The following is a 57,671-nucleotide window of genomic DNA, read 5'->3' as shown; positions in this document are numbered from 1 at the left end:
CGTACAATACATAATTATAATAAGTTTCTTCCCTGATTTTTTGATTTCTTTATATAATATTTCATACGATATTGAGCCGGTATTATCAAGAAATATTATAGTTATAGCTTTAATTGGATTTATAATATTTAATATAATAGATTTTAGAAAGATTAAAAAAGATTCGGATGAAATATATAAATTGAATGGAATTTTAACATCAAAAAATATTGAACTTAAAAATATAAAAGATAATTACAATCTAAATATTTTAAGTTTATATGAACTCTGTGATATGAATATGTATCAAGATGCGTCTAACTTATTGAAAAGAATTATAAATACATATCAAAATAGCGGAAATGTTTATGAAAAGGATGCTGAGGGCTCTTCACTTTTATCTCTAGCGACTAAACATGTTATAAGAGATGATATAAAAGTTATTGTATCCGATAATGCTGATTTTAGGTTAACAACAATGAAAGAGATGGATTTATATCGAATAATAATTAATATAGTCAACAATGCGGTAAAGGCTATGAAGAATAAAGGGACTATAATTGCTGAATCATATGAGGATTTAAACAATATAGTTATAAATATAGCAAATGACGGGGAAAAGATTCCCGATAACATAATTAATAAAATTTTTGATTCTGGATTTACTACTAAAAATAATAATAACAAGAATCATGGCTATGGTTTAAGCATAGTAAGAGAATTAATTGAAAAGCATAATGGAAAAATTAAAGTTGAAAGTAATGAATATATGACTAAATTTACAATTGTATTGCCAATAAATGTGGCTGCATAATTGCATGTATATTTGGAGAAGTTAGTTCATAGAAACCTATGCTAAACTTTATATATTCTAAAAGTCTAATTGATTAAAATCAAATTTAAAATGTAGTCATTTATACAACAAATAAAATAATTTAGGTCATTTAGAATCTATATGATTTAGGGAATAAAAGAATATCTTTTTAATAAAAAACGGCTATTGGACATTTCCAGTATATCTGAAGGTGGAAATCTAATAGCTTCTTTTTTATTCTCTTTACGAATTGTAACCTCCTAAAAAATAAAAAAGGCAGCAACTTTCGTTGCCACCAAGTCCATTTTGCAAAATTAGTATAACCTAAGTTATCTATAGAAATCAAGGGGGAGTAGTTAAAATAATTTAGCATATAGAATTAAATAAATAGATCCAATATTGTACTATAGCTCATAATTAAAGATTAGTTATGCCAGTATTTACAATTTATGATATAATTTATTTATATAAATTAGAAGAGGCAGATGATTTTTGCAGTATGGGGGAAAAAATGAGTGATAAAAATAAGGGGAAAGTTACTTTATATTTGATGAGGCACGGGCAAACTATTTTAAATAAAGTAGGAAGGACTCAAGGATGGTGTGATGGAGTTCTAACTAAGGAAGGAATTGAAGTGGCTGTAAATACGGGATTAGGACTTAGTGATGTGAAGTTTAAAGCAGTTTACAGCAGTGATTTAGGAAGAGCAATAAAAACAGCTCAAATTGTCATAAAAGAGAATAAGGCAAGTGCGGACTTAGAACTAAAAGAATTTGAAGGCCTAAGAGAAGTATATTTTGGAAAATATGAAGGAGAATTTGAGAAGATAAAGTTTAAGGCGATACTTGATTTCCTTAATGTAACTTCATTTGAAGAAATGGCAGAAAAATATGATTTTCAAAGGGCATATTGTGATTCATGTGCTGCATTAGATGAAACACATGAGGCTGAAGATTATAATACAGCTTTAAAGAGATTTGTAACAACTATAAATAATATATGCATTGAAAACGAAGAAGATGGTGGAGGGAATATTCTAATAGTAGTTCATGGAGGAATGCTTAGAGTATTTATTGAACATTTAGATAAAAATTTCGATATAAGGAATATGGATAATTCAAGTATATCAAAAGTTGTATATGAAAACGGAAAATTTAAGGTTCAATCTGTAAATGATAGTAGTTATAGTGAAAAAGGTAAAGCTATGAGACAAATACTAAAATAGTGAGATGCTTAGTACTTATTTCGGCGAGCTATATGAATAAGTTCAGATTTTAGTTTGTTTGGTATCTATAGATATCCAAATTTAAAACTAAACTTATGTGATAACTTACCGGTACGCCAAGCAAGGGCGTAAAAGATAATGAGGGCTAACCTTCCTCATTATTACTATATAGCAGGTGGGAATCCTGCATGACAAAGGCCATCAACCAGTCATTAGTTAGTCTTGGGCTTATTATGGCGATGTAATAAGTTAAGTGTAGACAAACAAGGTACCAGGCCGCAAGCGAATGCTGAAACTACTAGCCACGAAATTATCACAAAGTCAGAAAGGACGATAATATCGGTAAATTAGAAGTCAGAACATAGATAATCATTATTGCAAGAATATCTGTGCTTTCTCGTGGTTTTAAGGTGTAGCATGGTATACATTGATATAGTACGTCAACTTGGGAGGACTCATTATTCTCTGACTTCAGAGTATGGAAAACAATGATTAGAAATCAGAGGTATTCAAATGATAATGAGTAGTCGGATTACACCATAGTACTGAAGAAATGAGTAATGACCATGGAGGGAAGGGTGTAACATATTATAGACCTTGAAAAGAGAAACAGAAATTCTCACACAGAGGAGGAAAAAAAATGTACACAAAACTTGAGAGGATAGCAGAAATAGCTGGAAATAATCCTAAAGAGAAATTTACATCACTAATGCATTTAGTTAACAAGGAAATGCTAATTTTATGCCATTATGAACTGAGCGGAAATAAGGCTACAGGAGTGGATAAGGTAACAAAGGAAGAATATGAAACTAACTTAGAGAATAATATTGATAATCTACTAATTAGAATGAAGACTTTTAAATATAGACCGCAGCCTGTAAGGAGAGTATACATAGATAAGTCTGGTTCAAACAAGAAAAGACCTCTAGGTATACCGGCATATGAAGACAAAGTTGTACAATTAGCCATTAATAAAATATTAAAATCAATATATGAACAAGATTTCATTGATAGTTCTTTTGGGTTTAGACAAAATAGAAGTTGTCATGATGCTCTTAAAATCTTAAATGTATATTTATCTGAAAAGAATGTGAATTATGTTGTAGATGCTGATATTAAAGGATTCTTTGATAATGTTGACCACAAGTGGTTGATGAAATTTCTTGAACACAGGATTGCAGACAAGAACTTACTTAGATATATAGGTAGATTTTTGAAAACTGGAATAATGGAAAACGGAAAGTTTTATAAAGTATATGAAGGAACTCCACAAGGGGGAATAATATCTCCAACATTAGCAAACATTTATTTACATTATGTTTTAGATATATGGTTTAATAACTTTATCAAAAAGAAGTGTAAAGGACAGGCGTACATAGTACGCTATGCGGATGATTTTGTTTGCTGTTTTCAGTATGAAGACGAAGCGAAAGCTTTCTATGAAGCATTGAAAAACAGATTAGACAAATTTAACTTGCAGGTAGCTGAAGATAAAACTAAAATATTATATTTTGGTAAGAATGCCTACTATGATAGAAAATTCAAGAGAGCATGAAAGTTAGAATCATATAAAGATAGAACTTTTGATTTTCTAGGATTTACACACTTCTGCAGTTGCAGAAAGAATGGAAGTTTTAGAGTTAAGAGGAAGACTAGCTCAAAGAAATTTGGAGCTAGCATAAAGAGATTGAATGAATGGTTAAAGAATAATAGAACAGTGCCGCTCACATTATTAATGGAGAAACTGACACAGAGACTAATAGGATATTATAGGTATTACGGAATCACTGACAACAGTTTAAGTCTCGCAACTTTCAGATATTTAGTAAGAAAACTAACTTTTAAATGGCTAAACAAAAGAAGTCAGAAAAGAAGTTATAACTGGAGAAGTTTTGACACTATGTTTGAGTGCTTCAAAATACCTAAAGCTAAAATATATGTTAATATTTTCAACTTAAAAGAAGATATATCATATATACTGTGAATTATAATGTGGGGAGCCGTATGCGGGAAATCCGCACGTACGGTTCTGAGAGGGGTTAGGGAAGTGATTCCCTAGTCTACTTACCAAATCATAAATATTTTGTTCCGAAAAGCTATGAAAATATCGCTGAAGTTTCTAAGCGGCAGATTGTATCCAATTTAGCATGCTCCAACTTTCAGTTTGACAAGCTAAATTGGAACAACCTACAGCTAAGAACCTTTAGCAGCTCATTTTCAAATGTTTTCTTCACAAATATATTTATGATTTCTAGTGAAGATATGAACTTGAAGTTTTAGAAAATTTGTAAATATGTTCATCTAATAAGTCTAATTCTTGAATTGTTTATCTATATAGTGGATAGTATTACAAACTCATACGTAGCATTGAAAATATAAGGACTGAACTTCATTAGTTCAGTCCTTATATTGTATTGGATTTAAAATGGAATATTATAAATCACAATTGGTTGATAGAATTAGATTAATGAAAGCAAAGAAGCGAACATTAGCATGTTGAGGAACTGTAAAGTCATGAATTAGGTGGCAAGTTGCGCCTAAATTAAACATTGTACCTTTAATATTCCCCTGGAAATATTTATTAAGTGCTTTTGTATAATAAGATATGCATTCTGATTTGGTATTTCAATATATTTATCTCTTAATTATTATAAACATAAGTAAAACTATTATCCGTAGAGTCGTATAGATGTTGGCAGATATATTTCTTAAAAATCAATATGAAATTGTAGTAAATGAAAAATTTGGTGTTATGTATCATGGGAGATAATAAATTTAAAAGTTAGAAAGCCAGGTTCTTAGTTGAAGATAACATGTAATAGCTCAATGGCAAAAGAGATATTGTGAAACATGGATTTAAAGAATATAATGTATATATAAGCAATTAAAGTTAAAATATTGTTTAAATAGAGGTGTGAATTTTGAGTAAAATTAACAGAAAGGTATTGCTAGGAATAACTTCATTAATGTTGTTTGCTTTAGGAATATTATTTGGAATTTCATTGGGCGGAAATCCTAGTTACGGGGATCTTATATTAAAGTCTGTAGGTTTAGGTCCATGGTCAAATATCGATACAGGACTACATTATACAGCAATTATATCTTTAATATTTTTAATACCGGCAGTTGTTTTTGGATATATGTTCTTAAAAGAAACTTTAGAATTAGAAAATATGAATGGTAAGAGAAGAATAGAGATTTTGGAATGTAAATTAAGTATATTTATAGTTTTAACAAGCACCTTTGTTTTGCCAGGGAAAATAGAACAGAATATGGGAAGCTTTTTTGAGTACGCGTTTGGCTTTCCTTTAAATTATTGGTCTGTATATCAAGGAGACGAAGGAAGTTCTTATTTATTCAGTAACCTATTTAATGGAAATATTGGAATGAACATTAATATAGTAAATTTATTCCTTGATATAGTGATTCTTTATTACGTTTTATTAATAATAAGAAAAGTATTTATAAAATTATATGCCGTATATAAAAAAAATTAATTTAGAGGATTACTTAAATATGGTAATATTCAGAAATGAATTTACCATATTTTTTGTTTTCATATAGAAATTCTATAAAATGTAGGTTTAGAATGTTAAATATGAAGTATTCTTTAAAATTAAAGTGAATATCAATTAATATATAAAAGAAGTATAAAAAACTTAAATATCATATTATAAGAACGTATTTATAATTATTAATATAGAATTTAGAATAAATTTCTTTTTAAAAGTAATCCTATAAATTAGATAGAATTACAGGAGGTTTTAGAATGAAGCTATTAAAAAAATTTATAATAATAATTATAGTAACAGTTATAGTAATGGAAACCTTAATTGAAGCAGTCCCATTAAATAGTCACAATGATTCAACAAATCCAGTAAATGTAGGAGTAGTTTTTTATAGATTCGATGATCCTTATGTTATTGATTTAAGGCATAGCCTAGAAGATATTGAATCACGAAATGAAGGAATAGTTAAATTTAATTTTTATAATAGCGAAAATAACAGAGATATACAAAATCAAACTATTAATAATCTTCTAGAAAGCGGAAATATTGATCTTCTCATATTAAGTTTAGTGGATTTAGTAAACGATCCTAAAGAACTAATTAATTCAATCAAAGAAAAAAATATTCCAGTAATTTTTGCTAGTAAAAGAATACTTAAGGTAGATGAAAATATAGTTAAATCATATGATAAAGCATATTATATACTTCCAGATTCAGAGCAGGCAGGCAGGCTACAAGGAAAATTATTGGTTAATTTATGGAATGGTAATAAAAATACTATAGATACAAATAAAGATAATATTATGCAGTATATAGTATTGCAAGGTGGAATTAATAGTAATAGTAATGAGTCAACAGATAGAACTAAATATTGCATTATGACAATCAGAGATGCTGGAATAAAAGTTGAACAACTTGCATCAGAATTTTGTAATTGGAGTGAAGAGTTAGCTAGAGATGCGACAGATGCTTTATTAACTAGATATGGAAATAAAATTGAAGTAGTAATAGCTAATAACGATACTATGGCTGTTGGTGCTGTAAAAGCTTTACAAAAGCATGGATATAATAAAGGTGCTGGTACAAAAAATATACCCGTTGTTGGAATTGATGCTATTCCAGAATCACTATATTTCATACAAAAAGGATATATGGCAGGTACTGTTTTCCAGGATCCAGATGTTATGGCAAATGCATTTTTTGACGTTGCAATGCATTTATCAGGCAAAATACGTTTTGAATGTCCTAAGGAGTATCGATGTGATGAAAGTGGAAGAATAATTCAATTGCCATTTAAAGAATATATGGCTTAGGATAAAAGTATATTTATTGGATTTAAAAATGATGTCGTTTTGATAATGAATTTTATTTACCTCGAAGTTAATAATTATAAATTAGTGGTAAATAAAATTCATAGTTAAAAAATTAACAATGCATTAGTTATGAATTAGAATAAACATCATAATTAATTCTATTATTATTTTAAAAGCTATAAGCAAAGTTTTATGGACAAAGAACAATGAGGAGCTTGTTTAATTTTTCATTAGAATCTACTTTAAATTATAAATGAATACAAACCAAATAATTCTATGCGAATGAATCAAGTTACTTAGCGTTCATATTTAATAATTTCAACATAGAATACTTGTAAAAAAATACATTTATAGTATAATGTGTACATGCAATATTAAAAGAGAATTGATCTATATATTGTAATTAAATTTCTATATTTGGGGTTTTTATTTAGCATGAGAGTTCTAGGATTTAAAATATTCAGCATATATATGGGGGAATGTACATGGAGATAACAGTATTGATAGCATTTTTTCAGTTATTGCAGTTGTAATATTTCAGACGGTTTTCACAATAATTGAAACAAGAGCTGAGAGTAGATGACTCTGAACAAATATTTTATATAGTTGAGTAGATGTAAAGAAGAATATTTGCAAATAATTGTACGCTAATAAATAAGGAGTTATATTATGGGATTAATTGGAATTTTACCTGTGTTTGCATTAATTATAGCTGGAATTATATATTTTGCAGTGAAAGTATTGGAACGTTTATTAAATAAAAACATAATGGGATATGTAATTTTATTATTAATAATTGCTTTTATAGCTATTTATGGACTTTTATATTTTTCAGAAGATGATGGATGTGGTGGAGGAGCAATATTTTTACTTCTATCTACCTTTGCAATAGATTTCTTTATAATTACTTTTTTCATAATTGAAAAGTTATATAAGAAATTAAGAGCACGGTTACGATAAATTTAGGTGAATTGTGGACAAGAAATACATTCATTAGAAAGGGAGTTGAATTAACGTGGATAGAAAGATAAAAATTTTTATTGCAGGTGATTCTACAGCTGCTACAAAATTACCGGATGAAAAACCAGAAACAGGATGGGGAGAAAGAATTGGAGAATTTTTTACTAGTGATATAGAAATTTGTAATTTTGCTATCAATGGAAGAAGTTCTAAAAGCTTTATAAATGAAGGAATATTACAAAAGATATCTGAATTAATTAAGGCGGATGATTTTTTATTTATAGAATTTGGCCATAATGATAAAAAAGAAAATGAGGAATTATATACAGATCCATTTACTACATATAAAGCTTATTTAACTGAATATATTAAAGTTGCTAGAAATGCTGGTGCGCACCCAGTATTACTAACATCTATACATAGAAGAAATTTTGATGAAAATGGCATTATAAAAGATACACATGGAGATTATCTTGTAGCAGTAAGAGATCTTGCGGCTGAATTAAGCGTACCATTAATAGATATGGGTGAAAAAAGTAAGCGTTTATTTGAGCAAATAGGAATAGAAAAAACTAAAGAGATATTCTTATGGGTGAAACCAGGTGAAAATCTCAATCATCCCGATGGGATTCAAGACAATACTCACTTTTTGGAAAAAGGAGCAAAGGAGATAGCGAGATTAGTAGTAGAAGGAATAAAAGAAAATCACATAGAATCATTGATAGGATGTATGAAATAATCAGGTGTATTACTACGATGCAGTCATTAATAATTATCATCATAATGTGTGTTACTTCTCTAAAGTATAGATGATATGTTTTATTTTATGTAATATATTGCAATTCACAATGCACAGTTCAAAATTACGGATAAAATTATTGCAATATTTTTAGAATTACTATGAAGAATTATTTTTACAAGATATATATTTATTTTATTATGAAAATTGCTATAATAATTTAAAAATTGGATGATATTCACTAGAAAAAATCAGAAAGTAGAAAAATAATTATAATGTGTGAGAGGTGTTAAAATTGAAAATTAACAATAAAGTATTTTTTATAGCAAGCATTATATTTAGCGGACTCACAATTATTTCAATATTTTTTATTCATAGTGATATTTCATTTATATTTCTGGGGTTTTCTCTATTATTTGGTGGTTTAGATGAAATTAACTTATTAAAAGGTATGGATTCAGAAGAGACTAATAAAGGAAGTAAGACTGGCGGAATAATTGCGATAGTCGCAGGTTTATTTATAATAATTACTTATATTGTTAGATTGTTATCTTAGATGAGGAGTACTTTCAAGTTACGTAAGATATTTGTGATTAAGTGGGATATATTATATACAAAGGATATTGTAATAAATTTTGGAGTGTTTGAAGAAAATCAAGAATCGTATTTATTCACAAGATTTGTTATAAGCATTAAAGATGGTTGAATAAAAGAACTAATGGAATTTAAGCACATAATTCCATTAGTTCTTCTATTTGCAAATACAAAATTATTTTTTGATTGTTATTATTAATTATATTAAATTTCTAAGCCATTATTGATTCGGTATCATCATCCATAGAAGTTGCTTTTTTGCTGTGTAGGCAATAATATAAGAAAATGCAGAGAACTGCAACTGCTGCCATCATCATATATAAACCACGATATCCTATCAATGGGACAAAGTAACCTAAGATAAATGGTCCAATACCAACCCCTAAATCTTGAAATATAAAATTAGTAGAAGTAGCTAATCCTATTCGATGTTTTGGTGAAACCTTTATTGCAATTGCTTGTACACTAGATGAAGTTGTACCATAACCAAGACCTAATATAGCAGCAGCTAATAAAAGAGTTAAGCTTCCATGAGTTTGACTAAGGAAAAATAAAGATAAGGCAAACAATGCTATTGCTGGATACATAACAAAATTCTCACCTTTTTTATCAAACATTTGTCCAGTAAAAGGTCTTGAAAGCAAAACAAATACTGCATAAACGATAAAGAAGAGACTTCCAACGCTCATTAAATTAATTTCTTTAGAATAAGAGCTAATAAAAGTAAGTATGCTTGAATAACCAAGAGCAATTACTCCAGCAATAATTGAAATAGGAATAGCTTTTATTTCAAAGAAATTATGCAAAGAAAAATCTTTATTATTATTTGAATGCCCTTTTACAATTTCTAACTTTGGAATTTTTATAAAAAAGACAGCAAAAAAACTAAGTATTAAGAAAATAATACATACAACAAAATTCATATAAAAGTTTGAATGCTCAGTAATAAACATACCTAAGAAAGGTCCAATTGCAGCAGCAATAGTAAGACTTAATGCATAATAACCAGTACCTTCTCCACGACGTTCATTTGGAATTATCTTTGCTACAATAGTTCCAGTTGCTGTTGAAGCAATTCCCATTGCAGCACCATTTAAGAAACGATTAATGAATAAGAATACCATACTATTCACTAAAAAATATAAAAATGTAGTAGCTAAAAATAAAATAAATCCGATATAAAGCATTTTCTTCCATCCAATTTGATCAATATATCTTCCAGAGAAAATACGTGAAAGAAGTACTCCTATTACAAATATACCAGAAGCTAATCCAGCCTCACTTGGTGATGCATGAAATCTTTCTGTTGCAAATGTGGTTATAGTAACCATCAATAAATAAAATGTAAAATAAAGAAAAAAGTTTGCCGTCGAAACAATTAAGAAATTTTTCGTCCATAATTTGGGTTTATCCATTTTTTATATCTCCTTTTCATTCGTAATGTTTTTTTGTATTTTAGGAAGTGTCTCAAATGTTATGATTTGATCATTTTCTGAAATACCCTTTACCACGTCATTTTCTAATTGAGTTATTCTTTCACGGCATACATTATAAAGTTCTTCACCGATTTCAGTTAGCTCAATTATTTTTTCACGTCTATCCTTACCGGATATTGTTTTTACTATTAGTCGTTCTTCTAAACGTTGAACTCTTCGTGTTATGCTAGGCTTTTCTATATTATAGTAGTTAGCAATGTCTACTAGGGAAGATGGTTGATTATTTTTTAGATATAGAATAACCTGCCATAATGAATAGGAAAGATCATATTCACCTAGTAATTCATTTAGCTTATTTATAAGAGGTCGATGTAGTGAAAAAAAGCGTTGAAATAGTCCTTGCATATTATACCCTCCCGAAAATATATAGTTATCATGGTTAACTATTACCCAGGGTAATTATACTATTTTTATTTATAATGTCAAGTTGATTATATAGAAATATATATTGCAAAAATGATTCTTCATGATAATTCTAAAAATATTGCAAGAATTTTAGCTGCAATTGTGAATTGTAACATATATATTAAGTTATTTTTAATTTTATACTCATAAATAGTTAATATTATACGGATATACTAGAAATAGTAAGTAGTATATGATGTGATAATAAACTTGCAGTTAATATTTCAGTAGAATAAGTGCTTAATTAAATTTAGAATAAAAAAATTTAGCTGTAGCATTATTATTGGAGTATTAATAATAATTTTTGTAAAAGTATTAAGGGAGATGGGAAATACATATGGAAAATAAAAAAACAAAGCAAGAGACACTAACAATTTGCTTACTTTTAGTATATTTAGTAGTGTTAACCTGGATTATATTATTTAAGATGCAATTCTCACTTAAGGAATTAGGATACTTTCGAAGTATTAACATAATTCCATTTCATGAATCTGTAATAGTAAATGGTAGGATTGAATTTTCGGAAATATATGATAACATACTTGTATTTGTGCCGTTAGGAATCTATATTGGTATGATAAAACGCAAATGGTCTTTCATGAAAAAATCAGCTTTGATAGCAGGAGTAAGTCTGCTATACGAGGTATTACAGTTCATATTCGCAATAGGTGCATCAGATATAACTGATATTATAGGAAATACCTTTGGAGGAATCTTTGGAATCACAATTTATCTTATTTTTCTTAAATTATTTAAGACAGAGTTTAAAGCAAATAAAATTATAAATACCATTGCATTAGTTGGAACGATTTTAGCTATTTTATTGTTAGCATTTTTAGTTTTGGTTAATAATTAGAAATTTGGATTTTATAGAACTAAAGGTTTAGGGGTTATAATGGTTCTGTTATTTCTAAATAATAAAATATCATTAAATTTGCAAAATATAGTTAGTGTAAGTGTAAATATTTTTAAGGAATCACGGTACGCTTTAATTACAAGAATGTGTTATAATTTGCATATATTACATGAAAAGGCGTGAAGATATTATGAAAAGAAAAATTATTTCATTTTGTAGCGTTTTAGTTTGTTGCATTATAGCTTTTTTAATTTTTTATCACAATACACAATATAATAAATATACAATAAAAGGTTCCGCGTACATTACAGAAAAGAATAAGCACTTAGTTGGGACGGAAGTTTTAGAGGGAAAAGGGCAGGTAGAAGAATATGATGAGCATAACATGCTGAAATATAGTAAAACTATAAAAAATATACCTGATGAAATGAAGCTAGCGGATTCGGCTTTGATTAGTGACTTTGTAACAAAAGAAAAAAACAATGAATATATAACTCCAGAGATAATAGAGACAAATGGCAGTATAGGTGTATTTACGAAGGATGATGGTAGCGGTTGGAAACTAAATAAAGGAGATTCATTAGTATTTAATTTTGATAAATATCAATCAAAAGCAACGAAGAATCAAACAGCAGTAATCGGCCATGTAGTAAATGGGAAAATGGTAAAAGGAGAAAAGTTTAAAGATTTATCAGGAAGTTATGAAATAACAGCAGATGAGCCTGGAGAATATTATATCTACACAATCGATGCTAGTTCAGAATATCTTGCATTCAAACAAGGAAGCATTAGTGTTCACGAGTGTTAATTTACCTGGAGTTTGAAATGTAAAGGCAAGAAGTGTATCGTAATCTTAAGGTAATTAAAAGATAAATAGTAACTTTGTTGGAGGAGACAATGTTTTCGTATGATAATATTCAAAGATTTAATGAAACTGAAATCAAGATATATAAGTATATTATTGATGTTTGTAGTTTGAAGATATTTTTAGAAGGAACAATTTAAATTATTTTAAAGATATATACTGGAGGAGGATAAAAAATGATTACAGAAGGAGATATTAATATAAGAACTATTGAGGAACGTGATTTAAAAGTAATTTATAAATTTAATTCACAAAAGACACGTGGAAATTATCAAGAATTTCAATTTGAATCATTTCGAAAACTACAACTTGAATATGAGAAAGATGGTTTTTGCTCCTCTGAGTTTCAAATATTGAATGTAGAAAAAGAAGAGCAAACAATTGGATTGCTCTACTTAAGTTTTTATAGACAAGGAATTGTGAGAATTGGCTTAGTTTTAAGTTCTGATAATTGTAACAAAGGAAATGGAACAGTTATACTTAATTTAATAGTAAAGTATATATTCGAGAATTACCCAATAGTAAGGATAGAAGCTGATACTGACGTAGAAAATATCATTGCTCAAAAGGTATTGCAAAAAGCAGGATTTCTAAGAGAAGGTACATTGAGAAAATATCGATATCATCATGGTACATATCATGATTCATATATTTATAGCATTATAAAGTAGTTACTTAGAAAAAATATCTTTTTAAAATAAAGAGTGGTACTTTGTCCAATATGTTATAATTGTATATAAAAAATGTACTAAGCCATGAAGAGAGGGAAGTATATAAATGATTAAAGAAATTGAAATGCGTAGAAGCATAAGAAAATATAGTAGTAAACCAGTAGAAGATGAAAAAATAAATGAATTACTTGAAAGTGCAAGGCTTGCTCCATCAGGTAACAATACGCAACCTTGGCACTACATAGTAGTGAAATCTGAAGAAATGAGACAAAAAATAGTAGAAGCTTCTCATAATCAAAAATGGATGTTTACAGCTCCAGTATTTATTGTATGTGTTGCAGATATACGTTGCAGAATTAAAGAAGGGGATGTGTATTTAGATGATAACAGTCCTCAGGATGAATTAAAAAGAATAATTAGAGATACTTCAATTTCAACAGGGTATATGCTACTGGAAGCTAATAACTTGGGACTAGGCGTTTGCTGGGTGGCAGAATTCACACAGGAAGAAATTAGACCAGTATTAAATATACCATCAGACAAATATGTAGTTGGAGTCTTAACCATTGGATACCCAGATGAAACTCCTAAAGTTCGTCCAAGAAAGAAACTTGAAGATATGATTCATTACGAAAGTTGGGAGTAATAAAGTAATAGTTACATTAATATTTAATATATTGAAATCTAGCCCTAATTAGGAAATTGTATTTCTAGAGTTTTAAATTTAAATCCATTAAAGAAGTATATATAATGATTTATAAACCTTAAAAAGTAAATATTCGATTAAAGTATCACACTATTAAAATTTCAAGTTGGTAGTGTGATTATTTTTATATCAATGAAATAATTTTAATAAGAAGTAATTCATAATTCAAGAGAAGCTAGCAGAAATAGTTGGAGTAAGCCGCCAAGCAGTTTCTAGATAGGAGCAAGGAAGTGGCTATCCAGAAATGGAGAAATTACAGGTAGAGGCTGTTCAAATGTAACGGCCTCTATTTGCTGTAGATTACTGCTGTATTCTAAGCAATATTTATTCTGAAGAATATTAGAATATATATTCTTCAGAATATGCTTGAATAATGCGGGTTTAGAGGACATGTTCTAAAAACTTTGGATTTCTAAAAGACATGAGTGTTAAACATATCCACCATTAATTCGAAGAGTTTGACCTGTTATCCATTGAGCCTTATCACTAACTAAAAATTCAATAGCATTTGCTACATCATCTGGTTCACCAATACGTCCAAAAGAATTCATTTGTCTAATTGCTTCTATCTGCTCATCTGTCTTTCCAACGTTGAAAAGTTCAGTATTTATTGGACCGGGTGCTACAGCATTAATTGTAATTTTTTTAGGACCAAATTCCTTCGCTAATTGACGTGTGATTTGTTCAACTGCTCCTTTTGTAGCTGCATAAACGCTATAAGTAGGAAACATACTTCCAACCACTGAGGTAGAGAAATTAATGATTCTTCCGTTATCCTCCATATGTTTCATAGCTTGTTGGCATGCAAAATAAGTACCTTTTACATTTATATTAAAAAGCTTATCAAATTCTTCTTCTGTTACATCAGAAAGTAATTTATAAAGTATTACGCCTGCATTATTTACTAATATATCTACCTTTCCAAATTTAGTTATTGTTTCTGAAAATAATCTTTCAACGTCTTTTATATTACTAACATCGGCTTTAATTGCAACAGCTTGCTCACCTGATTTAGTTATTTCTTCTACAACTTCTTCTGCTTTTACTGCATTATTAGAATAATTGACAACTACTTTAGCTCCAAGTGCAGATAATTGTTTAGCTATAGCACTTCCTATTCCTCTAGATGCACCTGTTATTATTGCAACTTTACCTTCTAAGTTTCTCATTGATATAAACCTCCATTAAAATAATTTACTTATAATTAAAGATATATGAGAGTATTTATATTGAGTAAATATTTTTGTCTTGCATATTCTTTATTTATTGATTTGATTATAGGATAATTTAGATATGAATAGGTAGCCTATTTATTCCTAATCATTGCACAATCCTGCAAAAGAAATTATAATTTTTTTATGAGGAGATATTATTATGGAAAAAAGGATTTACAATATAAAAAATTATAAATTATGTAATCAGCAAAGGCGTTTGGCTTCTCTAGTTGAGAAATTTACTTATAGAGATGGATTTCAATCAACTGATATACCATCATTGGATTTAATACGTGCCTCTAATATTTCAGAAACACTACATTCGATTTACATCCCATCCATATGCGTAATTGTACAAGGTGCGAAAACTGTAATTCTAGGAAAAGAAAGTTATAGATATGATGCAAACTCTTATTTAGTTGCATCTGTTAATTTACCTATTATAGGAAAAATAATTGAAGCTAGTCCTGACCATCCATATTTATGTGTCAGACTTAGTTTTAATTCAGATCAAATTCTTGATATCATCAAAGAATCAAAACAAAATTTTGAAGAAAAGCCTGGCTTGGAAAGAGGATTAACTGTAACAAAAGGTAATGCATCACTTCTTGATGCATTGCTAAGACTTGTAAGCCTTTTAGAAACGCCAGAGGAAATTCCAGTTCTTGCTCCTCTATTTATTAGAGAAATACTTTATAGAGTTTTACAAGATAAACATGGATACATATTGAAGCAATTTGCTGTGATAGGCAGCCATGCACGGGCTATCTCAAAAGCTATTAACTTGATTAATAATAATTTTGAGAAACCGCTGCGGATTGATGAATTAGCAAATGAAATTAATATGAGTTCTTCATCGTTGCATCATTGCTTTAAGAAGGTTACTGCAATGAGTCCATTACAATATCAAAAGCAGATTAGATTACAAGAAGCAAGGAGACTGCTGCTTTCAGAGGTGCTAGAAGCAGCGGAGGCGGGTTATAAGGTTGGTTATGAAAGTCCATCTCAATTTAGTCGTGAGTATGCACGAATGTTTGGATTACCACCTATAAGTGATATAAAACGGATTAAGGACTCTATATATATTAATTTTTGAGAGTGGTAAATTATATAGTAAGAGAAGCTATATAATAAAAAGCTCGATTCTTTACTTATGATTCGATGAATTATACCATAAGTAAATGGGGGACTAAAATTGGGAGATGTCTATGTTTCATTGATATTCCAAAAAAATTTACAAATGATACAAGTTTAGAGAGACTAAAAATTAACCCCACGATAATATAAAAAAATATTCTCATGGGGGTTAGCTATACCTTGATTAAGTTAAGTGGCAAATGGTAAATCCTTTGACTGTTTTCGAGTTGTAATGACGGATTTTCTTCTAGTCTCCCTTATTGTAGGTGTGTTTTAGGCGTCGTCATTTTGTTATCATAGAAGTATCATAATTCAGTTTCAAATTTTAGCTTAGAAATAGATATTCTAGAGTATATTATTAAGATTTAAATCTTGTTTTAAAGTATTAACTTCATTTCTTATCTCATTCTTAAAATCCGTTAAAATATCTTTTTAATTTGATGTGAAACCACAAAGCAGGTCCCAACACCAACTGTACTTTTTAGTTCTATTTCCCATCCGTGTTTTTCAACGATTGATTTTACTAAGGACAATCCTAATCCTGCTCCAGCAATCTTTCTGGACCTTGACGGATCGACTCTATAAAAGGGTTCAAATATTTTGTTAATATCCTCTACTGGAATTCCTATACCAGAATCAGAAATAATAATTTTTTCCACATTATTGTCTATCAATGTCTTAATTTCAACTTTTCCTTTAGGAATGTTGTACTTAATAGCATTTTCAATCAAATTAAAAAATGCACCATACATAAGTGTTGCATTTCCTATAATCGTACTAAATCCAAATTCGTGGGTAATACAGATACTTTTGTCATTATATATTGGTTGTAATTCAGTTTCTATCTGTGAAAATAATTGCTTTAAATCTATCTCATCTGCAATATCTATACAACTTTCATTTGTAAGTACAAATAAATCATCTACAATATTCATCAGTCGTTTTGTATTACGTTCTACTATTTCTATTGTTTCCTTGTAGTCTTCAGTTGTAGGTTCATCATCAATATGAAGAACCTGTAAGCCAGCATTCATGATAGAAAGTGGGGTTTTTAGTTCGTGAGATACACTGGAAGAAAAACGTTTTTGCCTTAAGAAGGATTCATTTAGTCTTTCTAACATTGCATTGTAAGAGGTTACTAAGTTTCCAATTTCGTCATTTACAATATAAGCAGGTATTCTACCTTTAAGATTATGTTCTGTAATATTAATAATAGAATCATTTAACTCCTGCAAAGGTTTCAAGGCTTTCCGTGTAATTATATAAGTAACTATCATTCCTATACTAGAAAAAATAATTAAATATATATAACTCCATATATCAAATTGTTTTTTTGCCAGAAGCATTTGAGACGAAGAGGTTTTTTCAGATTTTAAAGTATTGTTATTTTCTATCGGTAATATCTTTATTTCACCAGAGGTAGGGTCTTTTGTTATTGCAATTTCATTTGGCAGTACAAATTTATCATTAGCATTATACATACTAGAAAATGTTAAAAGTAAAGATATTCCAAATAATATTCCACCTGTCAAAAGAGTGATTCTCATCCTAATAGAAACCTTATTCAGTAACTTCATTATTATCCTCCATCAAAATATAGCCCTGAGACCTGATATTTTTTATATACTCCACATTACATCCTAATTCATTCATTTTCTTCTTTATTGAATGGATATGGTATTTTAAAGAGTTTGAGAATAAATCTGCTTCGCTATCCCATACATGCTCTATAAACTGTTCTGCGCTTATTACCATATCTTTATTAAGGAAAAGATACTCTAATATTTCATATTCTTTTTTTGTTAATAGTAACGAAGACTGACCAAGGTAAGCAGTTTTGGAAACAGTGTTTATTTTAAGATCTCCGCATTTCAGCACTGCTGATTTTTGTGTGAAGGAAATTCTCAAAAGCATCCGTATCCTTGCTTCTAGTTCCTTATAGTCAAATGGTTTAATTAGATAATCATTGGCTCCCATATCTAAACCAATTACTCTATCTTCTATATCGCTACGAGCAGATAAAATAAGTACTTTCGTGTAAATATCCTTTTCCCGTATGACCTTTAAGACCTCTAATCCGTCTAGATTTGGCAGATTTAGGTCTAGAATGATTAAATCGTATTCATTGATTTCATACATAGATACTGCTTCTTCACCATCGTAAGCATTATCTATTGCATATCCACTTTTTTTCAAACCTTTTGATATAATTGCGGCTAAATCTTCTTCATCCTCAACTAAAAGTAATTTCATCTTGTTATAATCTCCTTTGCATGGTATAAAAAGCAAAGCAGTAGCATGTATAGCTACTGCTCCAAAACTATTTAGAGCTATCTGCCTTTGTTGGCTCGACTTTGTTTAAATCAACATTGTTAAGATTATCTGTTGTAGTTGTTTGTATACTAATACCATCACCAGATTTGCTTATAAATATCTGATTAGGCATATCTGGTGCATTAGTTCCTGATGCTTTAGTTGATCCAGTCTTACTCAAATTAGTATTGTCAATTTTATCTGTTGTAGTTGTTTCTATATTAATACCGTCACCAGATTTGCTTATAAGTATCTGGTCAGGCTTAACTGTTGTAGCTGATTCTGAAGTCTTAGCTGTTTTATTAGATTCAGTTGATGCAAATGATACCATAGACGTTGATGCTATCAATGTTAATGCTGCTAGTGAAGTAAAACCAATTGTTTTCATTTTTTTTGTTATATTCATAATATAGCCTCCGTTATAAACTTTTATTTTGTAAGGTTGCAACCTATGTACCTAGTATATCAAAACAAAAGTTAGGAGACGGTTAGTTTTATTATAATAGTAAATAATCTTTAATTCAATATTTCGCCCTGTGAGAATATACCTATAAGCTGATTTCATGAATGTTTTATCTACTGATCTGCATCTTAAATTATTATTTATTATTTTCACTGTCTACTTAACAAGGAGCAGTTCATTGAAAATAAGGGCTACTATTTTTTTGAGATTTTTTATATAAGAATCACAATCAATATTAATAGTGACATTAAGAATAACCCAACTTGAAGTAGAAGCATAAAACTTCTTGTTTTGTTTCAAGAAGAAAATTCATAATAAATGCTGCAAATACAATACCGCTATTTAGGTAATATACCAATAATAGTATTATATTAAAAAATATACTATATCATTTATTAACATATATATCTTTTAATGATATATCGTTAAATGATATAGAGGAGGTGTATGAGAGCTGGCTAGAAATAATTCTTTAGATATGGGCGAACTTACGGATGCGTATTACTATATTTTATTATCTTTAATAAGGCCTAAGCATGGTTATTTAATTATGAAATCAGTTGAGGAAATGTCAGAAGGGGAGTTCTCAATAGGCCCTGCATCATTATATACTAGCATAAAAAAACTTCTTGATGCAGAATTTATAGAACTTACGCAAGAATCAGAAAAGAAAAAAGTTTATGTAATAACTGATAAAGGAATCGAATCTTTAAAAAATGAGCTTGAAAGAAAGCGTAAAATGGTTAAAATTGCTGAGAATGCATTTAATGATAGGGAGATGTTATAATAGATGTTTGGTACAAAATATATTATGAGTAAGGGATTATCATTTGCTGAGTACGAGGAAATGCAGATGCTATCTGAATATGCTAGTAGAGGATGGAAATTAGAGAAATTTGCATTTATGGGATATAAATTAAAAAAAGCTGAGCCTGAAAAACTGCAATATGCTTTAGATTATAGAATAAATCCAGATGAAGAATATTTTTTATATTTTAATGAAGCAGGATGGACTAATGTGTGTTCAATAGGAAATATAATTCACATATTTAGCGCTCCTGAAGGAACAAAAAAAATTTATACTGATAATGATACTGAAATAGAAAAGCATATAAGCATGTATCAATCACTAAAAAAAGTGGCAATACCATTTTCTATTTGTTTTATTATCCTTTTTATTTTAATGGCTTTTGTTAAATATAGATATTTGCCTGATATATATAATACAGTACTTTTAATTATTTCTATACCAATAATGGCAGTTTCTATTTTTACAACACTACCATGTTTAGAGCATTATAGTAAAATAAGCGAACTTCAAAAAATGTCTGATTCAGATAAGAAACCTAAAATAAGTAAATTTTTAATACTAAATTTAATAATATTTATATTGTTACTTGTTCTAATGGTTTCAAAAGTTATAAGTATGCCTACGGGAATATATTTAATTGTTTTTAACATTATTATATTAATGTCTGTATATAGACGAAAATTCATAAAATAAAAGTAAGAGACTTATATATTTTAATAATTGCTTGATGTAGATACTTCTATACTTTTAACTTATTAATAATATTGGTATGCAGAGATTTTAGTATTTTATACTGATACGATGAATTTATATCATAAATATGATTTATAGCTTTAGGCATTTATATATTGTCTAAGGCTATTTTTATAAGTGAAAGCAAGGTGTCATAAGTGATGTTGTCTTTACAAGATATGTTATAATTTAGAGAAGTGAGAGGTATTTTAAATATAAAATAAATATGAAAATAGCTCTTGATGAAATTTATATTTTCTATTTAATGTTGTTATTGAAAATCAGCATTTCAGTAATATTTCCTTATAATGAAAGTAAACTTTTATCAAAACGAAATTTTTAGTTTATGTAAAAAGTATTTGGGAGAGGGCCTTAAAGTGATAATTAAAAAATCTTTGATAAATAAAAGCATTGAATACATTTTGCAGCATATAGATGAGGAGATTTCTATTGAAGATGTTGCCAATTACTGTAATTTTTCAAAATATCATTTTAGTAGAATGTTTAAAGCAGAAACAGGAATAAGTTTATATTCCTTTATTAAATGTATAAAAATGGATCAAAGTGCAGTAAGTCTTAAGGTTGAAAAAGACAAAACTATTACTGATATTGGAATTAATTATGGATACAGTTCTTCCAATTATAGTTCAGCCTTTAGTAAGCAATATAGTATTTGTCCAAAGGGGTCATATGGCAATAGAGAAGAAATATCATATTAATAATGATTATTTAACTATGTTATAATTACCACATGAAGGTAACACTAAACAAAATACATAGAATGCTAGTGGAGGAAAAAGTAATGAATGCAAGTGAAATAAATATTTTAACGGAAAGATTAGAATTAAGGTGTATTACGCCTTTAGACGCTGAATCAATTTTTGAATATCGTTCAAGTGAAGAAGTAGGTAAATTTCAAACTTGGAGGCCTAAGTTGCTTAAAGAAGTAGAGGAATTTATTTCTGAAAAAGTATCAAGAATTCCCAATATACCAGATACATGGTACCAGCTTGGAATTATAATTAAAGAAAATAATGAGTTTATAGGAGATGTTGGTATTCACTTTTGTGATGAAGATAATTTGCAAGTTGAAATTGGATATACATTATCTGAAAAATATCAAGGAAAAGGGTATGCTACTGAAGCAGTAACAGGCGTGATAGATTACTTGTTTAATGTTTTAAATAAACATAGAATAACGGCATCGGTTGATCCTCAAAATAAAAAGTCTATTACTTTGCTTGAGAGAATTGGAATGAGAAAAGAGGCACATTTTAAAAAAAGTTTTTGGTTTAACAATGAGTGGGTTGATGATGTAATATATGCGATTTTAAAAGAAGAATGGAATATTCAGTGACATGGAATTTGGCGCAAATAAATGATAAAAAAATATATGACAGAACTCTTGGAAGAGAGCTTTTAACTATTTAAAGTTCTTACTAAGTAGTCTATTTAATTCAGCACAAAAGCCAGTTTCCCATATAAAAATTATATTTAATGTATAATATGTTTAAATATATATACCGCAAAAATAATTCTTCATCATAATTCTAAAAATATTGTAAGAATTTTAGCTGCAATTGTGAATTGTGAAATGTGCATTGTGAATTTCAACATATATATATAAATGGATAGATATTTTGAGCTCTATCCATTTTTTTATTTTGGTATTATATTTAAATAAATATTAATCTAATTGATTTAGATACTTACGAAAGTTTTTTTCATTTTCTTGTAAAATACCAAAAAAATTATCATCTATTTTTTCAACAACAGGAAGAGCGAGTTTTACCATTTCTTGCCCCTTTGGCAGTAGTATAATTGCATTTGCTCTACTATCTTTCGGATTTACAGTTTTTCTTATAAATTCCTTCTTTTCTAATCCCTTAACGATTTGGGATACTGACATGACATCCATATCTGCCATCTTAGAAATACTTACTTGAGTCACATTATCATCAGATTGGCTGAGAAAGTTTAAGGTGGTAAGCACTACAAATTGAGGATGAGTAATCCCTAATTTACGTAACTCTTGATTTATAATGGAATGCCATTTATTATATACACGAATAAAAAGAAGTCCGGTTGACGATTCTGCATCATCTTTAAAGCGATTTGATGGAAATTCCAATTTATTTTTCAACCTCCTTGTATAATCTAGTTGTAACATTTGATAGAAAACTATTTATCTTTCTAACGAACATTACACCTCTTATTATTTTTAATATTCTAATTTATTACTTTGCCTACGCCCCGATAGGGAATATGCATTTCATATCTTAAATAGTTTTTTATTTAAATTCCTTAAAGGAATCTAACCAAGTTTTATATAGTCTAGTATAATACTCCTGAATAGAAGATAGATGTAAACCTCCTGGGAGGTCTTTTAGAACCTATACCCGTAAAAAAGCGTATCATTTCATCAGGTAGAATTCTATGTTTAGCTGGTTGGGTTTCCCTTCGGGAATTACCCGTGTCACAAACAAGGTTATAAGCTATCTGACAGAGTGGAAGTTCTATTCTATATCTAAAATTTAATTTAAGGAGATATATACAATGTCTAATTTTTTTTATAGTCCTGTAATAGGAATTGATGTTTCAGCTGATTTTTCATATACTGCAATACTCGCACCGAATGGTGATATTTATAAGAAGTCATTTAAAATACAGCATGATCTCAATGGCTTCAACCACTTAGTTAATGAAATAAAAAAAGTGGAAGAAGAGTTTAACATGAAAACTGCAATTTTCATGGAGTCCACTGGCGTGTACCATTTATCTCTTTTCCACTATCTTAATAACTATTTCGATAACACATTTGTTATCAATCCACTCGTTACTAAGTCTAACAAAAATGGTGACATAAGAAAAGTGAAAAATGATAAAAAAGACGCTTTATCTATTGCAACAATAGGAAAATTTCAAAACATTAAGTTATCACAACAACTTAGCCTTGATATTTTTCTTCTGAAAAATCTTGTAAGAGAGTATTACAAACTTACAGATACTAGCTCTACTTTTAAGAAAAAATTATCCGCTGATTTAAGAGTTATTTTTCCTGGCTATAATACTATATTTTCAGATTCAACATCTAAAAGTTCAATTGAGCTTTTAAGTCAATATCCAACGCCACAATCAATTTTAGAGGCACCTAAGGAAAATATAATTAAGATTTTCCTTAATAGCTCTAAAAAGGGCATTATCTGGTCGGAAAATACATATTCCAAATTATTTAAGGTTGCTAATGAAGCTAAAATAATTGGCTTACCGTTAGACGGTTTAGCTGTCAAAATAGCCAGCTCTATAACATTAATAAAAACTATTCAATCAGAGATTGATACATTGTTACAGAAAATTAACAATTTTATACAGTCTGAAACTTTTCCTGAATCTATTAGAGCTAATATTGAACTAATTGATTCAATTCCTGGCATAGGGCAATTAACTGCTATTACTATAATAGCTGAAATAGGTGATATTGATGGTTTTCTTAAGCCCAAGCATCTTGTAGCTTTCTTTGGTATTGATAGCTCAGTTAATCAATCAGGTAATTTTAAAGGCGATGATAATAAAATTTCAAAAAGAGGAACTCGAATCGGTCGAAGAGCATTATATTCTGTTGCACTAGCTTCAATCCGTAACAATCGTAATGGAGTTCCTATAAATAAAGTCCTATTAGATTATTATCAAATAAACCTTAAAGGCAAAAAGCCTAAAATCGCCTTAGTCGCTATAATGCATAAAATTATAAACTACATTTTTGCTGTTCTCCGAAATCAAACTCCGTTTGAGCAAAGAGATCCCAAAATACATAAGCAAATGTTCCTAGAAAATAACTCTTTAAACAAAGTCGCTTAATTTTATTCCAATTTCTGTAACCGTTCGTGTTTTAAAACGGTTTGTTTGCCATACTCTTTTTCCAAAAACTATTTTTTTGAAAATTAACTTGACTATTATTAGCTGGTCTTTTTGATTATCATAGTAGATTTAGGAACATCAGAAAATACATTGCAAAGAAAATTTAAATCATCTTCTGATGGGTTTTCTTTATCTAATCTCACAGTATGTTGAATAAAGGTTTTACCATCTTTTTGCAATATGTCATGTCCAAAATATATGCCTCCAACCCCAGGGACATCAGTTCTGTCCCAATAAGAACAATTAGGAACGATATTAGTAAGAGTAAAAGACATCTCTGGCATTCCCTCTAGTTTCATTGTACCAGTAGTTCCTGTTTGTAATTCTCCATCAAATTTAATGCTTTCTAAATCTTCTTCCCAAATATGTCTTTTTTCAAGATCAGCATAATAAGACCAAATAGCTTCCTTAGGTGCATTTACTTCTAATTTGAATGTTAACTCCATTTTAACCTCTCCTTTAATATATATATATTTATTATAAGTACATTTATTATATATATATTTATAATATTAATTCCTTATTTTGTCAAGTTAAATAAATCAATTGATTTATGTGAGGATTATTTTAGGAGGACTTCTGAAAATAATTATGTAGTATAATTAGTTATTATAAAGCTACATTAAGGTACAACTAAAAAATACTAGACTAGTATGCTTGCATATTTTGCATCATGCTGAGACAGTAAATTCTTCTAGTAAATCGGCTATAAGCAGAATTTGCATATTTGTCTGGCACGAAATATGAAGGACATATTTAATCTATTATTATATTTCATATGCTAAAATATAATAAGAAATATTACTAAGGGAGTTGATGTATTAATTATGGAAAAATTATATTCTTTAATAAATGAAAAAGTGAAAGAAAATTCGAGGGCGTTAATTGGTATTAGCGGTATAAGTTTAAGTGGAAAAACTACTTTCGCTAATAAATTAAAAGAAAGATACCAAGGCCAATATAATGTTTATACAATTTCTTTAGAGGAGAATCAAGATGTATTAAAAGAATCTCTTAGTAATATTAATCCATCTAAGTATTACTATGAAAATGCTTATGATTTTTCTTCAATAAAAAATGAAATTGAAAATGCATGTAAAAGCAATGATATAGTTATAGTTGAGGGAGCATTAATATTTAAGAATACTGTAGATATTAATTTTGATATAAGAGTATGGTTGGATTGTACTTTTACATCGTCCATAGAAAGAAGTGATGAAGATAAAAAAGATCTTTATGGAGATTATTTTATGTGGCTTCAAAGACAGCATTTTTCAATAGATAACCCTAAGGCGAAGGCAGATATAATAATAAAAAATGATAAAATATTAGAAAAAGATTCAGAGGTTTTTATTGACTTAGTAAATGATTCTTCGTCAGTAGATAAGATGAAGTGGCTATATGAGCCTAAAGTGTGGAAAGTGGAAGAAAAGGGAATTTACGTGGAAACTGATAAGGTAACTGATTTTTGGCAAAGGACTCATTATGGCTTTAGAAATGATAATGCTCATATGTTTTATATAGAAATCGAAAAGGACTTTACTATGACAACAAAGGTTAAGTTTAATCCAATCAATCAATTTGACCAGTGCGGATTAGCAGTAAGAGTGGATGAGGATAATTGGCTGAAGACTTCTATAGAATATGAATTAGATAATCCTCCAAAACTTGGTGCTGTCGTAACTAATTTGGGATATTCAGATTGGTCTACACAAGAGTTAGATAAACAAGTTGATGAAGCTGAATTTAGAATTAGCAGACAAGGAAACGACTATAAAATAGAGGTTAATGTTCTAAATAAAGGTTGGAGACAACTTAGAATTTGTCATCTACACAGTCAAAAGAAAAATGTTAAATGTGGGATATATTGCTGTAGCCCTATTGATAGTGGTTATAATGTTTTATTTACAGAATTGAAGATAAAAGAGGATTTTTTTTAATATATTGCAAGAATAATTCTTCATTATAATTCTAAATATATTTCAAAAATTTAGCATTAATTATGAAATGTGCATTGTGAATTGCAAAAATAGCAAACTTATAATGGACACGAATATGAAGATAAAAGAGCCTGCTATAAATACTGAATATGGATAGCGAGGAAACAGCCTAAAGCATAATATAGTGTGTTTTAGGCTGTTTTTTTATTGTAATTTAATTTCAGTTGCTCATTTATTTTAGTTCATTAGGGTTTACTAACATGCTGCGTTAAATTAGTGAGTATCTTTAGAAGGAATAAATCCATTTTGAATTTTAGATGTTAGCACTGAAGTTATTTCAGGAGTTATTTCATCAAATTCTATTTGTTCAAGAACACCAAAAAGTCCACATACAATAAAGGAGATGCTACTCTTATTTACAAGTCTTGATTTCTCATCATTTTGAGTTTTTTCTAAAAGCTTTTTTATTATAAGTTGTTTCGTCTTATACATAGAAAAAGAGTGCCTTGGTGAATTGAAAAATGGAACATAAAGATCCCTATTTTCCCTAAATATATCTAATGTTTTTTCAATTATTTCTGGCATGTGATTTATTAACTCGGTAAAATCATAAGGTTCTATAACTTTAATGGTTTTATCGACGGCATAATTCATAAAACTATCTGCACAGTCATAAATATCTCTGTAATGTAAATAAAATGTACTTTTATTAATGTCTGCTTCTTCACATAATTCTTTTATAGTAATATCTTTTATATCTTTATTTGATATTAATTTAGCAAAAGCAGTTTGAACAGCTTGTTGTGTTTTTCTTTTACGCCTATCTGTCATTTGTAATCCCCCATTTAATAGACAAATTTATCATTTTAGTTTATTAACAGACTTATCCATTAATATTGATTATTGAATAAGAATCCACATATTTCTATAATAGACATGTGTCTATATAAAGGATAATTCATAAAAAATATAATGTCAATATATGTATTAATCCTAATTAAGTCAACAATAAATATACAACTTATGAGGTTTAAATTTTAGAAAATAAAGTTTTCTAGATTATATTTTAGGAGGAATTTTATGAAAGTAAAAAATGTAGCATTAGTAGTATTTTCAATGGTTGCAGCTAACATATTTACAGGATGCACGCCAGTATCTACATTAACTGGAGACAAGCTAGTAAAGCAAGCTCAGAGTAATTTAATAGTGCAGTCAAATGTTGACATGACAGATGTTAATGTAAATACACTAATTCCCGGAAAGGTTAAAGAAATCAAAGTTAAGGAAGGTGATAATGTAAAAAAAGGAGATGTTTTGCTTATAGTTGATAGTGATACATTGGCAGCTCAACAAGCTCAAGTGCAAGCTCAAATTGAAACAGCAAAGTCTCAGTTAAATGCTGCTCAGGCAGCTAGGGATGCTGCAAGTGCAAAGCTTGAGTTAGCTCAAAATGGTGCAAGACCAGAAGAAATTGACCAAGCTAAGTCTGCTTATGATCTTGCCAAGGTAACTGTAGATAGATTAAAAGTTTTGTATGATCAAGGTTCAATTCCTAAATCAGATTTTGATAATGCTGAAACTCAAATGCAGGTAGCAAAAGATAAGTATGATATAGCACAAAGTGGTGCAAGACCAGAAGATATAAAGGCGGCTCAGGCACAAGTGGAGCAGGCAAATGCATCAGTTGAAGCAGTTGAAGGCCAAATAAAACAGGCAGAAGCAGCACTTCAAGGAGTTAATGTAAATCTTAATTATGCTACAGTTACCGCACCAGAAGATGGGACAATAACACAAGTCAATGTTGAAGCAGGAGAAGTTATATCAACAGGAATGCAGCTTATTGTAGTTACTAAAACTGATGAACCATCAATATTATGTAATGTTAGAGAAACAGATTTATCTAAAGTAGACTTAGAACAAGAAGTTTCTGTAAAGATTCCAGCATATAAGGACGAGGAATTTAAGGGGAAAGTAGTTAGAATTAATAAAGATGCTGATTTTGCAGTTAAAAGAGCAACAAATGATAATGGTGAATTTGATGTACTATCTTATGGCGTTAAAGTTGAATTGACTGATAACGATAAGCCACTCCGTTCTGGAATGACTGCTTTTGTTGATTTTGGAAAGTGATGTGAGAATAGGTATGAAGGAAATAGTATCGAAGCTTAAAGAAAGATTTATAAAGTCTAAAGAAATTATAGTTTCTGTTATGTTACTTTTGATAATACCAGCTATTTCTAGTTATGCTTTGGGTTATACATATAGTGAACATGTAGTAGAAAATGTTCCTACAATGATAGTTGATCATGATGATTCTACTTTGAGTAAAAACTTTATTACTCAAATAAATACGAATGAAGTATTTAATGTAGTTAATTATAGTGAGAATGATAATGATATTAAAAATTTAATGGATGAAGGGAAAGTCGTGGTTGGTATTATCATTCCTGTAAATTTTTCTAAAGACTTAAACGATGGAAAAGCACCTAAAATTATGATTTGCTATGATGGCTCCCAGATGTCAGCAGTAAGTGCAGGTAAGACTAGAATAGCTGAAATTTTAGGTACTATTAAGGTTAGTTATTTAATGAAGGTTGGGGAAGGTAAACTTGGGATAATGCCTCAGGAAATTAAAAATAATATTATTCCAATACAAACCGATTCTATATTTTTAGGGAATTCAGCAAGAAGCACAGCTAATTTTTTGCTTCAAGGAATGTTAATTGGAATTGCCCAGATAGGAATTATTTCACTTGGTGCATTAGTAGTAAAGGAGAAGGAGAACTATTTTTTCTTGTTAATTAAAAGTATCATTTTTGGATTAATAGGGTCAATATCAATTTTTCTATTGATGTTTATACAATATAAATATTTTCAAATGCCTTATAGAGGATCAGTTAAAGCTGCAATTGCATTAACTATAACTTTTAGTATTACTATGATAAATTTAGGGATTTTATTTAGATTAATTATAAAAAATAAACTAGAAGCAGTGAGTAGCTCTAGCCTTATGGCTTCATCTTTTGTTTTACTGTCAGGGTATACATTTCCACTAATGGCTGCACCTGAGGTGTTTAAAAAATTATCTAAAATCATTCCTTTCTTATATTATGGAATTCCAATGAGAGACTTATCTCTTTTGGGATTAAATTTTAATGATATAGTGCCTAATCTATATTATTTGATAAAATATATGATTTTTACATGGATTATTATGTTAGTTATACTGCTAATTAAAAGTATTTTAAAGAAAAGAACTAATATTAAAGAGAAAATTTTAAATAAAGTTATTAGAAGGAGGAAAAAAGATGAGGTTTCTGAAGTTTCTAGCTAGAGATAAAAAAAGTATTATTTCACTTAGTTTACTTCACATTAGTATAGTAATTTTTGTGGCTTGTATTTTCAGTAAAGTCTATATTGAAAATATTCCTTTCGGAATAGTAGATATGGATAACTCATCTTTATCCAGAACTATAATAGAAGAACTTAAAAAGAGTCCAGGTGTGAATATTAGTTATTATGCAGATTCACAAGAAGAATTGCAACAGGCAATTAAGGAGAAAAAGGTTAGTGGGGGAATGGTGATTCCTAAAAATTTTAATAAAGATGTTGTCAAAAAGAAATCTCCTAGTATTGCATTATTAATAGATGAAACAAACGTTGTTGTTGGAAGTAATTTATATGCATATTGTAATGGAGTCACAGGAACTATAAATGCTGGAATTCAACTTAAAGTATTTGAAGGCAAAAATATGATGCCATATAATGCAAAGAAAGCTGTTACGACTTTTTCATATAGTGAGCGTGTTCTTTATGAACCACAGCTTAGCTATATACGGTATTTGATGTACTCTCTTGTGCCATATTTACTGCAAGGTACTTTTCTTGTGACATTTTTAGTACCTGCTTTAATAAAAAGTAGAGAAAAGTTAACTTTAATCAATTTTAAATCAAAAGATACTGTGAAAAACATACTTATTCTTTTAGCAAGAGTTTTAATGATTATTTTCATATCAGTAATTTCGAGCTTAATTGCCTTATGCATTTTAGGAAAATACTTTGATCTGCCTCTTCGTGGAAATATCTTAGAATACTTGACGTTGACTTCAATATTTCTTATTGATCTTACAGCTATTGGAGTTTTATTTGCAGCGTTATTTAATAATTTAATATATTTTACTCAATTTTTTACCATGATAAATATAGTAACCTTTTTAGCTAGTGGAATTCCATTCCCAGAGTATGCAATGCCTAGCGGACTTCCTAGAATAATTAAAAATATTTGGCCATTTATGAATGTAGCACTTCCATTAAAATTCATAAACTTAAAAGCAGTTGGATGGGATGTTATATTACCATATATAAAAAGTGGAATAATGTATGCAGTAGAATGGTTTTTAATAGGAATTGTATTATATTTTGCTAGAATTGCACTGAGTAAATATGGAAATAGGAAGATATCAAAGGAAGAAGAAGAAAAAATATCGATAGAAACTTATATAGATATTTAATACAAGGGGGAAGAATAAATGAAGAAGAATATAAAAAGGATGGTTGCCATTGGAATTGGATTAAGTATAGTAAGTGGAAGTATAAATCCAGTCTTAGCAATAGAGAATCAAAAAAATAATGAAGTAGTAAGTGCTCAAATAATAAATGATGAAAGTGACTCAATAATAAATGGACAATCATTTAATGGTAAACCAGTTCTTACTTTAGATCAGGTTATAAATGCAGCTATAACTAATAGTGAAGATTTAAATTTAAAGTCTCAGCAAATATCTATGTACAGAAAGAAAGAAGATATTCAGGATAAAACTAATGACTTTTATGAGAGTCTTGGAGAAAAAATATATGATTTTCCATATGATAAGCTTGAGCTTCTAGAAAAACAAACAAATCAGTCGAAAGATTTTTTGCAAGATCAAATATCTAGCGACATCACTAATAAGTATAATGCAATTATTATAAAGCAAATAGATATAAGTCAAGCTAAGACAAATTTAGATATAAAAAATAAAGACTTAGAAACTATTAAAACAAAAGTGCAAATAGGCATGGCAACATCAAATCAATTAACGGATAAGCAGATTGAAATTAATTCTTTAAAAAATGATATAACTGCAAAAGAAAATTCATTAAATGACAGCATGGATTATTTAGGAGTTTTAACTAATTTGAATTTATCAAATTATACTTTAGATCCCAATATAGAATATAATTTATTTAAAATTGATGGTTCAAGTGATGAATATATAAATGATAAAATTGAAACTTATTTAAAATATAATCAGAAATTAATTAATCTTACAAAGGATTATTTAGATGACTTAAAGGATGATGGCGTAAAGGATATTATGAACAAAGATATTCCAAGCATGCCATCTGGTGGAATTCCATCTCCAGCTTCATATATGAAAAAGGATGATGCTACAGGAGCAGTTGAATTAGACGAGGGTGCTTATTCTATTGGACTTAGTTCTTATGCTCTTCAACTTATAAATTATGAAAAAAATGCATTGAAGTATTATCTGGATCTTACTAAGTATGGAGCATATGTAGATGGTAAGTATGGAGTGGAGGAAGCACAAGTTAAGCTTGATGATTCAAAAAAGAGTCTGAAAAATGGATTAAGGCAAGCTTATTCAACGTTGCTTGACTTGGAAAATAAAATAAATGACTTAAATGATACAATAAAGTCAACTAACACAAAACTTAAATATGCAAAGACACAAGTAGAGGTAGGACTGATGACAGAAAACAATTATAATGCTTTAGTTCTAAAAAGTGAGCAGTTAGATTCATCACTAAGAACACTCATTAATGCTTATAATAATTTAAAGACCACTATTCAGGAGCCTTGGGTGCTAGGGGCTAATTAGTTATTGAAATATTACTTTTAGGGATTATTTAAAGAGAATGTTAAATTGACATGCTATGTATTTTATTACACATACAAAGTGCCCTATAAAGATAGACTTTTATCAAATTGTTTATCTTTATAGGGTATTTTTAATTGGTCAATAGTTAATTGTATTCAGTAAGTTTCCAGTAGATTCCCTAAACTTAGGTGAAGTACGAACATGGATTGTTCTAAATGGAATAGATGGATTATCTATTCTTGAAAGTAACAAATCTGCGGCAATATCTCCCATTTCATAACTTGGAATACTAACGGTAGTGAGATGAGGTTCAATTATTTTTGATTCCATTGAATCATCAAATCCACATATTAAAATATCATCAGGTACAGAAATACTTTTATGTTTTAGAGCTCTTATGACATTAATTGCAATAAAATCGTTTGCGCATACAAGAACTTGAGGAAGAACCGAAAGGTCCATTATCTTGTTTCCAAGCCATTCAGGATCATCATAAGGTTCTTTGTCATTTTCGATAATAGAATTATTAATATCAAATGAGAGTTTTGAATCTAATATAGCAGAGCAATAACCCTTCCAACGTTCGTAAAAACTCTCACAATGATATATATCTCCTACAAACCCTATATTTGTTTTATTATTATTAATTAGGGTTTTAATAATATTATAAGTACTATGGAAATTTTCCATTAAAAGAATATCAGCATTTACAGGTTTACTGTTGTGGGTGCTAGGTGAATCGATAAATAGTGTAGGAATGTCTAATCCACATATAAGCTCACTATAATTTTTATCAAACATTTCTATGCATATTATGCCATCAACCAACTCAGGTTTAAAGTTCGATGGTAAGCTTGAGGAATTTAATTCATTATCACGAACAACATACATAGATAATCTATAGCCAAGAGTGCTCATCTTTTCTTCAAAACCTGATAAAAGATGAGATCCAAAATGGGAACTGTTTGGCATACTGCTTGTTAATAGTGCAATTTCTTTATTTAAAGATGAATTGGGGGAAATGGATGATACATTGTTTACATATGCAAATTGTTTGTAACCCATTTCAATTGCCTTTTGAATAATTTTAGATTTTGTAGTTTCTGCTAATGTTCCAGTATTATTTAAAGCTTTAGAAACTGTATTCCTTGAAATCCCCAATTCATCGGCTATATCTTGAACCGTTATTTTCTTATTTAGCATTATTAAAGGCTCCTTTCTTTGTCATATAAAATCTATATCAATATTTTAAGTATTGTTATTGACATTAGTATAACAAATGAAGTGACAAATGTAAAATAAAATAATTATATATACATAAATACTAGCAAATAAAAAGAGATATAATATATTTTGTGTGCAAATGTAAAAATGCAACGATGATAAAATGTAATATTTATATTGACAAATGTAATAAGAATCTGGTAATATCTATTTATAAATTAAAGATAAGGTTTACAAAAAAGATTTGGCAAACAGAGTGGATCTGTAAAGGTAAATTGAGCTTTTGTTACAAATGTAAAAAATAAATAATAAAATGAAAGGAGAAATAAGTTTGAATGGGGTAAAAAGTACAAGATTTAATTTTAACAGATTAGATGGTGGAAATCCTATTATTAATAAAAAGAACTCTAAAATACATAGTAAGTTAAAGTATATCAAAAAGAATTATCAATTATATCTGTTCTTCACGCTACCGCCACTAATACTGTTAATTATTTTTAAGTATATTCCTATGGGAGGAGTACTAATTGCATTTGAAGATTATAGTGCTATTTCGGGAGTTTTCCATAGTCAGTGGGTAGGATTAAAACATTTTGAAAGATTTTTATCTTCCCCAGATTTTATGACTTTGTTAATGAATACTTTAAAGGTAAGTTTATATGGAATATTGTGGGGATTCCCGTTACCGATTATACTTGCTTTACTTTTAGCAAGAATAAAGAGTGAGGGAATTAAGAAAAAGATTCAATTAATTTTGTATGCTCCTAATTTTATTTCTGTAATAGTAATTTCAGGTATGATTATCGTTTTCTTATCACCGATTGGGCCAGTTAATCAATTTTTTGGAACTGCTACAAACTTTATGGCAATGCCTAGTGCATTTCGGACTATATATGTAGCTAGTTCAGTTTGGCAGGCAACTGGTTGGGCATCAATTATTTATACAGCAGCTCTTTCAAATGCAAGTCAAGAATTAACAGAAGCAGCTGTTATAGATGGAGCGAATATTTTTCAACAAATTTTGAATGTTGATTTACCAGCAATTAAACCAATTATGGTTATTCAATTTATTTTATCAGCAGGAAATATTATGAGCGTAGGTTTTGAAAAAGCATTAGCTTTGCAAACAGATTTGAATTTACCAACTTCAGAAATTTTACCAACTTATGTTTATAAAATGGGTCTTCTAAATGGAGATTATAGTTTTTCAACAGCCGTAGGTTTGTTTAATTCAGTTATTAATATAGTTTTATTAATAGTTGTGAATTCAATTGTTAAAAAATTAAACGAGGGAGAAGGAATATAAGATGAATATGAAAATGAAAAAATTCAAAAAATTATCATTTTCTGATAAATGTATTGTAATAAGTGGTTATGTAGGAGTAATACTTTTTGTATTAGCTATTATTATACCACTTATATATATAGTTGTTGCTTCTTTTATGGATCCCAATACATTAAACAATCAAGGAATAACATTTGATTTTAGTAAATGGTCAATAGAAGGATATACAAGAGTATTTAAAGACGATATGCTTTTAAGAGGATTTTTGAATTCCGTATTCTATTCTACTGCTTATGCGGTAATTTCAGTTGGAGCCACACTTTTAGCTGCATACCCATTATCTAGACCAGATTTTGTAGGGAAAAAATTTATTACTACTTTATATATTATTACTATGTTTTTTGGCGGAGGGTTGATGCCAACATATCTTTTGGTTGACAATCTAAAGCTTCTTAACACAGTGTGGGCGATTTTACTTCCAGGCGCAATTAATGTATGGAATATTATATTGGCAAGAACTTATTTTCAAAGCTTACCAAAAGAGTTAAGAGAAGCATCTGCTATAGATGGCGCAAGTGATATTACACATTTCTTTAAAATAATGATTCCGGTATGTAAACCAATTATTGCAGTATTACTTTTATATCAATTTGTAGCTCAATGGAATAGTTACTTTGATGCTATGATTTATTTAGATGATACTAAATTGCAACCTCTGCAATTAGTAATTAGATCAATCTTAATTCAAAATACACCAAGACCTGGTATGATTGCAGATGTTCAAAGTGCAGCAGCAATGGCTAAAATGGCACAATTACTAAAATACTCCACTATTGTTGTTTCAAGTTTACCTTTACTAGTTATGTATCCATTTTTCCAAAAGTATTTTGATAAAGGAATAATGGCAGGATCAGTAAAGGGATAAAAAATATATATATAGAAAAAGGATGGGGAAATAATATGAGAAAAAATAAAATTAGAAAGTTGGTTAGTATTTCTTTAGCTATGTTAACAGTATTATCATTTACAGCATGTGGTAGCTCAAGCAAGAAAACAGATACAGCTACATTAAAGGATGTTTCATTTCCATTAAAAGAAACAGCTACTTTAAAAATGCTTACAAGTGCGCCATCAATTTCGACTCAAGACCCGAATGAAAGACTTATTTTTCAAAGATTAGAGAAAGAAACAAATGTGCATATAGATTGGACGTGCTATACAGATGATCAATTTCCTGATAAAAAGAATTTAGCATTATCAAAAAAAGATACACTTCCAGATGTAGTATTTAATGCTGGTATGAACAATAATGATTTACTTCGTTATTCAAAACAAGGAGTTATTATTCCAGTTGAAGATTTAATCACAAAATATATGCCAAATTTATCAAAAGTTCTAGAAGAAAAACCAGAGTATAAGAAAATGATTACTGCACCTGATGGTCATATTTATTCATTCCCATGGATAGAGGAATTAGGAAGTGGAAAAGAAGCTATACAAGCAGTTGGAGATATTCCATGGATAAACAAAAAGTGGCTTGATGAATTAGGACTTCAGGTACCAAAAACAACTGATGAATTAGAAACAGTTTTAAAAGCATTTAAAGATAAACACCCTGAAGGAAAAAATGATGTAATTCCTATGTCATTTATTATAAACAATGGTGACCAAGATCCAGCTATATTACTTGGAGCTTTCGGATTTGGAGATAACGCAGATCACTATTTAGTTACGAATGATAAAAAAGTTGTGTATTCAACTACTCAAGACGGATATAAAGAAGGTATCAAGTGGCTTCATAAACTTCAAGAAGAAGGTCTTATAGATCAAGAAGCCTTTACACAAAAATGGGATACATTTGTTGCAAAAGGAAAGAATGATCGTTATGGTATGTTCTTCACATGGGATAGAGCTAATGTAGCAGCAAATAAAGAAGATTATATTCCATTACCAGCACTTGCAGGACCTAATGGAAATGTTAATGTTCCTAGATCAAATGGATATGGGTTTGACTTAGGAAGATGTGTTGTAACAACAGCAGATAAAAATTTGGAATTAACAGCAAAATGGATAGATAAGTTATATGAACCTCTTCAATCGGCACAAGATAACTGGGGAACATACGGTGATGAGAAAAATCAAAATGTATTTGAATTAACAGAAAATAAAACTTTAAAGCATTTACCTTTAGGTGCAGCATCACCATGGGAAGTTCGTGCAAATCAATTTGTTTCAGGACCATTAGCAGTTCTTGATAGTTATTATGGAAAGTATACAACATCTCCAGATGATGCCCAAGAAAGATTAGATATACTTCATAAAACTTATGTTAAAGATATGAAAGCTGATTACAATTATCCACCTGTATTTATGTCTCAAGAAGATATAGAAAAACTTACTCAATATGAAACAGCAGTAAAGGCATATACAGAACGTAAGAAAGCTGAATGGATTTTAAATGGTGGAATAGATGAAGAATGGGACTCTTATTTAAAAGAAATGGATAATCAAGGTTTATCAAAAATATTAGAAATTAAACAAAAATATTTAGATTCATACTTTGCAAAATAAAAAACTTATATAAGCGGCTTGAATGGTCGCTTATATAATATTTAAGATGATTGAAAGGAAATGATTATGAATAATATAGTGAGAAATAGTAGTGAAATTTTAAATAAAGCAAGAGTTTTTGAAGAAGAATCTATAAAGAGTATGCCAAAAGAACAGAGGCCATCGTTTCATTTATCATCACCAGTCGGGTGGATTAACGATCCAAATGGATTTTCTAAATTTGCAAAGGAGTATCATCTTTTTTATCAATATTATCCATACGATACTAAATGGGGACCAATGCATTGGGGGCATAGTAAGACAAAGGACTTTATAAAGTGGGAGCAGTTACCAACAGCTCTTGCGCCAGATCAGGAATATGATATGGGAGGATGTTTTTCAGGAAGTGCAGTAGAGTCAGATGGAAAGCAAATACTCATGTATACTGGAGTGTTGGACAAAGTTCAAGAAGATGGGGCTCATATAATTAGACAAACTCAATGTATTGCAATTGGAGATGGAGTAAATTATGAAAAGCTAAATTGTAATCCTGTGATAACAAGTTATTCTCTACCAGAAGGTAGTAATTTAGAAGATTTCAGAGATCCTAAGATATGGAAAGAAGCTGATGGGTTTTATGCTGTAGTAGCTAGCAGGCATGCTGATGGAAGCGGACAAATTCTTTTATATAAATCAAGTGATTTAAAAGAATGGAGCTTTGTTTGTATTCTAGATAGAAGTAAAAATGAGATTGGAAGCATGTGGGAATGTCCAGACTTTTTTAAGATTGATGGAAATAATATTATGATTATTTCACCAATGGAAGTAAAGGCGAATGGACTGAAATTCCATAATGGACATAATACGGTGTACTTAATTGGAAAATATGATAAGGAAAAGCATACGTTTAATAGAGAAGATTATGGAACTATAGATTTTGGTTTAGATTTTTATGCTCCTCAAACTCTAGAAGCAGAAGATGGAAGAAGAATTATGATAGGATGGATGCAATCATGGGAAAATAATATTGTTCCAAAAGACTTTAAGTGGTGCGGAATGATGAGCATTCCTAGAGAACTAACAATAAAGGATGGAAAGCTAATCCAAAATCCAATTAGAGAAATTAGAAATTACTATAAGAATTCTGTTAAATACGAGAATGTATTAATTAAAGATAATGTGGAGTTAGAAGGTATATCAGGAAGAGAATTAGATATGACTCTGGAAATTGATGGTTCAAATTGCGAAGAGTTTGTAATTAAAATTGCTAAAAATAATGACTATGAAACATTAGTTACTTTTGATCCAAGAAAAGATATCATTTCATTTGATAGAAGTTATTCAGGGAAACTTTGTGATTCCTTACATAAGAGAGAAATGAATATAAGAAATCAAAATGGAAAGATTAAACTAAGATTAATTATAGATAAATACTCTGTTGAAATATTTGCAAATGATGGCGAACAAGTAATGACATCTACTTTTTATACTAACTTAGATGCAACAGATATTTCGTTTTGTGCTAAGGGTGAAGCAAAAGTAAGTATTGAAAAGCATAGTATTGTTTTAAATTAAGGATTATATTTAGATGTGTTTAAAAAAGCGACTAAATTAGGCTTTATAATTCAGCCACTTTTAGATACATAGATAAGTATAAAATTTTCAACAAATATTAGTTTACAAAGCAAATTGCTATAGTTTAATAAAGATAAACTAATATAGATGGAGGATTAAGATGAGTAAAAACATTTTTTGTATAGGAGAGCTTTTAATTGACATGGTTTGTGTTGATAATAAAGGATTGAAAGACGGAGAAAGGTTTGAGAAAAAAGCAGGTGGAGCGCCAGCAAATGTTGCAGCATGTATCTCTAAATTAGATGGAAATGCTTATTTTTTAGGACAAGTTGGTGATGACTACTTTGGAAAACATTTAATAGAATTGTTAAAAGATTTAAATATCAATACAGAAATGGCGGTAGAAAAAGGTAGGACAACAATAGCACTAGTCGGCATAGATGCAAATGGTGAGCGTAATTTTGATTTTCTAAGAGGCAGTGATGGAGAATATTCATTTAATAATATTGACTTATCAAAAATAACTAACTCGGATATCCTTCATTTTGGTTCTGCTACAGGATTTTTAGAGGGTGAATTAAAGAAAACATATTTTAAATTATTAGAATATGCAAAATCGAATAATATATATGTATCTTTTGATCCCAATTATCGTGATGCATTAATAACACCAGATAAATTAGAAATGTTTATTGAAGATAGTGTTGAGTTCATAAGAAAAAGTGATTTCACTAAGCTAAGTGATGAAGAGTTATTTCTATTAACTAAAGAAAGAGATGTAATAGCAGGAGTTAATAAATTGCATGAATTAGGAGTTAAGGTTGTAACTATTACGCTAGGATCTGAAGGGACATACTTAAGTGTTGATGGACAGCGTGAAATAATTCCATCCATTGAAATTAAGCAAGTAGATTCAACTGGTGCTGGAGATGCATTTGTTGGAGCCGTATTAAAACAAGTATCTGATATTGAAAATAAACAAAATATAAGATTTGAAGAATGGAAAGACATAATTTTATTTGCAAATAAAGTAGGTGCTATTACATGTACAAATTATGGAGCAATAGCATCAATGCCTATTTTAAGTGAAGTAAGAAATTTATTTTAATATATAATGCAGTAATAAATTTGTATTTAAACTTCTAATAAGCAAAGTGCCCAGCTAGGTAAAAATTTAGAGGGTCAATTGTAATATATATACTAGTGTGAAAAAATACAATAAATAATATTAGAATGTAATTGTACTAAAAAATAAGAGAAAAAGTGTGTTAATGAAAATCTGTATTGTGTAAATTAAAAAAAAGAGTGTAAAGAGTAAATATTTTTATTAAGTGAAGCTTGCTTAAGCGTAAATTTAGTATAATATGCTTTATTTACACTCTTGTTTGGCATAATAATTGCTTTAAATAAGAAATTAGGTAAGTATTTAGTTGAAAATTTAAATATAAGTGTTATTTATAGCTTTGGATATATAATGGTAAGTACTAAAAATTAAAACTAGGGATTAAAGGAAAGTGATAATGCCATGAAGCAAATTGATAAAATTTATAAGTATATATTATCAAATTCTAGGGAATTTACTAAAGAAAAATTATTTGAAATTAAGGGATTTAGTGCGCAGCAAGTTGCTGAACACTTGGGAATATTAAGAAGCAATGCTTCTAGAGAGCTTAATACTCTTTGTAGGGAAAAGAAAATAATTAAAATTAAAGATAGACCTGTTCTATATTTTGATAGAGAACAGTTTATTAGAATATTAAATGTAAACTTAAATGATAAATGTGAAGAAGGTATAGAAATTAATGATTTTATCAATTTGTTAGAGGAAAAAGAAGATAAATCACCTTTCGACTCGTTAATAGGATTTAATACAAGTTTGAAAAATCAAATAGAACAAGCAAAGGCTGCTTTATTATATCCACCAAATGGGTTACATACCCTAATAATTGGTAGTACTGGTGTTGGTAAAAGTTTATTTGCTAATATGATGTATAAATACTATAAAAATATAAAACAGTCACAAGAGGATCCACCATTTATAATATTTAATTGTGCTGACTATTCTAATAATCCTCAACTTCTTCTATCACATATATTTGGACATGTCAAAGGAGCTTTTACGGGAGCTGAAAAAGAAAAGGAAGGAATAGTTGAAAAAGCTGATGGAGGAATATTGTTTCTAGATGAGATACATAGATTACCACCAGAAGGGCAGGAAATGGTATTTTACTTTATGGATACGGGAACCTATAACAAATTAGGCGAAACAGATAGACAGCATAAAGCAAATGTGCTATTAATTGGAGCTACAACAGAGGATCCAAATTCTACGCTGCTTAAGACTTTTATTAGAAGAATCCCTATAACAATAACTATTCCACCTTTTGATGAAAGACCTATTAATGAAAAATTGGATCTTGTACAATATTTGCTTTCTAAAGAAGCACAGAGAGTGAACAAAACTATTAAGATTTCTTCGGAAGCAATTAAAGCTCTCATAGGCAGCACTAATTATGGAAATGTGGGACAGCTAAAATCTAATATGCAGTTGGTTTGTGCAAAGGGATTTTTTAATTGTATTAACACAAATAAGGACATTGAAATAAATTTAAGTACATTACCTCCAAACATAAAAAGCGGAATATTAGCTTTTGGAAATCAAACTAAAGATAAAACGACTATATGGAATATGATTCCTAATAATATTACGATTCAGCCAGATGGAAATAGAAAATTTTTAGAAACAGATGATTATGAAACACCATTTAATATTTATAGAATAATAGAGAGTAAAACTTCTGTGCTTCAAGAAGAGGGCATGAATGATGAAGAAATAAAGACATTTATTACTACAGATATTAGCATTCATTTAAAACAATTCTATGATCGATTCAACAATGATATAAGCCGGAGGGAAGGCCTATTAAAGATTGTTGATAAAAATATTGTGGAATTTTCAGAAAAGATAAAAATACTAGCTGAAAACAGATTGAATAGAAAATTAAATGAACGTTTTATCTATGCAACAAGTCTTCATTTTAGTGCATTATTTAATAGGATTAAGAAGAATACTGTTTCTTATGAGTCCAATATTGATTTATCGATATCAATTGAAAGTAAAGAATATGAGGTTGCTAAAGAAATTCATGCACTCATTGAGAAGAACTTTAATCTAAGTATACCTAATGTTGAGATTGAATATTTAGCATTATTATTAAATTCAATACGAGAATCATCTCGTCAAGAAAGAGTTGGGATTGTAGTAGCATCACATGGGGCAGGAATTGCAACTAGCATGGCTAGTGTAGCCAAAAAGCTATTTGAAGCTGACAATATTCTTGCTGTTGATATGCCTCTTGAAAGATCACCATCAGATGTTTTGGAGAATGTTATAGAAAAAGTTAAGCAAGTTGATGAGGGAAAAGGCGTATTACTCTTAGTAGATATGGGATCTTTAAATAGTTTTGCAGATGTTATTACAGAAAAAACAGGGATAAACATAAAAAGTATTGATATGGTTTCAACTCCACTAGTTCTAGAAGCTGTTAGAAAGTGTTCTGTTTGTGACGCTGATTTAAATTCAGTATATTCGTATTTACTTACTGATTTTAGGGGATACACTAATAATATTAACACGCAGACAATTCAAGAAACTAAGGAAAAAAATAAGGTTATAATTACTGTATGTTCTACTGGAAAAGGGGCAGCTATAAAGCTTAAGGAATTAGTTGAGACTGTTACAAATAATATAGGTGTTAAGAATGTTAATATTATTTCACTTGGTCTGAAGAACTTAACTAAGTCAATTAAGAAGATTCAGGAAGAAAATAATATTTTGGCTATTATAGGTATTGCAAATCCTAATCTTGGAATTCCCTTTATATCTATAGAACAATTAATCGATGGAACAGGGGAGAATATATTAATAAGTATTATCCAAGGTAAAAAGATAGAAGCTATAAAAAATACGGGAGATAAGCAAATAATATTTGAAAATCTTTGTACGCAAACTATTGCTGAATTTATAACATTTCTTAATCCACAAAAGATCTATTCCCTATTAGATGAATTTTTGAATATTACTGAAAGGTTATTGAGGGTAAAATTTGAAAATCCAGTTAAATTACGAATCATGTTTCATGTTGCATGCGCATTAGAAAGAATGGTACTGAATAATGGATTAGTATATGATGATGACAACATAAATTTTCATAAAGAAACTATAGAAGCATTGAAGGAAGCGAGTTTGATTTTCAAAAATGCATTATCAATAAATCTAACAGATGATGAAATTTATTATATTGCTGATATAATTGGATGAAGCTTGTTTTGGTGTAGGAATTTAACTAAAACATTAAATTTAAATTAGTATATATGTTGTGATAATAATTTTAAGCTTAAAACTCCATTAAGCTGAGTGCTCTATTAAAACTAGGATTTACAAACTTAATCGCAATATATAAAAAATTATGACTTAAAAATACGAAATATAAAAGTTAACTGCCATTAATACATGGATCTAAAAGGATCGTGTGTTAGTGGCAGTTAATTTTTATATATATGTGTGTTAATTCTACAAAATTATTTAATAAACTGTGTTAAATGTGATTTGAAGTATGTAAATCTTAAATTCATAGTGTAATCAAAAATAGTTAAGTATCAGAAAAGGTAGTTATAGCCTTATTTCTTGATGATTTTTTTATTTACATCCTTAGTTGGCATAGGAATTGCTATGTATATAAATATAAAAATAATATATGTAGCAAGAAAGGATGATAAAGTAATGATCTCAGTAATTATAGGTACCCACGGTATATTTTCAGAAGAGATTCTTAAGTCAGCAGAAATGATTTTTGGAATTCAGGAAAATGTTGGTGCCGTTACATTTAAACCAGGTGAAGGAATTGAATCACTTGTAGAAAAATATAACACTCTTATAAAAGAGTTAGATTCAACAGACGGAGTACTATTTATGGTAGACCTGTTTGGAGGAAGTCCATTTAATGCGGCAAGTATAATTGCAATGCAACATGAGAATATGGAAATTGTAGCAGGTGTCAATCTGCCAATGATTTTAGAGGTTCTAGGAAGTAGAGATTTTTCAAGCATAACAGAATTGTTAAGAGTAGCAGAAAACTCTGGAAAAGAGGCTATAAAGGTTTTAACTAAAAATATCAATATAGATGAAGATGAAGAAATTATATAAGTATTTCAGATAACTGCATTTTTAGTTCCATAATTATAATAAGCAAAGTTAAGTGAGAATACGAATACATAAGTTCTTTGGAAAATAATATTGAAAATTTATGCAACAAGTTATATCAATATAAGCGCAATTTAAGTAAATATAAAAATTAGAAGATAGGAGATAAAAAATGGAAATTAGCTTTGTAAGAATAGATGACAGATTAATACATGGACAAGTAGCAACAGTTTGGACTAAGGAGAGTGGGTGTAACAGAATATTTGCCTGCAGTGATGAAGTTGCAGCGGATGACTTAAGAAAACAATTAGTAATTCAAGTAGCTCCTCCAGGGATAAAAGCATATGTGCTTCCAATAGCAAAGGCAATTGAAGCATATAATAATCCTAAATTTGACAGCTTTAAAACTTTATTTTTATTTACAAACCCTACAGATGTATTAAGAATGGTTGAAGGCGGAGTACCTATTAAATCTGTAAACGTTGGAGGAATGTGCTATAAGGCTGGTGATAAACAGGTTACAAATGCATTATGCATGAATGATATTGATATTGAGGCGTTTAAAAAGCTTAATGAAAAAGGTATCGAATTAGAGGTAAGGAAACTAGCAAAAGATACTAAGATAAACTTAATGGACAGATTAAAGGAATTACAATTTATATAAGTATATAAAAACTTTTTTATATAAATCAAAAAAAGAAAGAGAGGAATTATAAATGAGCACTTTACAATTAATTTTATTAGTAATAGTTGCAGCAATTACTGGTATGGCAAGTGTACTTGATGAGGCACAGTTCCACAGACCAATAATTGCATGTACACTAGTAGGCCTTGTACTAGGGGATATTAAAACAGGAATTATACTAGGTGGAACACTTGAAATGTTAGCATTAGGATGGATGAATGTTGGTGCAGCTATGGCACCAGATGCAGCACTTGCAAGTGTAATTTCAGCAATACTTGTTATAATCGGTAAACAATCAATTGGAGCAGGTATAGCAGTTGCGGTTCCAATAGCAGCAGCAGGACAAGTTCTTACTATCTTCGTAAGAACAATAACAGTATTTTTCCAACATTTAGCTGACAAATATGCTGAAAAGGGTAATACAAGAGGAATAGAAATGTGCCATATTCTAGGTTTATCACTTCAAGCAATACGTGTAGCTATTCCAGCTGCAATCGTAGGTGTACTTGCAGGTACAGATGCTGTAAATGCAGCACTTTCAGCTATACCACAAGTTATTACAAGAGGGCTTCAAGTGTCAGGTGGATTTATAGTAGTTGTTGGTTATGCAATGGTAATGAATATGATGAATAGTAAATCATTACTACCATTCTTCTTTATCGGATTCTTGTTAGCAGCATTTACAAACTTCAATTTAATTGGTTTTGGTGCTGTAGGTGTTATTGCAGCAATATTCCATATAAAATCAATAGCTAATGAAGGTAAAGTAGCAGTAGCTGGAACTGGAAGTATTGATGATATCGATGATTCAGACCTAATGTAATTACAGAAAGGAGATAAAATAATGAGTGAAAAGAAATTAAATAAAAGTGATATAGTAAAAATGTTTATCCGTTCAAATTTCTTATTGGGATCATTTAATTTTGAAAGAATGCAAGCAATAGGTTTTTGTGTTACATTAATTCCAGCTTTGAAGAAATTATATAAAGGTGACGAATTAAGTGCAGCACTTAAAAGACATTTGGAATTCTTTAATACACAACCATTTATGGCAACGCCAATTATGGGAATAACAGCAGCCATGGAAGAACAAAAGGCAAATGGGGCAGATATAGATGAGGCATCAATAAGTGGTGTTAAGATTGGTCTTATGGGACCACTTGCCGGAGTTGGAGACCCAATATTCTGGGGAACACTAAGACCTGTGCTTGCAGCATTAGGGGCAGGACTTGCACTTACAGGAAGTATAATTGGACCGCTAATTTTCTTCATAGGATTCAATGCAATAAGACTTGCAACAAACTGGTATGGAATGTTCTATGGATATGAAAAAGGAACTCAATTAGTTGCTGATATGGGAGGAAATAAACTTAGATATCTTACAGAAGGTGCTTCAGTACTTGGATTACTTGTTATAGGTGGTCTTGTTTCAAAATGGACAACTGTTAATATACCTTTTGTTCTCTCTAAATATACACAAGCTGATGGAAAAGAAGTAGTTACAACTATTCAAAGTGTACTAGACAGCTTAATGCCAGGATTAGTTCCACTTTTACTAACATTTTTATGTATGTATCTATTAAAGAAGAACGTGAATCCATTATTAATAATCTTTGGATTGTTTGCAGTAGGGATTTTAGGAGTTGCGTCTGGAATATTACAATAAACATTAATTCATAGTCTTATTTTAAGTAAACCATTTTAAATTGAAATTTATTATAGCAGTATAGATTACCTAATTAATATTATAAATTAAAGGTCTAACATTAATTAAATTAGTAGGGTAGTCTATACTTGTATTAAAAACAATATTCTCATGATTATATAGTGAATTTAATCGTAAAGTAAACGTTACCTAAGGCAGAGGAGTTCATATAGTACAGTAAATTCTTATGAAAGTACAAATTTAAAAGTACTAAAATAATTATATTTATAGAATCAAAGGATAAACACTTCTAAAAAATAATGATAAAAGGGGTAAAAAAATGAAAAAATTAAAGTTAAAGTTAATAGCGATAACAGTTGCAACTATGACAACAGCAACATTTACTTCAGTAAGTGCATCAGCAGCTTGGATACAAAATGAAGGGAATTGGAACTATTTAAGTGATTCGGGAGAAATGAAGACAGGTTGGGTTAACGATAATGGTGCGTGGTACTATCTAGATAATTCAGGAACGATGAAAACAGGCTGGGTAAATGATAGTAGTACATGGTACTATATGCAGCCATCAGGAGAAATGAAGACAGGTTGGGTTAACGATAATGGTGCATGGTACTATTTAGATAATTCAGGAACAATGAAAACAGGCTGGATAAATGATAGTGGTACATGGTACTATATGCAGCCATCAGGAGCAATGAAGACAGGCTGGATTAGTGATAATGGTACGTGGTATTTTGCAGATACATCAGGAACAATGCAAACTGGAGTAGTAAAAATAGATGGAAAAACTTATTATTTAGATGAAACTACAGGAGCTATGAGGGTAGGAGACATAACAATAAATGGAACAACTCATACATTTGCACAGAGTGGAGAAGCAATAGGTTCAGATTTAGTACCAACTAAGACATTTAATTCAAATGGAGTTAAAGTAGCTGAAACAAGTACTCAAGGTAACAGCGATAAAACATCAGATAATAATAAATCAAATACAACAACTAGTGAACAAAGCAACTCAACAAGTACTACAAGTAGTGGCAAATCTCACCATAGCAGCGGTAGCAGCAGCACTAAAGTTAATAAAGAAGCGCTAATAAATGCAATAACAATTGCAAAAACAAAATATGAAGCGGCAGTAGAAGGAACTGATGCAGGTCAATATTCAGTGGGATCAAAGGCCATATTTAAAGCAGCTATTGATGCAGCACAAGCAGTTTCAGATAATACAGGTTTTACGCAAAAAGATATAGATTCAGCAGTAACAGCACTTGCATCGGCTACGACTATATTTAATGATAGTCTTAATAAAGATGTTGATTCAAGTACCTCAACTAATTATCTAGAAGATTATCGTGATCAGTACCACTTCTCTGTTGCTAAGGCATGGGGAAATGATCCGAATGGAATGGTTTACTATAATGGTGAATGGCATCTATTCTATCAATATTATCCAGATGATGCAGTATGGGGACCAATGCATTGGGGGCAATCTGTTAGTACAGATTTAATTCATTGGAAAGAACTTGGAATTGCATTAGAGCCAGGTGATGATGATGTTATGGGGAAAGGATCTAGATATATCTACTCAGGCTCAGCTGTTGTTGATAAAAATGATAGCACAGGCTTCTTTGATGGTGGCAGTGGTTTGGTAGCTATATATACTCAACATATTGAGGGGAATAAACTTACAGATGAAGAATGTGATTATCTGGGAGTTGCTCATGGCACAGTGTCAAATACAGAAGAACAATCTATTGCGTATAGCAAAGATAATGGAAGAACTTGGACTAAATATAATGGTGGTGGAGAACCAGTTTTAAAAATAACTGATGATCCATTAAAGAGACCGGCTGAATTTAGAGATCCTAAAGTGTTCTATAATGAAGAAGCAGGAAAATGGTTTATGGTAGTTGCTGGTGGTCCATTAAGATTTTTCTCATCAGATAATTTAATAGATTGGAAGCCAGAAGCTATGCAACCTGAAATTACTACAGAATGTCCAGATTTCTTCAAAATGAAAGTTGAAGGAACTGATCAAGAAAAGTGGGTATTAAACCAAGCAGGAAGATATTATAGAATTGGTGACTTTAAGCAAGTTGATGGAAAGTGGACATTTGTTCCGGAAACAGGTGCTATACAAATGAATTTTAGTAAGGATTCATATGCAGCACAAACTTATTATGGAACAGGTGAAAATGGTACTCCAGATGGAAGAAGAATAATGATCAATTGGATGAATAACTGGGATTACTGTAATCAAGTTAAGAAAATAACAGGAACATTTAATGGATCATATACTTTACAAAATGAACTTAAATTGGTTCAAACGGATGATGGAATTCGTTTAATACAAGAGCCGATTGAGGAATATAAATCATTACGTCAAACACCTACAACATACGATGGTGTAATTTCTTCAAATACTGCAGATAATGCTGCTATCAATATAAATAATTTATCAGGAAGTCAATATGAAATTGTAGCAGAATTTGAACCAGACGCAACTACAACAGAATGTGGATTTAAACTACGTGTTGGAAAAGATGTGAATCAAGAAACAATAGTTAAGTATGACGTAGAAACAGGAGAAGTAGTAATTGATCGTTCAAAATCAGGAAAAACACCAGTTAGTGGAAGCGCATTTGCAAACTCATATAGTAGTGCGGTAAATAAAACAGCAGATGGTAAGATTCAATTGCATATATTTGTTGATGCAGCATCTGTAGAAGTATATGGGAATGATGGTGAGGTAGCTGGTACAGCACAAATATTCCCAGATCGTAACAGTACTGGAATTGAGGTATATTCAGTTGGAGGAAATACAAAAGCTAATATTACTTATTATCCATTAAAGGGTATTTGGAATAATGAAAATGCAAGTGCATTATCATTAAGTGAATCAGCCCTAAATAAAGAAGTTGGAGATGAATTTACTATATATACTTCTGTACTTCCAAGTACATTAACTCAAGGAGTTACATGGAATATATCAAACCCTAGCATTGTTACAATTTTAAGTCAGGATGATAAAAAAACAACCTTTAGAGTATTAGGTGAAGGAAATACTAACTTAATTGCAACATCTAAAGATGGAAAATTACAAAAAACGACAACATTATCAGTTGTAAATCGTAGTCTACCAAGTACATTCTCAGGTTTAAGCAATGTTGAAGCATCTGGAAGTGATTGGTATAAAGATGGTGATGCTTATGTTGCTAATGGTTCTGGTGATGGATTTGCTATGTTAGATGAAAAGAACTATGATTCAACTGCAACATATACTTTTGAGACAGATGTTGAGATTGCAAAAGGTACTGCAGGGCTAGTGTTAGGCAGTGCAGTGAAAAATTCGCCAAGTGAAGGAAGTGTTGTAGCTAATCTTACAAGAGAAGGGGCATGGAGATTATTTAAATTCCCAGGAGGAGCAAACCTTCCAGATAATGAACATGGTTCAGGAAATATAACACCAGATGTAAATGGTAAATATCATATGAAGGCAGTGTTGAAAGGAAATCATATACAATACTATATAAATGATAAGCTAATGGATGAAGTAGATTATAATTTCTCTGCGCCAGGAAACTTTGGATTTAATATTTATAATGGAAATGTTAAGTTCACAAATGCAAAACTTACAGTGGCAGGCAGCGATACTTCTAGCTTAGGTATTGTTAAAACAAATTATGAACAAAACATGGGTGATGAATTTACTGTTTATGCTAATCAAGATGTTAAATATAAGATTGGAAATCAAGATGTTGTACAAATTATAAATGGAACAGATAGCAAGAAAACTACATTCAAGGTGGTGGGAGCAGGAGAAACAACACTAACAGTAACTCCTGTTAGTGGTAGCGCTTCTCCAGTAATAATTAATGTATCTGGATATGATATTAATCCAGATGCTACACCTGGATTAATAACAGGTCTAAAGAACTTTACTACATCTGGAGCAGGAAAATGGTATGTTAAGACAGCTACAAATACAGGTGACACTTCTTATGCGGTAAAGAGTACTGGAGATACATTTGCAATGTCAAGCACTAAGGTTTCAGCAACCAATGATGCTAATTATAATTTAGAAACAGAGGCTACAGTATTAAATCCAGATGATAATTGCGCGCCATCTTTAGTGTTATTTAGTAAGAGTAAAGATAATCCAAAGGATGGAAGCCTTGTATTTAATGTTCAAACAAATAATGGTCATTGGAAAGTATTTGAGTTTGGCGGAAGTTTGATTGGAGAAGGTAATATTACTCCAACTGAAGACGGAAAATATGATTTAAAAGTAGATGTGGTTGGTCAAACAGTAAAATACTTTATAAATGGACAAGAATTATTGTCAACATCAGATTTCACTCAAAGAAGTGGTTATGTAGGATTAATGAGTTGGAATGCAAATACCGAATTTAGAAATACAGTATTTAAGTCAGTAGATACTGTTATAGGAAGCGACATTGCTGTCACTACAGGAGCAGCAGTTGCAAAACCAGTATCAACAATATCTGATACTATAGGAAATGATATAAGAGTTACTACAGGAGCGGCTATTACAGTTGCAACACCAGTAACAGGTGAAACTCCAGTATCAACAATTGATGATACGGATCAATATACAGCAACAATTGAATGGAATGAAAATCCAGCAATATTTGAAGCAAATAAAGTATATACAGCAACAATAACAATCAAACCTAAAGAAGGTTATACAATAATGGGTGTTCCTAAAGATTACTTTAAGATTGATGGAGCAATAGCAACAAATGATGCCGATTCAGGAGTTATAAAAGCAGTATTCCCAGAAACAAATTAATAAAGTAAAAGGTGGTGAAGTTTATCATATATGAATTAACAAAATAATTAGTAGATTGGAATGTCACATTATTCAGCAATGGAAATGTGATATTCTTTTTTTGCGAAATTTTAATATCTAAGTGAAAAATGGTATCATTTGTAATAAATATGGTGAAGAATAATAGAGTATGCTGAAATAATGAGGTGTTAGCGGATGTAGGTTAAATAACTCTAAATTTTATCTGCTACCCTTGAAATAGCAACAGTCTTAAAGTCTATATTGTTAGCATATTGGATAGATAAATGACCAGAAAATCCAACGCCTTGTATTGCAACTACATCTCCATAATTTTTTAAAGCATCAAAAGTAGTCGCGTCAGTGCAAAGTAGTAATGCACTCTCTACTTAATTTAATTCTTCTAGTATAGTTACTAATTTAGAAGAAGAGGTTGCCATATATTCAGCAAAAATCTATATTTTGAGTCATTTCTTATGTTGTGTATTTGTTTTTAGAGAAATTATTATATCATAAAGGAAAGGTTTATTTGTTTTTTATAAAATTTGTTTACTTAATAACCCAATTTAGACGTTGCAATGATTAACTAGGTTGTTGAATAACTATTTTTACCAATAGCTATTTAAGAAAATATTCTTGAAGATCATAAATTCCAAGGATATTTTCTGGATTTTATTCCTTTAACTATATATATGTTTTTATGATAAATTTAAATTGAAAATTCTAGTAAGACAAGTATCTGATTAAGGCTAAGATATAAAAACTTAACTTAACAACGATAAATTTTGATTAAGTTTCTACTTTAATAAGATAAGCGTCTTGGTTCTAGATAGTATTAGAACAGAAAAAATTTATATATGTAATTAATTAAATGCCGGAAGAATTAAAACTTCCGGCATTTAATTTGGTGGTAGCAGATATTATGTTGGTTTAAAGCCAAAGTTGTCAAACACTACTTGTGCTATATCCCAATTAATAAAATGCTATCCGATATTTATATTATAGATTATGAGTAACAGTAAGATATTAACACGTTTTCATATCATTTAAAAGAACTTTTCTCTTAAATTTTATTTGTAGGGATACAACATTATATTGTTTTTAAAATAGTTACTTTAAATATACAATTAACTCGAAGCAAAACCTGTAAAGGATTAAATTTGAATAATAAGAGGCTTTTAACAATGTATTGAATAATAGATTTCGTCATTCGAAGGCTATGATTTCTAATTACATAATGTAATATCATATCAAATATAATAGGGGGAAATATTAATGAAAAGAAAACTTATATTAAGTAAATTAACGGCAAGTGCAGTAGCATGTACAATGTTTGTTACAACTTGTGTTACATCTTTTGTGTCAGCGTATACTTCAGCTTATGGGGCTACAACTTCAAATGCAGTTACAGAGAGGGAAAAGAAAAATGCTAATCTTTCAATGAAAGCAGCAACAGAGGGAATGGTGCTATTACAAAACAAAAATAATGCACTACCAATAGTATCAAAGGGGAATGTAGCCTTATTTGGAGGTGGAGCTATTAAAACTCTAAAAGGTGGTGCAGGTGCTGGAAATGTAAACGAGAGATATGATGTAAGTGTAGCGGATGCACTTGAAAAAGCAGGATATAATATAACAAGCTCTCAATGGTTAGATAATTATCAAAAAACTTTTGATCAAGGTCAAGCAGATTGGAATGAAAAAAATAAAAATAATCCGTATAAAGATTACTTGGCACCATATAATTTGCCAGATTATAATTTAACAGACGATGATATAGAAGCTTCTTCTAATGCGGATACTGCAATTTATGTTATAAGCAGAATGTCTGGTGAGGGAACTGATAGAACTGGGAAGAAGGGAGATTATTATTTAACTGATGAAGAATATGCAAATATTAAGAAGATGGCTGAATCTTTTAAAAATAGCATTGTATTATTAAACGTTGGGGGCATTATCGATACAAAATTTGCAAGAGAAATTCCAGAGTTAGACTCAGTTCTTCTAATGTCTCAAGCAGGAATGGAAAGTGGTACGGCAGCAGTGAAGGTATTAGATGGTGAAGTAACTCCTTCAGGAAAACTTACAGATACATGGGCTGAAAACTATAGTGATTACCCATCTTCTAAAACTTTCAGCAGCAATGATAAGAACACTGATCAAGAAGATTATAAAGAAGATATTTATGTTGGATATCGTTATTTTGATAGCTTTAATGTAAAGCCTGCTTATGAGTTTGGATATGGATTATCATATACAACTTTTAATATGAATGTAGTATCTGTAGAAGCTGATGAAAAGCATGTTACTGTAAAAGTAAACGTTAAAAATACTGGAAATTATTCAGGAAAAGAAGTTGCGCAAGTATATTTCTCAGCACCTAGCGGAAAATTAGATAAGCCATATCAAGAATTAGCTGGTTATGGTAAGACAGACTTGTTAGCACCAGGGCAAAGCCAAACAATTACAATAAGTTATGATACATCAGAGATGTCTTCTTATAGCGAAGATGATGCTGCATATATTATGGAAAAAGGTAACTACATTATCCGCGTAGGGAATAGCTCAAGAAATACACATGTGGGAGCTGTTTTAACATTAGATGAAACTGTAACTACAGAACAGCTTAGCAATCAAATGAAGACCGATAAGAGCGTACAAGCTTTATCAGATAAAGGAGTTACACCTTATTCATATGCAGAAGAAGGCAATGAAATAGCAAATGCACAAAAAATCCAATTATATTCACAGGCATTAGATCTAATTGACGGTAATAATGAATCTAAATATGATGATGAAACAGTTACAACTTATATTGCAAATGATGCTGGTAAAAAGGAGACAACAACAGATGCGGCCGCTAATTATAAGGATGTAGAAACTGATGAAACAATTGATGAGAATAAGAATAGCACATTAGATAATGTTTCCAATGATATGAATATAGAGAAGTTTTTATATGTAGATAATGTAGACGATACGTCCGCATTTAAATATGATGATAATGGAGCTGCTATATTTGATGTAAGTAATAGCGATGAAACTCAAAGTAAAAGTATTATGGAAAATAAGACTCTAAAAAATAGTGTTGACAATATAGAAACTCCTTCATATAAGGAAATAAGAGAAAATATTGATGTGAAAAAAGATGCTACATTATATGATGTTTATAATAAAGATATAACTATGGAACAATTTGTTGCTGGTTTATCGACTGAAAAGTTGGCTAACATAGTTAACGGTATCGGGACAGCTGTATCACAAACACCAGTTGTTGGAGCACAATCAAATGCTGTTGCAGGTGGGGCAGGGGAAACTACAGGAGACTATTATGAAACTGATGGGATTCCTAATATTGTTTTAGCAGATGGACCAGCAGGACTTCGTCTTACAAAGCAATATGATAAAGATGGGAAGACATGGTATCAATATGCTACAGCTTGGCCGATTGGTACGTTATTAGCTCAGACTTGGGATCTTGATCTTATGGAAGAAGTTCATAATGCAATAGGAGACGAAATGGTTGAATTTGGAGTCACTCTTTGGCTTGCTCCAGGTATGAATATCCATAGAGATCCTTTTTGTGGACGTAATTTTGAATATTATTCAGAAGATCCATTTATAACAGGTACTATGGGATTAGCGGCTACAAAAGGTGTACAATCTCATCCAGGTATTGGTGTAACAATAAAACACTTCGCTGCTAATAATCAAGAGAACAACAGAAATCTTGTAAATGAAACAATTTCAGAAAGGGCTTTACGAGAAATTTACTTAAAAGGGTTTGAAATGGCAATCAAAGGCGGACAACCTATGTCGATTATGACAGCTTTCAACAAGATAAATGGAGTATTTGCAGGAGCAAACTATGATTTAGTAACAGATATTGCACGTGGTGAATGGAAATTTGATGGAGTTGTAATGACTGATTGGTATTCAAAAGCAAAACCTGATGAATCTATGCATTCAGGTAATGATTTAATTATGCCAGGAGCTACTCAAGACGCTATAATAAAAGCAGTATCTGATTATATACCTGCATTTAATGAAGATGGATATGTGGCTAGTAAAACAGTATATGATTATTATGGAAAAGGAACTTCTGTGGAACAATGGAATGACTTTACTCCAAGCTCAGATGGAGATACAACTATATCTACTATAGTTAAGAAAGGAATACCTTTAAATGACAAGGTTATTGAAATGATTAACGACGGAAAGGCAAGTGTGGAATTTGCTAAAAGTGATGCCGAAACAACAATAGAAACTTCGTTTGATAACGTACAAGCGTTATTAAATACAGCAGCATCAACAGATGATACAACAACATCGCCAGCAGGAGATGAAACAGCATCAACAGATGATACAACAACATCGCCAGCAGGAGACGAAACGGCATCAACGGATAATACAACAACATCGCCAGCAGGAGACGAAACGGCATCAACAGATGATACAACAACATCGCCAGCAGGAGATGAAACAGCATCAACAGGCGATACAACAACATCGCCAGTAGGAGATGAAACGGCACCAATTGGTGATACAACAACACAGCCAACAGAGGAACAACCAGAGATAATACATCCGGCAGAGATAGCGACAACTACAGATGCAGCAGTAGAAGTTACTTTAGATCCAATGACTGATACTTCTCGTGATAGGATTGTTACTTATTATGGAAAATACGTAGATAATAATACAATTTACTTAGGAGATCTTCAAAAATCTGCTATGAATGTATTAAATATAATCATGCAATCAACTCAATTTGAAAAAATGTATAAAGATAAAGGTGTAAAGGCTAAATCCTATACAGAAAAATATAATGATCTTAAGAATTATATGACATTTGATAAAGGTGAAATCACAAAAGATGAAAATGGATCAGGAAATAATGGGTCAAGTGGTAGCTCGTCACACCACCATAGCAGCGGTTCATATAGCACTAGTGGTGATACATCAACAACTTCTAATTCAAACAATGCAAACTCCAATGATACAACAGCTAAAAATAAATGGAGTAAAAATTTAGATGGTACTTGGTCATTTGTAAACTCAAATGGTGAAAAAGCTACTGGATGGGTACAGGATGGTAACAGCTGGTATCATTTGGATCAATCTGGAAATATGCAAACAGGATGGCTTAAAGATGCTGATGGATCATGGTATTACTTAAATAATAATGGTGCTATGACTACAGGATGGTTTAAGGATACTGATGGAAAGTGGTATTATCTAAGTGATAATGGATCTATGAAAACAGGCTGGCTAAAGGATATTGATGGAAATTGGTATTACCTAGATAATAATGGATCAATGAAGACAGGCTGGTTAAAAGATGCTAATGAAAAATGGTATTACTTAAATACTAATGGAGAGATGGCAGTTGATACAGTAATAGATGGTTATACAATAGATAGCAGTGGTTCATGGATTTCTTAGAAATAAAATAATATTTTTTAAATAGGTTCATTTTGTGGGGAATTCCCTACATGATGAACCTATTTTTAATACAGACTGCATTGAAATGTTATGTTAATTAGATAATAAATATTTAATTAATTAAAGAATGATAGAAATAAAAATACAAGTCATCATACGTATGGTGAGTAGTAAGCACTAAGGAATTTTATAGTCATTTATTGATCGATATGTCCAGAATTAATTGAATATAATATTTATCGTGGTTTTTAGTGTGGATTTTGGAAAGAAGTTAGAGGTTTAATAAGAATATAATATTTAAGAGAGAAATATTGATAAAAGAATCATAATGTTAAGATATATTAAAATAAAGTAGGTTCACAAAAATTAATATTCTATGAACCTACTTTATTTTGATATATAAAAGAAAAGACTATATGCTTTTTTATATTAAATTTAAATATGCTATTATTTTCACGGCTCTATTTGATTAATAAATAATGCCAATTCAGTTCTGCTACTTAATTCTAACTTCTCGAATATATTTGTTAAATAGTTCTTAACTGTACCTTCTGTTAGAAATAGAGTATGGCAAATATCCTTGTTACTATTGCCTTGGGCAACAAGTTTAGCAACGTCCATTTCTCTTTGGGTAAGCAGTTCTAATTTCTTTTTTTGTTTATTGATTATCCTAGGATTTTGCTTGT

Annotated in this window: 46 protein-coding genes and 1 pseudogene (2 of these 47 cut by a window edge); 36 read left to right on the top strand and 11 right to left on the bottom strand. The window is 29.9% G+C overall.

The features are described 5' to 3' along the window. The 9 genes from KEC93_RS19700 to KEC93_RS19665 all read left to right on the top strand — a co-directional run. A protein-coding gene (locus tag KEC93_RS19700) for an ATP-binding protein (RefSeq protein ID WP_307725813.1) crosses the window boundary here: on the top strand, positions 1–793 show its 3' portion. It extends 467 nt beyond the left edge of the window; the window shows 793 of its 1,260 coding nt (coding positions 468–1,260); its start codon lies off the left edge, out of view; its stop codon occupies positions 791–793. A 511-nt stretch (positions 794–1,304) separates the two neighbouring features. After that, positions 1,305–2,018, top strand: coding sequence for a histidine phosphatase family protein (locus KEC93_RS19695; protein ID WP_077870025.1), 714 nt, complete (start codon positions 1,305–1,307; stop codon positions 2,016–2,018). 640 nt (positions 2,019–2,658) lie between these two features. Next, the gene (gene ltrA / locus KEC93_RS19690; protein ID WP_012059836.1) at positions 2,659–3,573 is read left to right on the top strand and encodes a group II intron reverse transcriptase/maturase; all 915 of its coding nucleotides are present in this window, start codon (positions 2,659–2,661) and stop codon (positions 3,571–3,573) included. 180 nt (positions 3,574–3,753) lie between these two features. Beyond that, a complete protein-coding gene (locus KEC93_RS26610; protein WP_238953652.1) occupies positions 3,754–4,002 on the top strand; it encodes a hypothetical protein in 249 nt (82 codons plus the stop codon). Positions 4,003–4,939: 937 nt separating this feature from the next. Continuing rightward, on the top strand, positions 4,940–5,515 hold the full coding sequence (locus KEC93_RS19685; RefSeq protein WP_238893336.1) for a hypothetical protein: 576 nt from the start codon (positions 4,940–4,942) through the stop codon (positions 5,513–5,515). A 272-nt stretch (positions 5,516–5,787) separates the two neighbouring features. After that, positions 5,788–6,840 (top strand): galactose ABC transporter substrate-binding protein, encoded by a 1,053-nt coding sequence (locus tag KEC93_RS19680; RefSeq protein WP_077869726.1) that lies wholly within the window; start codon positions 5,788–5,790, stop codon positions 6,838–6,840. A 669-nt stretch (positions 6,841–7,509) separates the two neighbouring features. Further along, entirely contained in the window at positions 7,510–7,800 is a 291-nt protein-coding gene (locus KEC93_RS19675; RefSeq protein WP_077869727.1) for a hypothetical protein, read from the top strand. A 55-nt stretch (positions 7,801–7,855) separates the two neighbouring features. Then, positions 7,856–8,539, top strand: a complete 684-nt coding sequence (locus tag KEC93_RS19670; protein ID WP_023976744.1) for a rhamnogalacturonan acetylesterase — start codon at positions 7,856–7,858, stop codon at positions 8,537–8,539. Between the two features lie 295 nt (positions 8,540–8,834). Next, entirely contained in the window at positions 8,835–9,095 is a 261-nt protein-coding gene (locus tag KEC93_RS19665) for a hypothetical protein (RefSeq protein WP_023976745.1), read from the top strand. A gap of 250 nt (positions 9,096–9,345) precedes the next feature. Here KEC93_RS19665 and KEC93_RS19660 read toward each other — a convergent pair whose 3' ends face one another. Both KEC93_RS19660 and KEC93_RS19655 read right to left on the bottom strand, forming a co-directional pair. Then, positions 9,346–10,548: an MFS transporter gene (locus tag KEC93_RS19660; RefSeq protein ID WP_077869728.1), complete on the bottom strand. Its 1,203-nt coding sequence runs from the start codon at positions 10,546–10,548 to the stop codon at positions 9,346–9,348. A gap of 3 nt (positions 10,549–10,551) precedes the next feature. Continuing rightward, positions 10,552–10,974 carry a MarR family winged helix-turn-helix transcriptional regulator gene (locus KEC93_RS19655; RefSeq protein WP_017211904.1) on the bottom strand — a complete coding sequence of 141 codons (423 nt, stop codon included), beginning with the start codon at positions 10,972–10,974 and terminating at the stop codon, positions 10,552–10,554. Between the two features lie 397 nt (positions 10,975–11,371). On the opposite strand from KEC93_RS19655, the gene KEC93_RS19650 reads away from it, so the two are divergent. From KEC93_RS19650 to KEC93_RS19635, 4 genes are all read left to right on the top strand, one after another. Beyond that, positions 11,372–11,890 carry a VanZ family protein gene (locus tag KEC93_RS19650; protein ID WP_077869729.1) on the top strand — a complete coding sequence of 173 codons (519 nt, stop codon included), beginning with the start codon at positions 11,372–11,374 and terminating at the stop codon, positions 11,888–11,890. A gap of 190 nt (positions 11,891–12,080) precedes the next feature. Then, the gene (locus KEC93_RS19645) at positions 12,081–12,698 is read left to right on the top strand and encodes a hypothetical protein (protein WP_077869730.1); all 618 of its coding nucleotides are present in this window, start codon (positions 12,081–12,083) and stop codon (positions 12,696–12,698) included. Positions 12,699–12,931: 233 nt separating this feature from the next. Further along, positions 12,932–13,426 (top strand): GNAT family N-acetyltransferase, encoded by a 495-nt coding sequence (locus KEC93_RS19640; protein WP_077869731.1) that lies wholly within the window; start codon positions 12,932–12,934, stop codon positions 13,424–13,426. A gap of 106 nt (positions 13,427–13,532) precedes the next feature. Beyond that, the gene (locus KEC93_RS19635) at positions 13,533–14,072 is read left to right on the top strand and encodes a nitroreductase family protein (protein WP_077869732.1); all 540 of its coding nucleotides are present in this window, start codon (positions 13,533–13,535) and stop codon (positions 14,070–14,072) included. Between the two features lie 488 nt (positions 14,073–14,560). On the opposite strand, the gene KEC93_RS19630 is transcribed toward KEC93_RS19635, so the two are convergent. Further along, entirely contained in the window at positions 14,561–15,301 is a 741-nt protein-coding gene (locus KEC93_RS19630) for an SDR family oxidoreductase (RefSeq protein WP_077869733.1), read from the bottom strand. Positions 15,302–15,506: 205 nt separating this feature from the next. Here KEC93_RS19630 and KEC93_RS19625 point away from each other — a divergent pair, with 205 nt between their 5' ends. After that, positions 15,507–16,442, top strand: a complete 936-nt coding sequence (locus KEC93_RS19625) for an AraC family transcriptional regulator (RefSeq protein WP_077869734.1) — start codon at positions 15,507–15,509, stop codon at positions 16,440–16,442. A gap of 460 nt (positions 16,443–16,902) precedes the next feature. Here KEC93_RS19625 and KEC93_RS19620 read toward each other — a convergent pair whose 3' ends face one another. From KEC93_RS19620 to KEC93_RS19610, 3 genes are all read right to left on the bottom strand, one after another. After that, a complete protein-coding gene (locus KEC93_RS19620; protein WP_077869735.1) occupies positions 16,903–18,060 on the bottom strand; it encodes a sensor histidine kinase in 1,158 nt (385 codons plus the stop codon). Beyond that, complete coding sequence (locus tag KEC93_RS19615) at positions 18,044–18,736, bottom strand: response regulator transcription factor (RefSeq protein ID WP_039769646.1); 693 nt, start codon at positions 18,734–18,736, stop codon at positions 18,044–18,046. Before KEC93_RS19615 ends, KEC93_RS19620 begins: the two co-directional genes overlap by 17 nt. A gap of 67 nt (positions 18,737–18,803) precedes the next feature. Then, on the bottom strand, positions 18,804–19,202 hold the full coding sequence (locus KEC93_RS19610) for a hypothetical protein (RefSeq protein WP_039769648.1): 399 nt from the start codon (positions 19,200–19,202) through the stop codon (positions 18,804–18,806). Between the two features lie 511 nt (positions 19,203–19,713). Between KEC93_RS19610 and KEC93_RS19605 the strand changes: the two genes are divergently transcribed. The 4 genes and pseudogenes from KEC93_RS19605 to KEC93_RS19590 all read left to right on the top strand — a co-directional run bounded on the left by KEC93_RS19605 (position 19,714) and on the right by KEC93_RS19590 (position 22,159). Continuing rightward, complete coding sequence (locus KEC93_RS19605) at positions 19,714–20,046, top strand: PadR family transcriptional regulator (protein WP_026886994.1); 333 nt, start codon at positions 19,714–19,716, stop codon at positions 20,044–20,046. A 24-nt stretch (positions 20,047–20,070) separates the two neighbouring features. Beyond that, positions 20,071–20,763 (top strand): DUF2812 domain-containing protein, encoded by a 693-nt coding sequence (locus KEC93_RS19600; protein ID WP_172462691.1) that lies wholly within the window; start codon positions 20,071–20,073, stop codon positions 20,761–20,763. A gap of 416 nt (positions 20,764–21,179) precedes the next feature. Continuing rightward, positions 21,180–21,482, top strand: a pseudogene (locus tag KEC93_RS19595) (helix-turn-helix domain-containing protein); the annotation flags it as partial. A 122-nt stretch (positions 21,483–21,604) separates the two neighbouring features. Continuing rightward, entirely contained in the window at positions 21,605–22,159 is a 555-nt protein-coding gene (locus KEC93_RS19590; protein WP_023976768.1) for a GNAT family N-acetyltransferase, read from the top strand. Between the two features lie 330 nt (positions 22,160–22,489). Here the strand turns inward: KEC93_RS19590 and KEC93_RS19585 are convergent, their stop codons facing one another. Continuing rightward, positions 22,490–22,933 (bottom strand): MarR family winged helix-turn-helix transcriptional regulator, encoded by a 444-nt coding sequence (locus KEC93_RS19585; protein WP_031276329.1) that lies wholly within the window; start codon positions 22,931–22,933, stop codon positions 22,490–22,492. A gap of 425 nt (positions 22,934–23,358) precedes the next feature. Here KEC93_RS19585 and KEC93_RS19580 point away from each other — a divergent pair, with 425 nt between their 5' ends. After that, entirely contained in the window at positions 23,359–24,660 is a 1,302-nt protein-coding gene (locus KEC93_RS19580) for an IS110 family RNA-guided transposase (protein ID WP_111944663.1), read from the top strand. Positions 24,661–24,758: 98 nt separating this feature from the next. Here the strand turns inward: KEC93_RS19580 and KEC93_RS19575 are convergent, their stop codons facing one another. Continuing rightward, the gene (locus KEC93_RS19575; RefSeq protein WP_077869605.1) at positions 24,759–25,166 is read right to left on the bottom strand and encodes an SRPBCC family protein; all 408 of its coding nucleotides are present in this window, start codon (positions 25,164–25,166) and stop codon (positions 24,759–24,761) included. A 381-nt stretch (positions 25,167–25,547) separates the two neighbouring features. Here KEC93_RS19575 and KEC93_RS19570 point away from each other — a divergent pair, with 381 nt between their 5' ends. Then, a complete protein-coding gene (locus tag KEC93_RS19570) occupies positions 25,548–26,660 on the top strand; it encodes a DUF1349 domain-containing protein (protein WP_077869604.1) in 1,113 nt (370 codons plus the stop codon). A gap of 273 nt (positions 26,661–26,933) precedes the next feature. Here the strand turns inward: KEC93_RS19570 and KEC93_RS19565 are convergent, their stop codons facing one another. Next, positions 26,934–27,491 carry a TetR/AcrR family transcriptional regulator gene (locus KEC93_RS19565; protein ID WP_077869603.1) on the bottom strand — a complete coding sequence of 186 codons (558 nt, stop codon included), beginning with the start codon at positions 27,489–27,491 and terminating at the stop codon, positions 26,934–26,936. A 249-nt stretch (positions 27,492–27,740) separates the two neighbouring features. On the opposite strand from KEC93_RS19565, the gene KEC93_RS19560 reads away from it, so the two are divergent. From KEC93_RS19560 to KEC93_RS19545, 4 genes are read left to right on the top strand one after another with little or no spacing between them, the layout of a single operon-like run. Continuing rightward, positions 27,741–28,790, top strand: coding sequence for an HlyD family secretion protein (locus tag KEC93_RS19560; RefSeq protein ID WP_077869602.1), 1,050 nt, complete (start codon positions 27,741–27,743; stop codon positions 28,788–28,790). 13 nt (positions 28,791–28,803) lie between these two features. Then, complete coding sequence (locus tag KEC93_RS19555; RefSeq protein ID WP_172462692.1) at positions 28,804–29,994, top strand: ABC transporter permease; 1,191 nt, start codon at positions 28,804–28,806, stop codon at positions 29,992–29,994. Beyond that, a complete protein-coding gene (locus KEC93_RS19550) occupies positions 29,969–31,171 on the top strand; it encodes an ABC transporter permease (protein ID WP_077869600.1) in 1,203 nt (400 codons plus the stop codon). The genes KEC93_RS19555 and KEC93_RS19550 overlap by 26 nt, the downstream gene beginning before the upstream one ends. 18 nt (positions 31,172–31,189) lie before the next feature. Next, entirely contained in the window at positions 31,190–32,542 is a 1,353-nt protein-coding gene (locus tag KEC93_RS19545; RefSeq protein ID WP_012060044.1) for a TolC family protein, read from the top strand. Positions 32,543–32,680: 138 nt separating this feature from the next. Here the strand turns inward: KEC93_RS19545 and KEC93_RS19540 are convergent, their stop codons facing one another. Beyond that, on the bottom strand, positions 32,681–33,745 hold the full coding sequence (locus tag KEC93_RS19540; RefSeq protein ID WP_012060043.1) for a LacI family DNA-binding transcriptional regulator: 1,065 nt from the start codon (positions 33,743–33,745) through the stop codon (positions 32,681–32,683). 352 nt (positions 33,746–34,097) lie between these two features. Here KEC93_RS19540 and KEC93_RS19535 point away from each other — a divergent pair, with 352 nt between their 5' ends. From KEC93_RS19535 to KEC93_RS19480, 12 genes are all read left to right on the top strand, one after another. Continuing rightward, positions 34,098–35,072 carry an ABC transporter permease gene (locus KEC93_RS19535; protein ID WP_207717947.1) on the top strand — a complete coding sequence of 325 codons (975 nt, stop codon included), beginning with the start codon at positions 34,098–34,100 and terminating at the stop codon, positions 35,070–35,072. A gap of 1 nt (position 35,073) precedes the next feature. Then, entirely contained in the window at positions 35,074–35,976 is a 903-nt protein-coding gene (locus KEC93_RS19530) for a carbohydrate ABC transporter permease (protein ID WP_373866473.1), read from the top strand. 35 nt (positions 35,977–36,011) lie between these two features. Continuing rightward, positions 36,012–37,622 (top strand): ABC transporter substrate-binding protein, encoded by a 1,611-nt coding sequence (locus tag KEC93_RS19525; RefSeq protein WP_077869599.1) that lies wholly within the window; start codon positions 36,012–36,014, stop codon positions 37,620–37,622. Between the two features lie 66 nt (positions 37,623–37,688). After that, complete coding sequence (locus KEC93_RS19520) at positions 37,689–39,176, top strand: glycoside hydrolase family 32 protein (protein WP_077869598.1); 1,488 nt, start codon at positions 37,689–37,691, stop codon at positions 39,174–39,176. Between the two features lie 160 nt (positions 39,177–39,336). Then, a complete protein-coding gene (locus KEC93_RS19515) occupies positions 39,337–40,284 on the top strand; it encodes a carbohydrate kinase family protein (protein ID WP_077869597.1) in 948 nt (315 codons plus the stop codon). A 417-nt stretch (positions 40,285–40,701) separates the two neighbouring features. Then, a complete protein-coding gene (locus KEC93_RS19510) occupies positions 40,702–43,497 on the top strand; it encodes a sigma-54-dependent transcriptional regulator (protein ID WP_077869596.1) in 2,796 nt (931 codons plus the stop codon). A 462-nt stretch (positions 43,498–43,959) separates the two neighbouring features. Then, complete coding sequence (locus KEC93_RS19505; RefSeq protein WP_012060036.1) at positions 43,960–44,382, top strand: PTS sugar transporter subunit IIA; 423 nt, start codon at positions 43,960–43,962, stop codon at positions 44,380–44,382. A gap of 169 nt (positions 44,383–44,551) precedes the next feature. Continuing rightward, a complete protein-coding gene (locus KEC93_RS19500; RefSeq protein WP_012060035.1) occupies positions 44,552–45,043 on the top strand; it encodes a mannose/fructose/sorbose PTS transporter subunit IIB in 492 nt (163 codons plus the stop codon). 52 nt (positions 45,044–45,095) lie between these two features. Next, complete coding sequence (locus tag KEC93_RS19495; protein ID WP_077869595.1) at positions 45,096–45,887, top strand: PTS mannose/fructose/sorbose transporter subunit IIC; 792 nt, start codon at positions 45,096–45,098, stop codon at positions 45,885–45,887. A gap of 21 nt (positions 45,888–45,908) precedes the next feature. Beyond that, positions 45,909–46,730, top strand: coding sequence for a PTS system mannose/fructose/sorbose family transporter subunit IID (locus tag KEC93_RS19490; protein WP_012060033.1), 822 nt, complete (start codon positions 45,909–45,911; stop codon positions 46,728–46,730). 319 nt (positions 46,731–47,049) lie between these two features. Beyond that, the gene (locus KEC93_RS19485; RefSeq protein WP_077868438.1) at positions 47,050–51,543 is read left to right on the top strand and encodes a GH32 C-terminal domain-containing protein; all 4,494 of its coding nucleotides are present in this window, start codon (positions 47,050–47,052) and stop codon (positions 51,541–51,543) included. Positions 51,544–52,815: 1,272 nt separating this feature from the next. Continuing rightward, positions 52,816–56,985: a glycoside hydrolase family 3 protein gene (locus KEC93_RS19480; protein ID WP_077868439.1), complete on the top strand. Its 4,170-nt coding sequence runs from the start codon at positions 52,816–52,818 to the stop codon at positions 56,983–56,985. Positions 56,986–57,438: 453 nt separating this feature from the next. Here the strand turns inward: KEC93_RS19480 and KEC93_RS19475 are convergent, their stop codons facing one another. Further along, positions 57,439–57,671 carry the final stretch of a response regulator gene (locus KEC93_RS19475; RefSeq protein ID WP_077868440.1) on the bottom strand. It continues 427 nt past the right edge of the window, so only the last 233 of its 660 coding nucleotides appear in the window; its start codon lies off the right edge, out of view — the gene reads right to left on this strand; it ends in the stop codon at positions 57,439–57,441.

This window comes from Clostridium beijerinckii, assembly GCF_018223745.1.
GTDB lineage: Bacteria > Bacillota > Clostridia > Clostridiales > Clostridiaceae > Clostridium > Clostridium beijerinckii.
The sequence above is the reverse complement of the archived record's forward strand: the minus strand, read 5'-3'. Positions and strand labels throughout refer to the sequence as shown.

Excerpts from the sequence above, each read along its gene's own strand:
- KEC93_RS19695 (WP_077870025.1), top strand. The coding sequence starts at position 1,305 with ATGAGTGATAAAAATAAGGGGAAAGTTACTTTATATTTGATGAGGCAC.
- ltrA (WP_012059836.1), top strand. The coding sequence starts at position 2,659 with ATGTACACAAAACTTGAGAGGATAGCAGAAATAGCTGGAAATAATCCT.
- KEC93_RS26610 (WP_238953652.1), top strand. The coding sequence starts at position 3,754 with ATGGAGAAACTGACACAGAGACTAATAGGATATTATAGGTATTACGGA.
- KEC93_RS19680 (WP_077869726.1), top strand. The coding sequence starts at position 5,788 with ATGAAGCTATTAAAAAAATTTATAATAATAATTATAGTAACAGTTATA.
- KEC93_RS19675 (WP_077869727.1), top strand. The coding sequence starts at position 7,510 with ATGGGATTAATTGGAATTTTACCTGTGTTTGCATTAATTATAGCTGGA.
- KEC93_RS19660 (WP_077869728.1), bottom strand. The coding sequence starts at position 10,548 with ATGGATAAACCCAAATTATGGACGAAAAATTTCTTAATTGTTTCGACG.
- KEC93_RS19655 (WP_017211904.1), bottom strand. The coding sequence starts at position 10,974 with ATGCAAGGACTATTTCAACGCTTTTTTTCACTACATCGACCTCTTATA.
- KEC93_RS19650 (WP_077869729.1), top strand. The coding sequence starts at position 11,372 with ATGGAAAATAAAAAAACAAAGCAAGAGACACTAACAATTTGCTTACTT.
- KEC93_RS19645 (WP_077869730.1), top strand. The coding sequence starts at position 12,081 with ATGAAAAGAAAAATTATTTCATTTTGTAGCGTTTTAGTTTGTTGCATT.
- KEC93_RS19640 (WP_077869731.1), top strand. The coding sequence starts at position 12,932 with ATGATTACAGAAGGAGATATTAATATAAGAACTATTGAGGAACGTGAT.
- KEC93_RS19635 (WP_077869732.1), top strand. The coding sequence starts at position 13,533 with ATGATTAAAGAAATTGAAATGCGTAGAAGCATAAGAAAATATAGTAGT.
- KEC93_RS19630 (WP_077869733.1), bottom strand. The coding sequence starts at position 15,301 with ATGAGAAACTTAGAAGGTAAAGTTGCAATAATAACAGGTGCATCTAGA.
- KEC93_RS19625 (WP_077869734.1), top strand. The coding sequence starts at position 15,507 with ATGGAAAAAAGGATTTACAATATAAAAAATTATAAATTATGTAATCAG.
- KEC93_RS19620 (WP_077869735.1), bottom strand. The coding sequence starts at position 18,060 with ATGAAGTTACTGAATAAGGTTTCTATTAGGATGAGAATCACTCTTTTG.
- KEC93_RS19615 (WP_039769646.1), bottom strand. The coding sequence starts at position 18,736 with ATGAAATTACTTTTAGTTGAGGATGAAGAAGATTTAGCCGCAATTATA.
- KEC93_RS19610 (WP_039769648.1), bottom strand. The coding sequence starts at position 19,202 with ATGAATATAACAAAAAAAATGAAAACAATTGGTTTTACTTCACTAGCA.
- KEC93_RS19600 (WP_172462691.1), top strand. The coding sequence starts at position 20,071 with ATGAGTAAGGGATTATCATTTGCTGAGTACGAGGAAATGCAGATGCTA.
- KEC93_RS19590 (WP_023976768.1), top strand. The coding sequence starts at position 21,605 with ATGAATGCAAGTGAAATAAATATTTTAACGGAAAGATTAGAATTAAGG.
- KEC93_RS19580 (WP_111944663.1), top strand. The coding sequence starts at position 23,359 with ATGTCTAATTTTTTTTATAGTCCTGTAATAGGAATTGATGTTTCAGCT.
- KEC93_RS19575 (WP_077869605.1), bottom strand. The coding sequence starts at position 25,166 with ATGGAGTTAACATTCAAATTAGAAGTAAATGCACCTAAGGAAGCTATT.
- KEC93_RS19570 (WP_077869604.1), top strand. The coding sequence starts at position 25,548 with ATGGAAAAATTATATTCTTTAATAAATGAAAAAGTGAAAGAAAATTCG.
- KEC93_RS19565 (WP_077869603.1), bottom strand. The coding sequence starts at position 27,491 with ATGACAGATAGGCGTAAAAGAAAAACACAACAAGCTGTTCAAACTGCT.
- KEC93_RS19560 (WP_077869602.1), top strand. The coding sequence starts at position 27,741 with ATGAAAGTAAAAAATGTAGCATTAGTAGTATTTTCAATGGTTGCAGCT.
- KEC93_RS19555 (WP_172462692.1), top strand. The coding sequence starts at position 28,804 with ATGAAGGAAATAGTATCGAAGCTTAAAGAAAGATTTATAAAGTCTAAA.
- KEC93_RS19550 (WP_077869600.1), top strand. The coding sequence starts at position 29,969 with ATGAGGTTTCTGAAGTTTCTAGCTAGAGATAAAAAAAGTATTATTTCA.
- KEC93_RS19545 (WP_012060044.1), top strand. The coding sequence starts at position 31,190 with ATGAAGAAGAATATAAAAAGGATGGTTGCCATTGGAATTGGATTAAGT.
- KEC93_RS19540 (WP_012060043.1), bottom strand. The coding sequence starts at position 33,745 with ATGCTAAATAAGAAAATAACGGTTCAAGATATAGCCGATGAATTGGGG.
- KEC93_RS19530 (WP_373866473.1), top strand. The coding sequence starts at position 35,074 with ATGAATATGAAAATGAAAAAATTCAAAAAATTATCATTTTCTGATAAA.
- KEC93_RS19525 (WP_077869599.1), top strand. The coding sequence starts at position 36,012 with ATGAGAAAAAATAAAATTAGAAAGTTGGTTAGTATTTCTTTAGCTATG.
- KEC93_RS19520 (WP_077869598.1), top strand. The coding sequence starts at position 37,689 with ATGAATAATATAGTGAGAAATAGTAGTGAAATTTTAAATAAAGCAAGA.
- KEC93_RS19515 (WP_077869597.1), top strand. The coding sequence starts at position 39,337 with ATGAGTAAAAACATTTTTTGTATAGGAGAGCTTTTAATTGACATGGTT.
- KEC93_RS19510 (WP_077869596.1), top strand. The coding sequence starts at position 40,702 with ATGAAGCAAATTGATAAAATTTATAAGTATATATTATCAAATTCTAGG.
- KEC93_RS19505 (WP_012060036.1), top strand. The coding sequence starts at position 43,960 with ATGATCTCAGTAATTATAGGTACCCACGGTATATTTTCAGAAGAGATT.
- KEC93_RS19500 (WP_012060035.1), top strand. The coding sequence starts at position 44,552 with ATGGAAATTAGCTTTGTAAGAATAGATGACAGATTAATACATGGACAA.
- KEC93_RS19495 (WP_077869595.1), top strand. The coding sequence starts at position 45,096 with ATGAGCACTTTACAATTAATTTTATTAGTAATAGTTGCAGCAATTACT.
- KEC93_RS19490 (WP_012060033.1), top strand. The coding sequence starts at position 45,909 with ATGAGTGAAAAGAAATTAAATAAAAGTGATATAGTAAAAATGTTTATC.
- KEC93_RS19485 (WP_077868438.1), top strand. The coding sequence starts at position 47,050 with ATGAAAAAATTAAAGTTAAAGTTAATAGCGATAACAGTTGCAACTATG.
- KEC93_RS19480 (WP_077868439.1), top strand. The coding sequence starts at position 52,816 with ATGAAAAGAAAACTTATATTAAGTAAATTAACGGCAAGTGCAGTAGCA.